Raw genomic sequence first — 54300 nt, forward strand, 5'->3', positions numbered from 1 at the left:
ACCAGTTATCGTGCCAACGGTAAACGCTGGGTAGCCATGTGCGGAGTGGATAACCGCTGAAAGCATCTAAGTGGGAAGCCCACCTCAAGATGAGTATTCCCATGGCGTTAGCCAGTAAGGTCACGGGAAGAACACCCGTTGATAGGCTCTATGTGGAAGCGCAGTAATGCGTGAAGCAGAGGAGTACTAATAGACCGAGGGCTTGACCAAAACTCGAGCTCTAAAAGCTTTTTTCCAGGCGAAAGACATTCAGCTTTTCTTTTGAAGAGTTGGGAGTCTTTCTAGGCTATGCAGTTCTCAGGGTTCAACCTGGGAATGAAGAGAGGAGTCACCGAGAGGTGATTTCTATCCTGGTGTCCATGGCGCAGTGGAACCACTCCGATCCATCTCGAACTCGGTTGTGAAACGCTGCAGCGGCGACGATATTTGGGGGGCAGCCCCCTGAGAAAATAGCTCGATGCCAGGTAAAACCTTCATTCCATCTTCTGGTTGATCTGCTTTGGTTTCCTTTTGGAAGCCTGAAATCAGCGATCTCCCCTTGAAGCAGAAAGCCACCCCCCTGGGTGGCTTTTTTGTTGGGCGCTACTCTCCAACCATCGACCCCGAAAATCCAAGGTGTGGTTTTCAGTGCTGCATCCCGCTCGTCGATTCCGGCTGATGCGCCAAATCCGCCGGTTTCGATCGTTCTGGCTGGCTTATCGGCTTTGGTTGCAGATGGACTGCGTCGATCTCAGCGCCGCATTTGCTTATCACAGTCTGCAGTCTGTCTTCCCCGTTCTGCTGATCGCGTTATCGCTGGCAGCGAAGCTGTTGGGCCGTGATGAGGGCTTGGTTGAGCGCTTGCTCAACATCGTTTTCACCGTGCTGCCTAGTACGGCGATTCCGGTTTTTGAAGCAACGCTATCGGCTTTTTTGCGCCAGGGCGTGGGTGCTGGGCTGTTGGGTGTGGTGGTGCTGGTGTTAACCGCCAGCAATGCCTATCTCACGCTTCAACGGGGGGCGGATCGCCTCTGGTGGGATCGCTCCGTTGGGTTTGAGGGGTTGTCGTGGCTGGCTTTGCTGCGCCGCTATCTGCAGTTGCGGATCAAGGCCCTCGGCCTGGTGTCGTTGTTTGCTGTGCTGATCGTGGTGGATCAAGCATTCACCAATATGCGATTGCTGGGCTCTACCGGACTGCGAGACGGGTTACTAGCCATCTGGCCTTGGGCTCGCGGTATCCAGCAGCCCGTGTCCTGGGGGCTGGACTTGATCATTTCCCTAGGCCTCAGCGTTTCCGCTTCGCTCCTGTTGCTTTGGGTGTTGCCATCGCGTCGTGTCCCCTGGCGACCCCTGATCCCCGGGGCCGCGCTGATCGGGGTGTCGCTCACGTTTCTGAATCTGGTGCTGGGCCGTGTGCTGGTCACCCTGGGGATCCGGTTTCAGGCCTATGGACTGGTTGGCGGCGTCTTGGTGCTGAGTCTTTGGGTCTGGTTGGTGGGTGTGATCCTCTACTACGGCCAATGTCTCTGCGTCGTTCTCGATCGCCCCAACCGCGCCAGGATGGATTTCCCCTGAAGGCCTGGGCCAGCGGCGATGCAGCGCTCGAACACCTGGATCTGGTTGTTGTTGGCGGCCCTGCTGCTGTTGGCGCCTGGGCCGCTCGGGCGTTTCGTGCTCGATCTTGTGGGCGGCATCACCCTCGTCTTGCTGCTGTTGCCGCTGTTGCTTGGAGCGGCGGGGTTCGTGGCGTGGCAGGTGATCCAGAAGCGCCTGCTCACCTGCCCAGCCTGTGGGTTCACGAGCATGGCCACCGACAGTTGCCCTGCCTGTGGCGCGCCCTTCGGCGATGGCATCAATGCCGGGTCACCTGTTGATCAACTGGATGTCAGCAACGTCACTATCGATGTGGAGGTGGTAGAGGACAACTGAACAGCGCAGGAACAAATCTAGAGGCACCATGGCTTTTGCGTTAGCGCTCTTCAGGGGCGGGCAAGCTCCTCAAGCCGGCGTTCCCTGAGATACAGAAACAGCGGCGCGCCGCAGGCAAAGGCCAACGTTACGCAGCTGAACAGCACCCAGGCCAGCCCGCGCATCTGCAGGCGCCGGCTTTCCTGCACCATCCAGATCACCACTGCCGTTGCGCCGATGGCCAGATCGCGCGATAGCGAACTCGCCGCCGGATTGGCATTGGCCAGTTGCACGAACAGCCCGAGGTCAAAGCTGGCGCCGTACTCGCGGATGAACGCAAGGTTGGACAGCCAGGGCAGGATCGCTCCAGCAATTGCCAGGGCGAGATAGAGCCATTTCACGGCTCGTGGGCCGCCGCTCGGGGGGGTGGCGTTGTCGGACGTCAGTTCGGTCGAGGGGGCCATCGTGGTTGCAGGGTTCAGCGGGACTCGGTCATTAAGGGGATTCAAGTCTTAGGGGGATTCCGGCATCGGTCCGGCAGCCTCGCTGCTGTCGTCCCACAGCAACAGTTCCTGTTCCACGCTTGCGAGCACGGTCTCGCAGCGCTCGATGTAGGCCCGTGCGCGCCGATACAGGCCGGTCATCTCTTCCACATCGAGGTCGTTGGCCTGGAGGGCGGCCAGGGTGAGTTGCAGAGCTGTTTGTGCTTCGTTGTAGGAGAGATCAGCCGCGGCCGTGGCGGCCGCGTTCTGCTCACTGCTGCCGGTTGTTTGTCGGGGTTTCGCCTTGGGCATGATTCAGCGTGACAGGGGTAGCTGGGCCTCGGCCTGAATGTCGCGCACCACGGCATTGGCGCGGCCATCCCGGAGCTGGACGACCACGGGGCTTCCCACGTGCAGCTGTTGGATCGACCGCACCAGGGTGCCATCGGGGCTGCGGAGCAGGCTGAAGCCGCGGGCCAGCTGGTGCTCGGGTGAGAGCGCTTGCAACAGATGCTGCGCCTGCAGCAGGTGCTGGCGCTTCGATGCCAGCAGGCCCTGGGGGTGGAGACCCACCAAGCGCTCGCGCTCCCGCCCCAGGCGTTGCCCCTCGGCCTGAAGCCGCCACTGCACCAGCTGACGCAGATGGCGCGCCTGCTGCCGCAATCCCTGGAGCGTGGCGTGGCGATCGGGCAACAGGGCGACCAGCGCGGCGGTGGGGGTGGCGGCCCGCAGGTCAGCCACGAGGTCGGCGATGGTGGTGTCGTCTTCGTGGCCAATGCCGCTCACCACGGGCACCGGGCAGGTCGCAATGCTGCGGGCGACCTCTTCGTTGTCGAACACCGCCAGATCTTCGCGGCTGCCGCCACCGCGGCCGATCACCACCGCCTCGATCCCCAGGGCCTCCGCCTGGCGCCCCAGCTGGTGCAGGGCGCGGCAGATCTCGGTTTGAACAGGGCCCTGCACGGGGATCGGCACCACGAGCAGCCCGGTGGCGGGCCAGCGCTCCTGGGCGGTGCGCAGCATGTCGGCGAGGGCCGAGCTGGGGCGGCTGGTGAGCAGGGCAATCCGGCGCGGGAAGGGGGGCAGGGGCCTTTTGCGGGCCGGATCCAGCAGGCCTTCGGCCGTCAGCCGTTCTCGCACCTGCTCAAATTGGCGCAGCACGCTGCTGAGGCTGGGCCGGATGTCGAGGGCCTGAACGCACAGGCTGGCCCGGCTGCTCCAGAAGTTGAGCTTGCCCACCACCACGACGCCGTCGCCGTCTTCGGGAACAAAGCTGAGCTTGCCCAGTTGGGAGGCCCAGACCACCGCGGAGATCGAGGCCTGGTCGTCGACCAGCGTCATCCACAGATGGCCCTTCTTGAGCTGGGGGCGGCTGACGGTGGCATCCAGCAGGAAGCGGGGCGCAAAGCCGCGTTCCAGCAGGCTGGCCACTGCCCCATTCAGCTCCGCCACGCTGTAGCGCGGGATGGCGGGGCTGTCCCCTGTGCTCGTCATTGCTGCAGCTGGCGGTAGCAGCTCCACCAGTAGAGGCTCACCAATCCGGCGACCAGTGCCACCGCCTGGCCGATGGGATGGTCGATCCGGATCAGCCCTGCCGCACAGATCACCAGGGCGCTGCTCAGCAGCCTCGAGCCATCACGGCGGTTGTTGACGTAGAAACGGGCCAAGGTGGCAGCGCCGGAAGGGCCCAGTTTGGACCAGCCGCTTGCCCCCTGGCTTGACAGCTGGCGGGGCCTCCCTTAGGCAGGGGGGCGGTCAGCGGTCTCCGTTATTACCACCCTGCGCGCGTCTACCGGTCCGTCCCTGCGCCAGCGCCTGCAGGCGCAGTTGTCGGCCCCCTTGCCGGAGCAGCCCGAGCTGGTGCTCGTCACCGATCTGGATGGCACCCTGCTGGGCGGATCACTCGCGGAGCGTCGCCGCTTCTACGCCTGGCTGGAGCAGCAGCGTGGCCGGGTGCTGCATGTGTTCTGCACGGGCCGCGACCTGGGCTCCGTGGCCCGGTTGCTGGCGGAAGACGAGCACGTGGGCCTACGGGCGCCGCATCTGGTGATCGGCGATGTGGGTTGCACCGTGGCCTGCGGAGCGAGCCTGGAGCCGCTGCCCCTGGCGGTGGATCCGATTGAGGCCCGCTGGCAGGGCAAGCCCGACCGTGTGCTGGCGGTGATGGCCGGGGCTGCGGGGGTTTCCCCCCAGCCGATTAGCAGCCAGCGGAGGCTCGCCTACTACTACGACCCCGAATCCTTCGATCATGGCCTGATCGCCGAGCTGGAGGCCCACGGTGTCGATTGCCTGCTCTCCGATAACCGCTACCTCGATGTGCTCCCCGCCGGAGTCAACAAGGGCAGCACGTTGCAGGCCCTGGTGCGGGCCCTGGAGATTGATCCCGCCCTGGTCGTCACCGCGGGCGACACCCTCAATGACCTGGCCATGTTCGAAACCGGTCTGGCCGGGGTGATGGTGGGCAATGCCGAGCCAGCGTTGCGGGCGGAGGCCCACCGTTTGCGCGGCACCTACGTGGCCCGCTCCCCGGGGTGTGAGGGAATCTGCGAAGGCTTGCACCACTTTGGATTTGGCCACTTGCTGCCCCAGCGCTAACGCTTGCCCTCCTGCAGGCGCGCCTTGGTGAGGGCTGTGGCCTGGGCCTGGCGCGGATCTTCCGGCCAGGGGTGCTTGGGGTAGCGCCCCCGCAGCTCCTTGCGCACCTCCGGGTAGCTGTTCTGCCAGAAGCCGGCCAGGTCTTGGGTGATGGCCGCCGGCCGGCCCGCTGGGGTGAGCAGGTGCACTGTCACCGGCAGCTGGCCGTCGAGCACCGTGGGGTTGGCGCGGGCCCCGAACAGTTCCTGCAGCTTTACCGCCAGCACCGGTTGGCCGCTGCTGTAGTCGAGGTTGACTGCACGGCCGGAAGGCACTGGTAAAGCGGGCGGCAGCAGCCGCTCCAGCTCCAGGCGCAGACTCCAGGCGCAGTCGCCCCAGAGGGCTTCAGCCAGGGGCAGGCCCTGAAGCTCGTCGCGGCTGCGCAGACCCAGCAGATGGGGGCCCAGCCAGTGCTCCAGGTCATCCAGCAGCTGGGGCAGGCTGCGATCGGGCCAGGGATCGCCCAGCTGCTGGTGGGCCAGGGTCAGGCGCTGCTGCAATTGGCGGCTGCTGCGATCCCACGGCAGCACCTCCAATCCCAGCTGCCGCAACCCGTCGAGTAGGGCGCTGCGGATGCGCTCGGGGTCGGCCTCTGCCCAGGGGCGGCGCTCCAGCACCAGGGCTCCGAGGCGGAGGCTGCGTTCGCAGCGCACCCGCTGGCTCTCCCCATCCCAGCGAGCCTCCAGCACTGTGCGCCCCTGGCCGCCAGGCTGCTCGGCGAGCTCCCGCAGCTGTTCGGGAACGAGGGGCACGGCCAGTTGGATGCGGGCATCCTGGCCCTGGCCATCCAGCTGGGCGATTGCCAATGCGGTGCAGGCCACCAGGGGGTCGTCAGGGTGGAGCACGGCCCCGCGGCCGCCGCTGAGCAGAAACCTGCCGGCTTGTCCGGGGCGTGCCAGGGCCAGCCGTTCGGGAAAGGCCGCGGCCACCAGTTGGGCCACGGTGGTTGCGGTGGACGTGGTTGCGTTGGACGTCGTTGCGGTGGGGGCGGCTGCGGTCTGTGGTGGAGGTTTCTGCTGGGAGGGCAGCTGGCGCACCTGGCGGCGCAGCTGGGCCTGCAGCTGGCGCAGGCGTCGACGTGGCCCATCGGCGCCACCCGCCTGCCCCAGCCAGTCGAGGCGGCGCAGCAGATCACTGCCGGCCTCCTGGCGCGTCAGGGGATCGCGCTCGCTCAGCAGCACCGCCAGAGCGCTGGCCAGATCGAGTTGCCCGAGGGATGCGCCCAGCAGCAGCAGCTGGGCCAGGCGCGGGTGCAGTCCCAGCTGGGCCAGCTGCTGACCATGGACGTTCAGTCGTCCTTGCGCGTCGAGGGCGCCGAGCTGCTCCAGGCGTTGGCGGGCCTCGTGCAGGGGGGCCGGTGCGGGCGGGTCGAGCCAGGTCAGGTCGGTGCCGAGGGGATCGCCCCATTGGGCCAGTTGCAGAGCCAGGGGCAGCGGATCCACGTCCAGCAACTCCGGTGGGTCGTAGGCGGGGCGCCGTTGCTGTTCGGCGGGCGACCACAGGCGCAGGCAGCGGCCCGGGCCCAGGCGCCCGGCCCGGCCGGCCCGTTGCTCGGCACTGGCCTGGCTGGCGGGCACGGTCACCAACCCGTCGAGTCCGCTGCCGGGATCGAAGCGGGTGCGGCGACTCAGGCCGCTGTCGAGCACCAGGGTGACGCCCGCGAGGGTCAGGGAGCTCTCGGCGATGGAGGTCGCCAGCACCACCTTGCCGGCCGGGTGGCGGGCTGGACCGATCGCGCGGCTCTGGGCGGCCAGGTGCAGGTTGCCGTGGAGGGGAACGCAGTCGATCTCCCCGCCCCAGGCGGTGGCGCTGATCGCCCGGCTGCAGGCTTCGATCTCGCGCAGCCCTGGCAGAAACACCAGCACCGTTTCGCCATCGCCCCGCTGGTCGAGCCAGTGCTGCTCCAGCCCCCGCACCACCTGCTGCTCCAGCCGCTCGCCCGGTCGCGGAGGCTGGTGGCTGATCGCGACCGGATGGCGGCGTCCCTCACTGCTGAGCACGGTGGCCTCCGGCAGTTGCACGGCCAGGGGGGCGAGGTTGAGGGTGGCCGACATCACCACCAGCCGCAGATCTGGCCGCAACAGCTCCCTCACCTGGCGCACCAGGGCCAGGGCCAGGTCTGTGTCGGCGCCGCGCTCGTGGAACTCGTCGAAGATCAGGCAGTCGACCCCCTCGAGGGCGGGTTCGCGCTGCAGGCGACGCAGGAACAGGCCGTCGGTGAGCACCTCCAGGCGGGTGGCTGCCGACGTGCGGGATTCCAGCCGCACGCTGTAGCCCACCCGTTCCCCCACCGCTTCGCCCAGTTCGGCCGCCAGCCGCTGAGCCGCTGCCTTGGCGGCGAGGCGGCGGGGCTCCAGCATCCAGATCCGCCCGGAGCCCAATCCGGCCAACAGGGCCAGCGGCACCCGGGTGGTTTTGCCGGCGCCCGGCGGGGCCTGGAGCAGCACTGTTGCCCCCGGGGAGCAGGCTTCCAGCAGGGGCGCCAGCAGGCCATCGATGGGCAGGAGCGCTGGCGTGGCCGCCTCAGCGCACGTGGCGAACGCCATCAACCGGGTGGTAGGCCTCGCCGGTGAGCTCTTCGTACACAATCGCCGGCAGACCGGTTTCAAACATGGTCTGCAGGGCTTCTTTGAGGTAAGGGTTCCAGCCGCCCGTGCTCACCTTGCCGTGGCGCACGGTCCAGTCCCAGGTGCCCTGCAGGTCGCGGGGGATGCGGCCTTCGCGGTCGCGCCGGGCCACGAGGTCCTGGGATTCCACCAGGCCCACCAGGATCGGATCTTTGCCGTAGGCGGGGGTGATGCTGAGCTCGAGCCGGATCGGATCCTCTTTGATCAGCTTGAGGCGAAAACGCGGCGGCAGCTTGAGATTGCGCAGCACTGCAGCCACGATTCGGGTCCGTTGATCCACCGTCTGTCTCCGCTGAAAAGCACGTGCTCAACGGTGAGCCTATTCAGCTGGGGTCACCGGGGTAAGCAGGCTGTTCGTTGTCGCCACTGAAGCGCACGGTGAGCAAGTCTTCTTGTGTGAGCTGGCCGTCAGCGTCCAGCAGTTCGGGATGGATGGTGAGCCGCCCGGTGCGGTCGTTGCCGGTTGCCGTTGTGATGGTGCTGCTGCCGACCGCATCGCGATCACCGGGGCGCGGCACGGCCCGAAAGCCCTGGCCCATCACCTTGAATGCCTGCCAGAGCAGGACCAGGAAACAGGCGCCGTACAGAAGCGGGAAGAGCTGGGAGATCAAGGCGTTCATGGCCGGGGGGTTGGCCGCAGATCAGGGGAGTCGTGTCGCCTCCCCATCATTGCCTGCTCTGTGCTGCTGGTGTTGGCCAGCATCCAGGCCCACAGGGTGGTGCAGGCGGCTCCGAAAGCCAGGAATGCAAGCAGGAGCCGCTCCATGTCCATGACTTGATGGAAATATTTATTAATCGTAGAGGTTTTGGCGCTGGCTGCGGCTCGCCGTGCTTGCTGGGGTCGCTGGCTCGTCTGGTGGGGATCTCCCCCTGGTGGCTGGGGTGGATCTGCTTAGGGTTTCGCCAGTTGTTGTGCCGTGGTGATGGCTGGATTGCGTACTGGGCCTTGGCTGTGTTCCGGACTGCTCGCCGCGGGGCTGCTGGTGTCGGCGGGAGAAGGGGGTGGTGGGGTTGGAGCCGGCCTGGGTGCTGGTGCCGCCCGTGCCCAGGGGGTTGTCGCGCCGAGTTTGGCCCGCCAGTCGTTTGTGGCGGCCGCCGTGCGCCGGGCCGGGCCAGCCGTGGTCACCATCGACACCGAGCGCACCGTGGTGGTGCCCGGGGTCGGTGGCGGGTTGCCGCGGGGCCTGCTCAACGACCCGCTGTTCCGCCAGTTCTTCGGCATGCCCCAGCTGCAGCAGCCCTCGCAACGCACCGAGCGCGGCACCGGCAGCGGCTTCATCTATCAGGCTGATGGGCTGCTGCTCACCAACGCCCATGTGGTGGAAAAGAGCGACCGGGTGACCGTGGGGATGCAGGACGGCCGCCGCCTACAGGGCACGGTGGTCGGATTGGATCGCCTCACCGACTTGGCGGTGGTCAAGCTGGCCGGCGGCGGCCCCTGGCCAGTGGCGCCCCTGGGTAATTCCGACACGCTGCAGGTGGGCGAATGGGCCATTGCCGTGGGCAATCCCTTCGGGCTCGACAACACCGTGACGATGGGGATCATCAGCAACCTCAACCGCAATGCCAGCAAGCTCGGCATCACCGACAAGCGGCTGGACCTGATTCAGACGGATGCGGCCATCAACCCTGGTAATTCCGGCGGGCCCTTGCTCAACGCGGACGGCGAGGTGATCGGCATCAACACCCTGGTGCGCTCCGGTCCGGGGGCTGGCTTGGGGTTTGCGATCCCCATCAACAGGGCTAGGGAGATCGCCCGTCAGCTGGTGGCCACGGGTCGGGCTAGCCATCCAGTGATCGGCGTGGGCCTCGACGCAGTCAGACCCGGCGATGGCACGGGCCTGAGCCAGGGGGTGCGAGTGATGTCGGTGCAGTCAGGTAGCCCGGCGGCCCGGGCTGGCCTGCAGCAGGGCGATGTGATCGTGGCGGTCGGTGGACAAGCCCTTGCCAACCCACCCCAGTTGGTGGCCGCGGTGGAGCGGGCTGGAGTGGGGGGCAGCCTGCCGCTGAGCATCAACCGGGCCGGACGAGTGATTCAGATCACGGTGGTGCCGGCCCAGTTGGGTGTGACGCCTTAGCCCTCTTGCCCCCAATGGTGGGGGAGGCCTGTGGGGATCTTGGGTGGTGCGCCGAGCTGTTGGCGCATGACCCACTGGGTGGCGGCCTTTTGGCTGTGCCAGGCCTGCAGGAGCTGTTTGGCGATGCCCTGCAGGGCTTGGGGATCGGCGGTGGCCTCGATGGCTCTGTTCATCCGCTCCAGCTCAAATTGCTGGCCGAGGCTGAGGGCGAGTGGTTCGGACATGGCACGCACCGCTGGGAGCTGTTGGACGTTCCAACGCTACAAAGTGTTTCAGTTGCGTGCGTAGCCGTTGCAACAGGGCGCCGCGTCTGTGCGGATTTGCTGTTGTGCGTTTGGGGGCGCCCTGCGGAGCTCAGGACTGCTCGCGCAGCTGTTCCACGCAGCGGGTCACACAGGCCCCGTCGTCCAGGGAGCAGGTGGTGATGCACTCGAAGTACACCTCCATCGCATCGCCGGCGTTGTAGGCCTCGCTGTGGGAGGCCATCCCGGCGTGTTCCATGCCGAAGCCACCACTGCCCAGGGGGGCTCCACCCAGATTTCCGGTTCCCATGTGTCCCTTACCCATGATCTCCACCAGAAGCGACGTCTTGTCAGCCTATGCACACCAACCCAGGGGCACCACTGAAATGAGTCTTCCTGCCTAAGGGACCGTGAAGTTGTGTGTTGCGCAGGCGGCGCGATGGCTTCAGCTCGCTTTGGCCTGAAGTTTGCGGGAGGCCTGCTTAGCTTTGTTGGCAGCCTGTTTGGCCGCCTTGCGCTGGGCTTCCGCCTCCTGGCGTGCCAGTTCGGCCTCTTCCTCTTTCTTGCTGAGGTAATAGGCGTAGTCACCCCGGTAGAGCACCAGCTGGCCATCGCGGATTTCCACAATCCGGTTGGCCACCCGGGAGATGAAGTAGCGGTCGTGGCTCACCAGCAGGGCGGCGCCCTCGTAGTCGATCAGGGCGTCCTCCAGCATTTGTTTGGCGGGAATGTCGAGGTGGTTGGTGGGTTCGTCCAGCACCAGCAGGTTGCAGGGGGAGAGCAGCATCAGGGCCAGGGCCAGCCTGGCTTTCTCGCCACCGGAAAGCTTGCCGGCCTCCTTGAACACGCTTTCGTTGGAAAAGCAGAAACTGCCCAGCAGGGAGCGCACCTGGGTTTGGGTCCAGTCGGGAACGACCTCGAAGATCGTGTCGATCACGGTTTTGGAGAGGTCGAGGGCTTCGGCTTGGTTTTGCTCGAAGTAGCCCGCCACCACGTTGTGCTCCCCCAGCCGGGCGGCGCCGTCTTCTGGTTGCTCACTGCCCATGATCAGCCGCAACAGGGTGGATTTGCCGGCCCCATTGGGCCCTACAAAGGCAATGCGGTCGCCCCGCTCCACCTCCAGTTCCGCCCCTAGAAACAGGATCTGGTCGCCGTAGCTGTGGGTGAGGTTCTGGATCTCTGCCACCAGCCGCCCTGAGCGGGGGGCTTCAGGGAAGCGGAAGCGCGGACCGCCGACACTCTCAATCGGGGCCTCCACGCGCTCAACTTTTTCCAGCAATTTTTCGCGGCTCTTGGCCTGGGTGGAGCGGGTGGCGCTGGCCCGGAAGCGATCGATGTAGGCCTGCTGGGCACTCAGTTCCTTCTGCTGACGCTCGAAGGCTGCCTGGGTGGCCTCGCGCTCCAAGGCTTTCTGTTCGAGGTGCTGGCTGTAGTTGCCGAGGTAGGTGCGCGATACCCCACGCTCCGTTTCCACGATCTGGTTGCAGACCCGATCCAGAAAGGTGCGGTCGTGGCTGATCACCACCAGGGCTGCGGTCTGCTCGACCAGGTAGCCCTCCAGCCACTGGATCGTTTCCACATCCAGGTGGTTGGTGGGTTCGTCGAGCAGTAGCAGATCCGGCTCCTGCAGCAGGATTTTGCCCAGCGCAATGCGCATCTGCCAACCGCCGGAGTAATCGCCCACCAGCTGCTCGGCGCCCTCGGGCGTGAAGCCGATCGTGGGTAGCAGTTTGTCGATGCGGGCATCGAGCTCGTAGCCGTGCAGGCCTTCGAAGCGGCTGTGCAGCTGTCCAAGCTCGTGGATCAGCGCATCGAGATGGTCGGGATCGGTGGCCGCCTGTTCGCTGGCCATGGCGTGCTCCACCGCGTGCTGGCGCATCAGCACCTCAGCCGCTTCGCCGAAGGCCTGGAACAGCTCCTCCCGCACCGTGCGGGCCGGATCCACGTCGAATTCCTGTTGCAGGTAGGCAATGCGGGGTTCGCCCTGCTTCACCACCGCGCCGCTGCTGGGCTCTTCAAGCCCGGCGATGATCTTCATCTGGGTCGATTTGCCGGCCCCGTTGACGCCCACCAGGCCGATGCGATCGCCGGCCTTCACTTCCCAGGTGACGTCCCGCAGCACCTCACCGGTGGGATAGATCTTGCCGATGCGTTCGAGGCGGAGCACGGAGTCTGGGAAAGGCGAGGGGCGGGCAACCGGGCCAGCTGCTCCAAACCATCATCCCTGGTGGCCGATCGGGAGAGGGCTGGGCGCTGGGCTACCTGGTGCAGACTCCATTCAGAGAGCTCCTGTGCCAGCGATGATCAAGCGCTTAGAGCAGGTGGCGGCCCTGGTGGTCGCAGCTGGCCTGGCGATCGTCAGTTACTGGCTCTTCTTCAGTTGGGCCGGTGGCGACAGGGATCGGCGTCCCGACCGGGAGCGGAGCTCAGAGGCCGCCCCGGGCCTTTACCAGCCACTGCTTGCTGTCGCTGTCATCGAGGCTGGCGACGTAACGGCGCACCTCATCAGCGGTGACGGGCAGGTTGAAAGCCGATCCGAGGTCGACAATCCGACCCACAGCGCCGTTGGGATCCTGCAGGGCCTGCCGGAACAGGGCCTGGGTTAACTCTTGGTCTGCGCTGATCCGGCCATAGAGCTCGGCGGCATTGCCTGCATTCAAGTTGCTGGCATTCACGTTGCTGGCAGTCATGGCAGACAGCTCGATGGGCCGAGGTTACTGGCTCTCAACCAATGGCACACAGCGCGATTGCGGCTTGGGCAGGTGCCATCAAGCCGCGCGACGGCCTTCGCCGCTTTCCGGCGTGCCGCAGGCGGAGGCGTCTTCCATGCTGCGGGCATCGAGGCAGAGCACTTTGCGCAGCTCGGCGTAGTTGGCGGCGAGGGCCTGGCGACCCTCCTGCTCGGCGCCGTATTCGGCCCGCTGCAGCACGTGATGCAGGTGGGTGAGCAGGTACGTGCTGATCACGGCCGACACCAGCACGTCGCTGCGCTCGGCGGTGCGGCGTTTGCGGCTGTTGGTGGTGGCTCCAGCAGAGCGGGTTGTGGAGGAACGGGGCACGGGGTGCACCTCCGAGGGGATGAATGCCATCAGTATAGTCTTGGATACTACCCTTGCCTATCTCTGTACACTCTTGGGTAGCCAGCAGGTCCTGGCTTTTGATTTCTTTCCTGATCCCCGCGTGGCGACTCGGCAGACCTCTTCCAGTGGCAAGGCCAAATCGCCGCGCATTCAGGTGGTGTTGCCGGAAGACCTCTGCCAGCGCCTTGCTGAGCTGGCTGAGCTCGAATCCCGCACGGTCAGCAACATGGCCAAGGTGCTGATTCAGCAGGGGGTCGAGAGGCTGGAGCAGGCCCCAGTCCCGCCCGACCCCCGCACCCAGGCCGAGCTGCAGGCTGCCCTGTTCCGCCAAGGGCTGGAAGCCCGTCAGGGCCAGACCCCCCAGCGCCTGCGCGGTGCACCGCGTCGGGTTCGGCTGCACCGTCCGGGCTGAACTGGAGCGTTCGCTCAGGCCTGGGGCCGGGCGCAGACCCCGAGCACCGCGGCCCGACTGGCTCCGGTGACCGATGGCAGGCTGCCCCGGTGGCCCCGGGCGTGCCACCAGGCGAGCAGGGCAAAGGCCAGGGCTTCGCGTTCGGCTTCACCGATGCCCAGCTCCTGCAGGGGGCGCACGATCAGGCCGCGGCAGCGCTGCCGCAGTTGCTCCATCAGGAGGCCATTGCGGCAGCCCCCGCCGGCCACCAGTAGTTCGATCGGTTGCGGGCCATGGCCCAGCTCCTGGGCGACGACGGCGGCGCTGAAGCCGGTCAGGGTGGCCAGGGCATCGTCTGGGGTTCGGTTCCCGAGCTCGCTGAGGCGCCGTTCCAGGTCGGCTTGGCCGAACAGCTCCCGGCCGGTGGACTTCGGCGGCGGCGTTTGGAAGTAGGGCTCATTCAACCAGCGCTCGATCAGGGCCTCATCGATCCGGCCGCGGCGGGCCCAGGCCCCATCGGCGTCGTAGGTCAGCTGGTCACCACTGAACTGGCGGGTGGCCAGATCCAGCAGGGTGTTGGCGGGCCCGCAGTCCCAGCCCCGCACCGGCAGGTGGCGCTGGGGGCCACTGACCGGCGGGATCAAGGTGAGATTGGCGATGCCCCCCAGATTCAGCACCGCTCGCCAACCGCCGCTGCGTCCCAGCAGGGCCTGGTCGGCGGGGGGCACCAGTGGCGCCCCCTGACCGCCGAGGGCCAGGTCGGCGCTGCGGAAATCGAACACCACGGGTCTTCCCAGCAACTCGGCCAGCAGCGGCCCCTGCAGCAGTTGCCAGCTGGCACCTCGGCGGCCGGCCTGGGGCGGTCGGTGCCAGAGGGTCTGGCCATGGCAGCCCACCAGCTGGGCCCTGCCGGTTGGATCACAGGCTCGGGCCGCTAGGGCTTGCTGTTCGGTGACGGCTTCCGCCACCTCCAGCAACTCCGCCGTGCTGCACGGTTGCCCCTGGCCGATGCCGATCAGCTGGTGTTGCAGCTCGGCGGGGTAGGGGCTGAAGTGATGGGCGTCCAGGTGCCAACGCGGGTGTTGGGGTGGGCCGGTAAAGCTGGCCAGCACGGCATCCACGCCATCGGCGCTGGTGCCGCTCATCAACCCCAACACCCGCATCAGGCCCGATTCACTTGTTGGGCTGGGGAGTCATGCGCAGGTAGGGCTTCACTTCGGTGACGCCTTTGGGGAACTTGCTGCGGGCCTCGTCGGTGGGGATGGAGGGCACCACGACACAGTCGTCGCCGTCTTTCCAGTTCACCGGGGTGGCCACGGAGTGGTTGTCGGTGAGCTGTAGGGAATCGATCACCCGCAGGATTTCATTGAAGTTGCGGCCGGTGCTGGCGGGGTAGGTGATCTGCAGGCGCAGCTTCTTGTTGGGGTCGATGATGAACACCGAGCGCACCGTCAGGTTGTTGAGCGCGTTGGGGTGGATCATCCCGTAGAGATCGCTCACTTTCTTGTCGGCGTCCGCCAGAATCGGATAGTCGACGGTGGTGTTCTGGGTCTCGTTGATGTCGCAGATCCAGCCGTTGTGGCTCTCGGCGGAGTCCACGCTCAGGGCGATGGTTTTGACGTTGCGCTTCTGCCACTCGGGGCGCAGCCGGGACACTTCGCCCAGTTCAGTCGTGCAGACCGGGGTGTAGTCGGCGGGGTGGGAGAACAGCACGACCCAGCTGTCGCCAGCGAAGTCGTACAGGTTGATCGGACCCAGCTGGGAATTCTGGGTGAAATCGGGAACGGTGTCGCCGAGTTGAAGGGCCATGGCAGCTGCAGGGCAAGATGCAACGAAGAGGTGATCGTGCCACAACTCAGCGCTCGGATGTGGTGTTCGTGGTCCCGCCGCCATCGACGGGCCAGCTGCGTAGCTCCTGGCGCAGGTGCTGCAGCCCCAGGCAGGCGGTGGCCGAGACGAACAGAGCCAAGGGCTCGAGGGCCCGGGCCCGCTCCATTTCTCCGGCGGCACAGCGGTCGATTTGATTCGCAACTAGGCGCCGTGGAGCCACGGCCCCGAGCGAGTCGAGGATCCCATTCACCGTGCGCCACTGCTCCGGCCAGGCCGGATCGGACAGGTCGACCACGATCAGCAGCCCGTCGGCCTCCAGGGTTTCCTCCAGGGTGGAGCGGAAGGCTTCCAGCAGAGGCGGCGGCAGATCGCGGATGAAGCCCACGGTGTCGGTGACCAGCACCGGTTCCGGCAATTCGATCCGACGGGTGGTGGGATCCAGAGTGGCGAACAGCTTGTTCTCCGCCAGCACGGCCTGCTCCTCCGTGGCGCGGGTAAGGGCGTTGAGCAGAGAGCTTTTGCCGGCATTGGTGTAGCCCACCAGCGCCAGTCGACGCAGGCCCTGGCGGCCGCGGCGCAAGCGGGCCCGGTGGTCGCCGAGCTGGGTCACCTCGCGCTGGAGCCGCTCGATCCGGCGGGCGATGGCGCGGCGGTCTTTCTCCAGCTGGGTTTCCCCCGGCCCCCGGGTGCCGATGCCGCCCCCCTGCCGCGACAGGCTGCGGCCGCGGCCCGTGAGCCGTGGCAGCCGGTAGCGCAGCTGGGCCAGCTCCACCTGAAGGCGCCCGGCCGCGCTGGCGGCGCGCTGGGCAAAAATGTCGAGAATCAGTTCGCTGCGGTCGCTCACCGGCAGGTCGAGCAGGCGCTCGAGGTTGCGGGCCTGCACCGGAGTGAGTTCCCGGTCGGTCACCACCAGAGTGGCGCCCACGCGCCGGGCCTCCAGCGCCGCTTCGAGCACCTTCCCTTCGCCCCAGAGGGTTTGGGGGGCCACCTGGCTGCGCCGCTGTTCCACCACCCCCACCGGCAGCGCGCCGGCACTGCCCACCAAGCCTTCCAGTTCGGCGATCAACCGTTGGGCGGCGCCCCGATCACCGGGGGTGAGGACTAGCAGCAGCACCCGTTCTGAGGTGGCCTGGCCGGGGGAGCCAGCCGCCGTTGTCGCGGCTGGCTCATGGGAAGGGGCGATGCTGAGGTGATCGCGGTTGCAGAGTTGGAGCAGATCCGCCTCGTCGTCGCTCACCCAGGGGTCTGGGGCGTCGGGCTGGGCCACGAGCAGCTGCGCGGGCCAATGTCCCCCGGATTGGGGCTGGTCGCCAAAGCGCAGCCACAGCCGGGGCGCCAGATCCAGCCCCACGATCCCTTCCTGACGCCCTGGCTGGAGCTGTTTGGTGCGGCCGCAGCAGGTGAGCAAGCGCAGGTCTGTGCCCTGGCGGCGGTCGGAGCCAGGGAGGCGCTCCAGCAACCTGCCCGATTGCTCCAGGGGCCCCACCCACAGCAGCCGGCACAGGCCGCGGCCATCCACCACCAGGGTGAGGGGCAGCTCGAGCTCGCGGCTTTCGCCGGCCAGCCGTTGCAGGCAGAGCAGCTCGGCCACCTGGTCGTCGGGGTGGCGGCGGTGGCAGAGCCTCTCCAGGCGCCGTTTCTGGGACGGCCTCAGCCCGGCCGTGCGCCCCGCCAGGACGCCTTGCTTCACCACCGGTGGGCCAGGGGGGCGAGGTGGTTCATGGGCGCTGCACCTTCACCCAGCGGATGCCGGCGGCGTGGGCCCCGGTGCCATCTTCCGGGCTGTCGCCCACGTGCCACACCTCTGAAGCGGTCAGGTTGAGCTGGGCCAGGGCCTGCTGGTAGGGCCGGGGATCGGGTTTGGCCGCTCCCACCGCCGACGACACCACCACGGCCTCTAGCCACTCTCCCAGGCCCAGGCTGTCCAGCAGCCCTGGCAGGCGGCTGTCGAAATTGCTGACCACCGCCAGCCGCAGGCCGCGGCGGTGCCAAGCCTCCAGATGGGCCGGTACGTCGTCGTAGACCCGCCAGAGGTCGGCCTGGGCAAAGCGGCGGAACAGTGCCCGTCCCAGCTCCGGTGGCGGCTCAGATTCCGCGCCGACGCCCTCGTCCTCTCCCTGGCCCTCGGCACCGGCGGCGGCCAGCACCTCGGCAATCCGGGCGCTCCACCAGCCGATCTCGGCCTCCTCCAGGGCTGGGCTGTCCAGAGCCGGGGAGGCCAGTTCTGGGAAGGCCAAGGGTGGCGCCTGCCGGTAGATGCGGGGAAAGTGCCGATCGATGGCGGCGGGATCCACCGTGAGGCCATGGTGGGCGGCCAGCTCGGCATAGGTGGCGCCCACGCTGCTGCGCAAACCGATCAGGGTGCCCATGGCATCGAGCAACAGGCCGCGCGGCGTCATCGCGGCCAGTCCGCCAGCCAACCGGCGGCCACCTTCAGCTGATGGGAGGGGCCCGGCAGGCGGGTCAGATAGGCCAGTTTGCGGATCTGGAATGCCGCCGCACCGGCCAGGGTGAATCCCCCGCCCGTGAGGCTGGCTTCCCCCTCGCCAAGGCTCATCATTTCGCCGAGGTCGGTGTAGTGGAAGGCCTCCAGCGGCTCCTGGGCCAGCGATTTCAACAGATTGCCGGCCAGGCACTCGGCCTGCTGGAAGGCCACCTGGGCGGTGGCGGGCAGGGCTTGGTCCGCGTCCTCGGCATCCACGTGGGCGATATCGCCGAGGGCGAACACGTGGGGGTGATTGCGCAGCTGCAGGCTGGGCTCACAGACCAGCCGCCCGAGGCGGTCGGTCACAGCAGCAGGTTCGGGACTGAGCTCCGGGGCCTGGAAGCGCAGGCCGGCGGTCCAGATCACGCCATCAACGCTGAGGTGCTCGGGTCCGCTTGGTCCCTTTAGCAACAGGCCACCGACCTCCACGGCCTCCACATGGGTGTGAGTGCGCAAGCGCACATCCCGCCGCTGCAGGGCCAGATCCGCCTGCTCGCGGTTGAACGCTTTGGCCTGGGGCAGCAGACCTGGCCCCTGTTCAATCACCTCGACAATGGCGCTGCCCTGGAGTTGATCGGCCAGCTTGCAGGCCAGTTCCACGCCGCTGGCCCCGGCACCCACCACCGCCAGCCGTTGCAGCGGCCTGGCGCGCTCCTTGAGGCTGTGGATCAGGCGCTGCAGGCGCTCCACATCGGCCAGGGAGCGAAAGCCGAGGCTGTGCTCCGTGACGCCCGGAATTCCGAAACTGTTGGACTGGGCTCCGGTAGCGACCACCAGCCGGCTGTAGGGGAGCTCTCGCCCCGCGGCGGTGTGCACCCGAGAGGCTGCGGTGTCGATCCGCACCACCCGATCCTGGAGCCAGGCCACGCCTTTGCCGGCCAGAAGCGTGTCGTAGCGGGGGGCAATTTCCCAGCTGCGCAGTTCACCGCTGAGAAGCTCGTAGAGCAGCGGCAGAAATAAGAAGCGATCGTTCGGTTCGATCAGCAGGATCGGTGGATGCTGGCGCCGGGTGGCAAGCGCCAGGGCGGTGTAGAGCCCGCCAAACCCTCCTCCCACGATCAGCACCGGGGCTGTTGCCGGCGTCGCCACAGACTCCGCCATTGGTTGTGGTCCACTGCCAACACCGTCGATCGAACCCTAACCAGCAGCCCAGCCCAAGGGCGATGATGTCCTGATGCAGTCGGCCTCCGCCCCCACGCTTCCTCTCGATGGCGCCGGTCAGCCGATTGATCTGGCGGCGACACGGCAGCAGTTGGCCGCGCTGTCGGCCCAGGAGCGGCTGCGCTGGGCCCAGGACACCTTCGGGGCGGGGTTTGCCCTCACCACCAGTTTCGGCATCCAATCGGCGGTGCTGCTGCACATGGTGAGCGCGCTGGGCCAGCAAACCGGCCTGCCGGTGCCGGTGATCTGGGTGGATACGGGCTATCTGCCCGCGGAGACCTACCAATACGCCGATCGGCTCGTTCAGCAGCTTCAGCTCCACCTGGTGGTGGCCCAGTCGCCGATCAGCCCGGCTCGGATGGAAGCGCTGCATGGCCGGCTTTGGGAAACCGAGCAGGTGGGAGATCTCGAGCTCTACCACCGCATCCGCAAGGTGGAGCCCCTCGACCGAGCCCTCACCGAGTTGGGGGTGACCTGCTGGGCCAGTGGGGTGCGCGGCAGCCAGACCGATCACCGCCGGGCTATGGAGCCGCTCGATCCAGTGCGGCAGCGCTGGTCGCTGCGCCCGCTGCTGTCCTGGAGCAAGCGGGATGTGCACTACTACATGGAAGAGCACCAGTTGCCCCAGCACCCGCTGTTTGAGCAGGGGTATTCCACTGTGGGGGACTGGCACTCCAGTGCTCCCGACGCCGCTGATGTCAGCGGCCGGGCCACCCGCTTCGGTGGTCTCAAGCAGGAGTGCGGCATTCATCTGCCTGGGCTGATGGGCGAGGGCATCTGAGCGCCGATCCGGCTGGGCAGGCTCGTTGGCTGTTGATCGGCAACAGCCGATGGCACTGGGCCACGGGCCAACCCGGATCGCTTCGCTGCTGGAGCGGGGTTCCAGGCGCGGAGAAGCCTGAAGGGCTAACGGCCTGGGCCGCCGTGGGCCCGGTGCCCGCCTGGTTGCCGCTGGAGCGACGCGTGCTGAGCGGCGATGTGCCCCTGGGTGATCTGCCCGCTTGGTTGGGGGTGGATCGTGCTCTGGGTGCCTGGTGGGCCTGGCACCAGAGCGGGGCACCGGTGCTGGTGGCCGATGCCGGCACCGCCTTGAGCCTCACCCGGGTCAGCGCCGAGGGCTGTTTTGCAGGCGGACAGCTGCTGGCGGGTGCGGCCCTGCAGTTGCGGGCCCTGGGTGCCGGAACCGCCGGCTTGCCCGGGCTGGAGCTCCCCGTGGCGCTGCCTCAGCAGCGCTGGCCCAGTGCCACCGCTGAGGCCATGGCCGCCGGGGTGTTGCGGGGGTTGGCGGCCGCGGTGGCCCAGGCTGCCCGGGAGGCGGTGGCGGAAGCTCCTTGCTGTCGCCTCTGGATCACGGGCGGCGATGGGGAGCTGTTGTTGCCGCTGGTGCGGGAGCTGTTGGTGGAGGGTGACCTCCAGGTGCAGCCCGCTCCCGCGTTGGTGCTCGAGGCCCTGGCAGCCCTCAGGCCAGACCCAGGTCGCTGAGGATGGTGTCGGCCATGGTTTCGGCCTTCACCTTCGTGTAGATCTTTTCGAGCTTGCCATCGGCATCCACCACGAAGGTGTGGCGCATCATGCCCATGTACTCCTTGCCCATGAACTTCTTGAGTCCATAGCTCTCGTAGGCCGTCGCCACGGGGCAGGGCTCCCCATCGCTGAGCAGGGTGAACGGAAGGCTGTATTTGGCGATGAATTTGGCGTGGCTGGTTGCTCCGTCTTTGCTGATGCCCAGCACCGTGATGCCGTGCTGCGCAAAGGCGTCCCACTGGTCGCGGAAATTGCAGGCTTCCTTGGTGCAGCCAGGGGTGTCGTCCTTCGGATAGAAGTAGATCACCACCCGCTGGCCCTTGAACTGGGACAGGCTGACCGTTTCGCCCGCCTCGTTGGGCAAGCTGAAATCCGGGGCTGGAACACCGATCTTTAGGGCCATGGAACGCTCCAGCTTGGACGCAGAATTAAGACGCACGTGAGCCTAGGCATCGGCTTGGATCGGTCGCTGAAGGTTTCTCCTCAGCAGCCCCAGCTCTGGTTGGGCCCGCTGCGGGGCGCTGATCTCAGCAGCCTCTCGCCCCTGGAGCGGGGCTGGGGCGAGGGGCTGCCCGAGGGTCAGCGCCAGCGCTATTGGTACAGCCGGGCAGCACTACGGCAGCAACTGGCCGCCGTGCTGGGCCTGGGGCCGGTCCAGGTTCCCCTGCACAGCCCGCCCGGCTGCCCGCCCCGACTCGATCAGGGGTTGGGCTGGATCAGCCTCAGCCATAGCGGCGAGGGGCTGTTGATCGGCTACTCCCGGCAGCCGATTGGGGTGGATCTCGAACCGGCAGGCCGCCCCTTGGATGCGGCCGGGCTGCTGCGGCGGTTTTATCCCGTGGCGGAACAGGCGCGACTGCAGGGCCTGGCCGGGGAGGACCTGCGGCAGGCGGTGCTCACCAGCTGGGTGCTCAAGGAAGCCGCCATCAAATGGCGCCAGCGCAGTTTGGCGGCCGAGCTCAGCCAGTGGTGTTACGACGATTCCAGCGGGCGATTGCATCACTTGGGCGACGGCGTGCAGCCGGATTGCCGCAGTGCAGTGCATGCCGGTTGGCGTTGGGCCGCGGTTGGTGCTGGCTGTGCCGAGCCCAGCCTGCATAGCGCCTCGGCCCTTCGGTAGGAGAGCACGATTGCCATAATATTTAAGTTGCAACTGATGGCAGACTAGGTTTTCACTTTTGTGCCAATGTGCGCCATCCATTCCGCTTCTTTTCTGACATGCGGCAGTGCCTGACTAAGTTTGAATGGACTGATCCGTTATTCTTGTGATTATGCGTTTACTGTCGTCCCTTTTTGTGGGTACGGCCCTCTCGGTGGTGGCCCTGCCAATGTTGGCGGCTGGCAACAACAACCTGCCGGTTCGCTGGAGTCCCCATGGTTCGGTGCGACCCACTAATCAAGACGCCTTGAATACGTTTTTAGAGTCTGGCGAAATCATCAATCGGTGTCTGGAGCTTGGCTTGAATCGCTCCGGTTGGACCGCTGAAGAGATGCGTGAGGGCATGAAAAAATTGTATGGCGTCGACTTCATTGGTGTTTCCCGCTTCCTTTTTTCGGAAGCTGGTGAAAAGTTCCTCAACAACCAAATCGCCAGCTATTTCCCCTCCCGGAGCTTAAATACCCACGTGATGCAGGCTCTGCGATCGGCGATCCTTGCGGACGCCCGTGACGCTCAGATCTCCTCGGCCGGCATCATCAATGCACTGTTAACGGATATGCGTCAGGCCGACTTCTGCGATACCACTACCGGAGCAAAAAGTGTCCGTGCTGAAGGCCCTTGCCAGGGTGATCCCCAGCCCACCTCCATGTTGTCGGGGTTTGTGTTCCTGCCCGCCTACATCCAGGCCAACCAGATGGCCGATCCCTTTGCCGACATGCGCGCTACCCATGCTCCTTTTCCGCAGGTACAGCCATAAGTGAGCCCGCTGCTCAGCGCTTGTGGGCGCGCAGCAGGGTGTGCGCCACCGTTTGGGGCAGCTGCTGGCCCAGGTGCCGTTGGAAGCCTTGTTGCAGCAGCTCGATCGCGGCAGGGGTTAGGGGAGCCCCGCGCATGGCGTTCAGCTGCTGCAGATAGGTGCTCTCCGGTGCCAGCCAGCGTGCCAGCAGCACCGTTGATAGCTCCAGCTGGAGGGCTTCCTGCCAGTGCTGTTGCTCCACGCGCCAGCCCTGGTCGATCAGGGCTTGCCTGGCCAGCTGGCCAGGGTTGGGCTCCTGTTGCAGCTGTTGGCGTTCCAAGGCGCTGAGCTCCTCGAGCAGCGGCTGGAGGGCGGGCTCGGCTGCGCGGCTCAAGGCTTGCAGCCCGGCGGCTGGCCCCAGTTGGGGGGTGCTGAACAGCAGTCGCCATTGGCCGTTGGCACTCATCTGGGCTCCCACGGCGGCAATCCACGTGTCGATCTGTTGGGCGTTCAGCCCGCGCCAGGGTTGCCGTGCCACCGCCCAGTCGAAGCGCGACCCCTCCCCGGGCTCGAGTTGGGATCGGAGGCTGGCGGGAGCGTCGGCTTGTACCACCAGCAGTTGGGGTTGGCGCAGGGCATCGAGCACCTGCAGCTGGGCTTGCAGCCGCTCCAGGTCGGATGGTTGCCCCACGGTGATCACCACGCCGCCCTCCGGGGTGGCGGCGAGCGGGTCGAGGGCCCACAGCAACGATCGCGCCTCCAGCACCAGCACCCGGTCGTGCCGCTGCCAGTGGGCGCCGTCCCAGAACCGGCGTCTCAGGTCGTCGAGCCGTTCTCCTTCGGCGGTGGCCTGGCGCTGCAGCCAGCGCTCCAGCTGGGGATCGTCCGGGCTGCTGCTCAGCACATCACCCTGATCGGCGGCCAGTTCGGCCGCGGCGGCCAGCTGGGCGGCCCGCCTTTGCTGCAGCCGTTCTCGCCGTTGGCCCTCCCAACCCAGGTTGCCGGGTTGCCAGAAGACCTCTCCCTGGAGTGAGTTGGGTAGGTATTGCTGGGCGACCCAGTGCTCGGCGTAGGCATGGGGGTAGCGGTAACCCACCCCATCGCCGAAGGCCTGGCCATCGCGATGGGCATCCCGCAGGTGGGACGGCACCTGTTGCCGGTTGGTTTCCCGCACGCTCTTAAGTGCGTCGAAGAAGCCCAGCACACTGTTGCTTTTTTCCGCTCCAGCCAGGTAGAGGGCCGCCTGGGCAAGGGGGTAGAGCCCCTCGGGCAGGCCCACCCGTTCGAAGGCCGCCGCACAGGCTTCCACCACCACCACCGCCTGGGGATCGGCCAGGCCGATGTCTTCGCCGGCGGCGATCAGCATGCGTCTGAAGATGAAGCGGGGGTTCTCGCCGGCTTCCACCATCCGGGCCAGCCAGAACAGGGCCGCATCCGCATCGGAGCCCCGCAGCGACTTGATGAAGGCACTGATCGTGTCGAAGTGGGCATCCCCCTGCTTGTCGTAGAGCACTGCCCGCTGCTGGATCGACTCCTCGGCGATCGTCAGGTCGATGACGATCTGGCTGTCGCCATTGGGCTGGGTGGTTTCCACCGCCAGCTCCAGGGCATTGAGCAGGCTGCGGGCATCGCCGCCGGCCACATCAACCAGGTGGTCGGCGGCCTCTTGGGTCACCCGGATCGACCGGTCGCCATAGCCCACTTCGGCGTCCCGCAGGGCCCGATCCAGGAGCTGGTGCAGGTGGGGTGGTTCCAGGGGTTGCAGCCGAAACAGCCGCGAACGGCTCACCAGGGCTTTGTTGACCTCGAAGTAGGGGTTTTCGGTGGTGGCGCCAATCAAGGTGAGCGTGCCGTTTTCCACCCAGGGCAGCAGGGCATCCTGCTGGGCGCTGTTGAAGCGGTGCACCTCATCAATGAACAGCGTGGTGCGCAGGCCGTGGCGGGCCAGGCGCTCCTTGGCACCGTCCACCTCAATTCTTAGATCCTTGACGCCGGCGAGCACGGCATTGAGGCTGCTGAAGTGGGCCCGGGTGCTGCCGGCGATGATCCGGGCCAGGGTGGTTTTGCCCACGCCGGGTGGGCCGTGCAGGATCAGGTTGCCGACCCGGTCGGCGGCGATGGCGCGGCGCAACAGGCGGCCGGGGCCCAGGATCGATTCCTGGCCCACGAAGTCGTCGAGGCTGCGGGGGCGCAGCCTGTCGGCCAGGGGCGCCACCTTCTCCAGGGTGATGTCGCGTTGATGGCTGAACAGGTCGCTCAAGGGCGCTCACGGGGATTCGCGGCAACTCCCGCCGCCACCCATCATCGGCCCGCTGGCGATACGCTCCGGCCATGCGGTTTGCCTGCTCCATCGTGCGCTCTTCCGCCCTCGGGGCCGGGCTGGCGACTGCCCTATCAACTGCAGTGGCAGCCGGGTTATTGCTGGGCTGCCGCCAGGAGCCTGAATCGGCCCGGCGATTGCCTTTGGTGCAGAGCCAGCTGATCGAGCCGGCTGCGTTTCAGGCCAGTTTCGACACGGTGAGTACCCTCGAGGCAGCTGCCGAAGTGAATCTGGCGGCCCAGGCCGGAGGGCGGATCCAGCAGTTGCTGGTGCGCCAGGGCGATTCGGTGCGCCAGGGCCAGTTGCTGTTGGTGCTCGACCAGACCCAGCTGCGAGCGGAGGTGGCCAGCCTCCGCGCCCAGATGCAGACCAACCAGCTCAACTACCAGCGCTACCAGGAGCTCGCCCGCCAAGGTGCCGCCAGCGCCCTGCAACGGGATGAATTCCGGCAGGCTTACGTCGCCGCGCGGGAGGCGCTGGTGGCGCGGCAGGCGGATCTGGCTTTCAAAGACCTTCGGGCTCCGATCAGCGGCATTGTGGCCGATCTGCGCGTCAAGCAAGGCGACGTGATCCAGCCGGGGGTTCCCCTCACTCGCTTGATTCGCAACGATCGCCTGCTCGCCCGCATCGATGTGCCGGCCGTTTACGCCGGGCAGGTGCGGACGGGCCAGCGGGTGCTGCTGCTCGATCCCGCCAGCTCCCAGCCCCTGGCGGAGGGTCAGGTGAGCTCGGTAGATCCGGGGGTGACGGCCTCCACCCAGACGTTGCTGGTAAAAGCCGCGTTTGCCAATCCCCGCCGCAACCTGCGCAACGGCCAGCGCAGCCGCACCCGCTTGGTGCTCGACCGACGTGAGGAGCTGGCGCTGCCCTTCACGGCGGTGACCCAACTGGCGGGCCAGTCATTTGTTTATATGGTGGGAAGTCTGGCGGATCTGGAACGGCAACCTGGCAAGGCACCCATGGCAGAGCTGCGCAAACTGCCACCAGGCACCAGCTTTGCCCTGCAGACACCGGTGCAACTTGGCGATTTGCAGGACAATCGCTATCCCGTGCGGCGGGGCCTGCAGCCGGGTGATCGGGTGATCACGGCTGGCCTGCTCAACCTGCGCCACGGCGCTCCGGTGCAGCTGGCGGGGAACTCCGTCTCAAAAGCCCCATGAGGCAAGCAATTTCTGGATAGTCATTTAATTTGCGGGCTCATGCTCAAACTGTGTGGCCCGAGCGATTTCGGCGCTTTCTTTGGCGGGTCTGCTGCTGGTCGGGTGCGGAGCCAAGCCGGTGGCACGGCAGCCCCTGGTGGTGCAGACCGAAACCATTGCTGAGTCCAGCTTCAGCCCGTCGATCGAGGTGATCAGCCGGTTGGCATCCACCGCCGATGTGGCCCTGCGGCCCGAAGTGGATGGACGGGTCGTCAAGATCCTGGCAACCCAGGGGCAGCAGGTGAAGGCGGGCCAGCCCATCCTGGTGCTCGACAACGTGCAGCAATCGGCCAGCCTCGATGCCAGCAAGGCCGAGGCCCGTAAGGATCTCGTCAACGCCGAGCGCTACATCTTTCTGAACCAGCAGGGGGCAGTGTCCACCAAGGAACGCGATTTTTACGTCACCCAGGCGATTCAGGCCCGCGACCAGGCGCGAGCCAAGGCGGCTGATCTCGGCTACAAGTATGTAACCGCCCCGATCAGTGGGGAGATCGGCGATCTCGACACCGTCAAGCTCGGGGATTACGTGCGCCAAGGCCAGGCGATCACCGGCATCGTTGACAACCGGGATCTCTGGACCCTGATGGATGTGCCCGCGACCCAGGCTTCCCGGGTGAAGCTGGGCCAGTCTGTGCAGCTCCAGTCCCAGGGGAATCCGCCCGTCACCAACACCGGCAAGGTGGTTTTCATCTCTCCCTATTACGGCGTCAGTGGCACTGACTCATCGCCGAACACCGTGCTGGTGAAGGCGTCCTTCCCCAATCTCACCGGCAAGCTCAAGACCGGTCAGTTTGTGCGCAACCGAATCATCACCGGCAGTAGCCGTCAGCTCTCGGTGCCGGTGCAGGCCGTGATGATGCAGGCCCAGCAGCCGTTTGTTTACCGCGTCTTCCGCCTAAGCCAAGTGCTGGCCAAGATTCGGGCGTCCACCGAGATCCCAGACGCCCAGAAGCAGAAGCTGGAAGCCCTGCCTCCAGACACGCCGATTGTGGTTCAGACCCCTGTGCAGCTGGGGATGCTGGAGGGCAATCGCTACCCGTTGCTCTCGGGCCTGACCGCCGGTGATCGGGTGGTGGTAAGCAACACCGCATTGTTGCGTTCCGGCATGCCGGTGCAGTTGGCTGGTTCTGGTCAGAAGGGTGTGAACTGAGGACCACCCATGTCACTCTCCGATAAGTTCATCAAGCGGCCGGTTCTGACCACCGTCTGCAGCATTCTGATCGTGTTGATGGGGATCATTGCGATCCCAAGCCTGCCGATTGAAAACCTGCCCAATATCGCGCCGCCGCTGATTCAGGTGACGGCAAATTACGGCGGGGCTAACTCGTTGGTGACCGAACAGGCCGTTACGAATCCGCTGGAACAGCAGATCAATGGTGTGCCTGGTGCGGCTTACATTTCTTCAACCAGCTCCAACACCGGTCAGAGCATTATTCAGGTTTATTTCGACGAAGACACCGATATCAATATTGACCAGGTGAACGTGCAGAACCGCGTTTCTCTGGCCATGCCCCAGTTGCCGCAGCAGGTGTCGGCCACGGGTGTGTCGGTGATGCAAAACACTCCCTCGATCTTGCTGGCCTATCAGGTCACTTCGACCCAGGGCCAATTTGATGCGGCCTACATCAACGGCCTCATCTACGAGGAGCTCTATTACCAGCTTGAGCGGGTTCCGGGTGTGGCTCAGGTGAACCTGCTGGGCGGCAGCAATCCCGCCTTTTGGCTGTTCGTCGACCCCAGCAAGCTCACCGCGAATCAGCTGACGGCAGACCAGATCGTCAATGCTGTGAAGAGCCAAAACAGCATCGCCATCGGTGGTCTGGTGGGTGGTCCACCGGCTGGAGGCGACCAGCTGTTTGCCTATCCGATTCTGGTGGCCGACAACGGCAACCTGATGTCAGTTGAGCAGCTCAACGATTTGATCGTGGGCAAGTCTCCCCAGGGCAATCTGCTGCGGCTTCGGGATGTGGGCCAGGCTACCTATGGCTTCAACACCTTTGCCCAGCAGGCGGTCAGTTTCGATGGTTACCCATCGATCACCGTTGCGGTGTTCCAAACCCCTGAGAGCAACGCTCTCGATGTGTCGGAAGCCGTCGTGGCGGTGATCAACCAGTTCTCCCAGGCGGTGCCCCCCGGCGTCACTGTGACGCAGATCTACAACATCGGACAGTTCATCGAATCGGCCGTGGAGGGCGTCACCGATGCTTTGGGTCTGGCGATTGTGCTGGTGCTGGTGATCCTGTTTCTGTTTCTTCAGAACTGGCGCGCCACGGTGGTTCCCAGCCTGGCGATTCCGATCTCCCTGATCGGCACCTTTGCCTTTATCAAGGCGTTCGGCTTTTCGATCAACCAGCTCACCCTGCTGGGTTTGGTGCTCGCCACGGGTCTGGTGGTGGATGACGCGATTGTGGTGATTGAGGCCGTCTCCAAAAATCTTGAGCGCGGCATGAGCCCACGCAAGGCGGCGATGGAGTGTATGGGTGAGCTGATCGGCGCCCTGATTGCCACATCGTTGGTGCTAATGGCGGTGTTTGTGCCCGTGGCGTTCTACCCAGGTGGCATCGGCATCATCTACAAGCAGTTTGCGCTCACAATCGCTTTCTCAATCGCCATTTCCACGTTTAACGCCCTGACTTTTTCGCCGATGATGTCGGCTCTGCTTCTTAAATCCGAGCAACCCCCAAAGCCGAAGGGCTGGGGTTGGACGGTTGGCGGTGTGGTGGTGGGTCTGGCGTTCGGCAGATTCAGTGCGGCGTCCTTCGGAGTTGGCTCCTATCTGTTTGGTGTGGTGGTGTTCGGCCTGGCCGGCAGCCGACTCGCCCTGATTTTCGATCGCTTCAACCAATTTTTTGCCTGGCTGCAGACCAGCTATGCCCGGCTGCTTGAGGTGCTGATCCGTAAGCGCAAATTCGTGCTGGCTGGCCTTGCTGGTGGCATCGTGCTCACGGTTTTGGCCTTTTCAGCCCTGCCATCGGCCTTTATTCCTGAGGAAGATCAGGGCTACGGCTTGGGCATTTACCAACTCCAGAATGGAGCCTCCCTGAGCCAAACTCAGCAGACCGGCCTAGAGATTGCCAAGGTGCTCAAGGCTGAGCCAGACATTGTGGCTGCTGCGGTGGTGAGCGGTTATGGCTTCAATGGCTCCAGCCCCGATCAAGGGGTGTTTTTCTTCGGACTGAAGCCTCTTGAGGAGCGCAGTGGTGCTGATCAGAAGGCCCCCGCCATTGTGGATCGCCTCAATACCAAGCTCTCGAAGATCAGCAGCGGGCTTGTGGTGGCGGCTCAGCCGCCCGCCATTCCTGGCTTTTCGGCCCAGGGTGGTTTCTACTTCCAGTTCAATGATCTGAGCAATGGGGCGTACAGCTTCAACCAGCTCGATGGTCTGGCCCAGCAGCTGGTGGCAGCGGGGACGGCTTCGGATCAGTTCTCCAGTCTGTATACCCAGTTCATCCCAAGTGCTCCGGCCTTCGGTTTGAAGATCGATCGCTCGATCATGGGGGCTTTGAACATCGACTTCCAGCAGGCGATGCAGACGATTGCCGTGCTAGCCGGTGGTAATTACTCGGGCCTCACCTATGAAAATGGACAGGTGCGCAACATCTATGTTCAGTCAGAGGCGTCTGGGCGCAGCACCCTGGAGGATGTGCTCAGTTACTACGTGCGCAACCGTGACAACAAGTTGGTGCAGGTGAGTGAGTTTGCCTCGTCGGAGCTCACCAGTGCACCTCCGGTGATCAGCCACTACAACCTCTATCGCACCGTGCTTGTGCAGGGTGCTGAGGGGATCGGCAAAAGTTCAGGCCAGGCTTTGGCGGCGATTCAGCAGATCTTTAAGCAGCTGGAATTCAACAACATTGGCTATGCCTTCACCGGCCTGGCTTCGCTGCAGCTCTCGGCCGGCAGCGCCAGCATCCTGGTATTCGGCCTGGGCATCCTGATCGTCTACCTGGTGCTCTCGGCCCAGTACGAGAGTTACGTCACGCCCGTGATCATTCTGATGACGGTGCCTCTCGCCATGCTGGGGGCGCTGGTGTTTCTGGCGATTCGATCGATCGATCTGAACATCTATGCCCAGGTGGGGTTAGTCACCCTGATCGGCCTGGCCGCCAAGAACGGCATCCTGATCGTGGAGGTGGCTGAGCAGCACATGGAAGTGGGTATGGCTGCCACCGAGGCGGCCATGGCTGCAGCCGAATCGCGCATGCGGCCGATCCTGATGACCGCCATCGCCTCCCTGGCCGGCTTCCTGCCCCTGGTTGTAGCTACCACTGCCGGTGCCAATAGTCAGCAGTCGCTCGGCACGGTGATCTTCGGAGGCCTGCTGGTGGCGACGGTGTTGTCCCTCGGCGTCGTGCCACCGTTCTATGTGGTGATTAAAAACCTCGAGGCCCGCTGGTTCCCCGAAGCCAAGCAGGAGACGACCGCCTGACTCAGGTAATGACCGTGGGTTTCTCCATGCCCGTACGGGTGCGGATTTCGGCCAGCTGGTCGATGGCTGTAATCAGGTCGCCCAGGGCAACTTGGGGGTCTTGGTTGAGGTTGCCGCCGGCCGCCACGTAGCTCTCCAGATACACCCGCAGGGTCGCCCCCTGGGTGCCGGTGCCGGAGAGGCGCAACACCACCCGGCTGCCGTCGTCGAGCAGCAGGCGCAGCCCCTGGCCGCTGGTGAGCGAACCATCCACCGGGTCGGTGTAGGCGAAGTCATCGACGGTGGCGATGCTGCGGCCGGCGAAGGCCTGGCCCACTAACGAGGGCTGCATGGTCTTCACCCGCTCGTAGAGGCCTTGGGCGGCATCGCTGGGGATCGCCTCGTAGTCGTGGCGGGAGTAGTAATGCCGGCCGAAACGATTCCAATGCTCCGCCATGATCCGGCTCACCGGCTCCCGCCGTTTGGCCAGGATTTGCAGCCAGAACAGCACGGCCCAGAGGCCGTCCTTTTCGCGGATGTGGTTGCTGCCGGTGCCGAAGCTCTCTTCGCCGCAGAGGGTGATGCGGCCCGCATCGAGCAGGTTGCCGAAGAATTTCCACCCCGTGGGCGTTTCGAAGCAGGCCAGGCCCAGCTCCTTGGCCACCACATCGGCGGCGGCACTGGTGGGCATCGAGCGGGCGACCCCGGCCAGGCCATCGGCGTAGCCGGGAGCGAGGGTGGCGTTGGCGGTCAGCACCGCCAGGCTGTCGCTGGGGTTCACGAAGCAGCGCTGGCCCAGGATCATGTTGCGGTCACCGTCGCCGTCGCAGGCGGCGCCGAAGCGGTAGGCGTCGCTGCCCATCAGCAGCTCAGCCAGGTCGTGGGCGTAGGTGAGGTTGGGATCGGGGTGGCCGCCGCCGAAATCCTCCAGCGGGATCCCGTTGCGCACGGTGCCCGCGGGCGCCCCCAGGGCCCCTTCCAAGATGCGGCTGGCGTAGGGGCCGGTCACGGCGTGCATGGCATCGAAGGCCATCGGGAAGTCGCCCCGCAGCAGATCGCCGATCGCATCGAAATCGAACAGCTTCTGCATCAACGCCACGTAGTCGTCGACGCCGTCGATCACCTCAACCTGCAGGTTGCCGATGTGGCAGCGGCCAGGCGCCGAGAGGTCGGGGTCGCTGCCGCCTTCACAGATCCGGTAGCCATCCAGCTGCAGGGTGGTGGCGTAGATCGCGTCGGTGATGGATTCCGGTGTGGGGCCGCCGTTGGCGCCGTTGATCTTGACGCCGAAATCGCCATCCGGGCCGCCGGGGTTGTGGCTGGCCGAGAGGATCACCCCACCCACGGCACCGTGCTGGCGGATCAGGTGGGAGGCGGCGGGGGTGGAGAGGATGCCACCGGTGGTGGTGATCAGCCGTGCCACGCCGTGGGCCGCAGCCATGCGGGCAATCACGGTGATGGCCTCGCGGTTGCCGTAGCGCCCATCGCCGCCCACCACGAGCGTGCCGCCGGCCACTCCGGGCAGCACCTGCAGACTCGCCTCGATGAAGCTCTCGAGGTAGTGGGGCGTCTGGAACTGCCGGCTGCTCTTGCGCAGCCCCGAGGTGCCGGGCTTCTGGTCGCTGAAGAGTTGGGATAGGGGAATGTGCCGGATGCTCACAGGATTGCTGCTGGTCATCGGCTGATCCACCGGGGCGTTGGGGGCACCAAATTAGCCCTGGTTTGCGGCCGCCCAGAACGGGCTAGCGTCCGAAACAAGCCGGGGATTGCACGCGAAGCTTGCCGAGTGGCGCTGGGACGCCAGGCAGGAATGGCCGTCGCTCAGCGCCGCGGCACGGAATCCTGTCAGCGCGGCAAGCTCACCAACGCCTTGCTGGGTCTCTCGGCGAGCTGCGAGGCCACCGGTCAGGGCAGCGGTTTGTGTGCTCTGGCCGATCAGGCGGTGGTGCAGACGGGCTGGTCGCTGGCGTTCATGGACAGCACCGCTTACCAGGTGCTGCAACTGATTCAGGCCCCAAAGGGGCGTTGAGCGCCAGCAGGGGTGGGAGCTGTCAGGCTCAGAAGCCTGGGATCAGGCCGAATCCCTTTTTCTCCTGGGGCTTGGCCTCGGTTTTGCTGGGGGCCACGGTGCGGGTTTGCTGCTTGCAGAAGGGCAGCAGATCCTGGCCGGCGCGATTGAGGGCTTCGCGGCGCTCGAAGCTGTTGGCGGCGGCGGGCTGGGCCCGTTGGCAAATGGTCCAGATCGCGTCTTTGCAGCTTGCCCCGAGGCGGGGATGGTCCATCAGCGGATCGGCCATGGTGCGCGCCTTGGTGCAGCTCTCGGCGGTGTTCTCCCGGCCGCAGGCGAACGTGTGGAGCTGCAGCTCCCGCAGCTGATCCATGGAGGGATAGGGCGGATCTTTAGGCGCTGCTTGCAGGGGGGAAGCCAGCAGACCCATCAGGCCGAGCGCCAAGCCAGCGCTTAGGGCGGAGCCGCCCCTCAGGGCAGGATTGATCCAGGAGGGAGCCATGGTTCTGTCGGGTTGGCTCCCATCATGGCGACCCCGGCAGCTCAGACAGTCCCTGGCGCAGCGGTTGCTGCTGATGGCTCCAGTGGGCGGCGATCGCCGGCCCCACCAGAGGAGCCGCCAGGGCCAGGCCGCGACGCAGCCAGCTCTGGCGGCGCAGCTGGTCTCCTCGGGCCGCTTCGGCGGCCTGGAGGGCCTGCAGCGTGGTGATTTCCGGCCGTCGCTCGGCTTCGATCGCGGCGAGCGCCGCATCCAGGCCGGTGATGGCTGTGGTTTTGGCTCCAGGGGCACCGTGCTGTGGCTGTTGTGGTGCTGGCGCGGGCCGCAAGAGCGGCTGCAACAGTGGCAACAGCCGGGCGCTGGCCACCCAGGCGTCCCGCAAGGCCATGTTGATCCCCTGGGCTCGCACCGGACTCATCGGATGGGCCGCATCGCCCAGCAGCAGCAGGCCGGGTGCCCACCAGCGCTCTGCCAGTCCTACCTGCACTGCCAGCCGGCTGGGTTCGCCAAGGCCGGCTCGCCACTGCCGTAGCCAGGCCGCCAGCTCCGGTGGGCTCAGCGGAGCCATCCGCTCGATCCAGTCGTCTGGGGAGCATGCAGGCACCCGCTCGCCCTTGTTGAGCAGCCAGCCCAGCTGCACCCCTCCGCCAGCGCTGTCGAAGGCGCTGAACACCCCCTCCGGCCCCACCAGGGTGGTGAAGCTGCCTTGCAGCGGTGAAGGAGAAGGGCAGGCCAGTTGGAACCAGAGCAGATCGATGGAGTTGACTCCTTCCACCAGCACCAGTCCAGCCTTCTGCCGCAGCAGCGAGGCCCGGCCGTCGCAGGCCACCACCAACTCGGCCTCCAAATGCCGCCCGTTGCGCAGCCGCACTCCGGCCACCCGCCCTTGGCTCCAGAGCAGATCAGACACCGGCTGCCCCCGCTCCAGCACAAATGATGGGCAGGATTGCGCCTGCCCCAGCAGGGCCTCCAGCAGGGCGGGCTGGTTCACCAGGGTGCAGGGCCGCTGGGGATCGCCGCTGAGGGGTTCGTGGGCGTGGAACAGCTCCCGGCCATTGACCACAAAGCGCCAGCCCTGCAGGGGCCTGTGGGGCACAGCCGCCAGCAGGTGGCTCAGCCCCATGGCAGCCAGGGCCTCCAGGCCCGAGGGCATCAACGCTTCGCCGCGAAACTGGCGCGCCAGGCTGGAGCTGGCTTCCACCAGGGTGACGGCGACGCCGGAACGGGCCAGCAGCAGGGCCAGGCTGGCCCCGGCTGGACCAGCTCCAACGACCAGGACCCTGGGGCCAGAGTTCAACGGGTCACTCAAACGAAGGAGTTGTAGTTGCGGGTGCCGCCGCTGACCGGATCCACATGCCCCATCAGCTGGCTCTTCTTGGCCAACAGGTAATTCACCAGCTCCTGCTGCACCGCCAGCAGCTCCCTGGTGCAACCCCGGAACGCGGCACGGTGGCGGATCTCGTCGTGGCGGGTGTGGAGGTCGCGCAGCATCAGCTGGATCGCATCCAGGGTGGCGGAGGTGGTGCGGGAAGCCTGCAGCGAATCCATGGCCCTGGGGCGGAGACAGGAATTCAGCGTAGGAGCCCTGGCGCAGCTCAGCAGTCGCCGAACAGGGTTTTGGACACCTGGTGGAAGGTTTCGAAGGCGTCGTGGTTGTCGAGTCCGCTCACCGCCAAAGACACGGTCTGCTGCCGGGGGTTGCATTCCACCGCCAGGCTCACTGCGCGCTCGCCGTGATCGGCGTGGAAGGCGGCGCTCAGGCCATCGGCGGCGTAGATGGTTTCAGGCGCATGGGTGAAGCCCAGCTCGTGGGCCAGCTCCGTGATGCCGGCCAGGGATTCGCTGAGGCACCCCTCGCTGCGGATCGCTGTGGTGTACACCACTGGTGCCACGGGGGTGGTGGTGTCCTCGGCCGGTAGGAGCAGGGAGTGTGCCAGGGATTTCACCAGGCCGCCGGTCTTCACCAGGGTCTTCATGGGGCCTCTGGATCCTGCAGACCGCTGGATGGTAGGCGCGAATCCCTAGATGTGGTGTAGTGGGCTTCCCCGCCGTCCACCAGTAGTGGCTGGTCAATGGGGTGCCGCAGTGCTCCAAAGGGCTCACCTCCGCTGCACCCCACTGCCACAGCGGTTGCGTTGCCGCTCCTGTTTCCGCGCCAGTCGCTCGGTGATGCCCAGCTCGGCGCCTTTCCAGAGCCGGTTGATCTCGGCGCTGAAGTGGGCCGCTAGCAGGGGGGAGTCAAACACCAGCAGGGTTTCGTCGTTCCGGTGAGCGGCGCTGGGGCTCCAGTTGAAGGAGCCGGTGATCACGGTGCGGTTGTCGATCACGGCCAGCTTGTGGTGGAGTTTGTCGCCGCTGGCCAGCCGCGGCGTGCCAACCGTCTCGAGGGGGCGTTGCCAGGGGCGGTTGGCGGCCTCCAAGCCGCAGCGGTGGTCGGGCAACTGGGTGCCGAGCAGATCCAGCACTTCGCTGAAGGAGCGGTTGGCGAAGCCGGGATCGGCCAGCAGCCGGATGGTCACCCCCCGCACCTGCAGCTGGGCCATGGCATTGGCCAGGCTCTGCTCTGAGAACACGAACAGGGCCATGTCGAGCTGCTTGTGGGTGCCGGCGAGCAGCTCCTCCAGCAGCAGCAGGCCCTGGTGGGGATCGCGGCGGCGATGGGGTGCAAACAGCACCGTCACCGGCGTTTGACCCACGTGCACCTGCTGGGCGGCTCCGCCGCCCTTGCCCAGCCCAAAGCGGCTGTTGGGTAAACCCCCTGGGCCGTCGCCCCACATCCGCTCGAATTCGCTCACAAAGGTATGGGCTAGCTCGCGGCTGTGGAGCCGCATCAGGTGGTTGACGTTGCCGCGGGTGCGATCAGCTCCCGGGTCGCCGTGGATGCAGGAGGGGGTGAAATTGGCCGAGCCGGTCACGACCACCGCCCGGTCCACCACCATGAACTTGTGGTGCATCAGGCCGCTGCCGGCGCTGCCGTCGGCGGTGTCGTCGATCAGGGGCACCCCGGCCCGCTGCAGGATCGCCACCGCATCCCCCCAGCCGAGGGCCTTGAGCTGCTCGTGGCGGCTGCGCTGGTGCGGGGTCAGATCGGCAGGGTGCTGCTGGCTCCAGGGGGTGCTGTAGGTGTTTTCCAGCACCACCTTCACCGTCAGTCCATCGCGGTGGCGCGCTGCCAGGGCTTCGGCCACCTTCGGCAGCGACAGCTCCTGCACCGCCACCAGGATTTCCCTTTTGGCGCCTCGGATGCTGGCCAGCACAAAGGCTTCGAGATCGTCCCCCTGGCGCCACTGGCCACTGATCGGGCTGCGGTAGCGGCTGGTTTCGTTGTGGTTGAAGACCAGCTCGATGCCCTCGGGCAGGGGCCTTTGTGGGGTCGGCTGCCCCAGCAGCTGGGCTTCGGCGCTGCAGCTGGCCACGGCTAGACCCAGGGCACCGACCCAGGCGAGCGGGTGCCTCAGGGGGTTGCGGTGACGAGCGGTATGGGTGATGGCGACCTGCTGCGGCTGCCTTCAGTCTTCCCACCGACTGTCCAATGGTTGGTTGAGGCTGGGCTACTGGTCAGTGGTGGCCAGGCATCTCGGCCGTGCGCAGCATTAGCACAAACCAGGCGGTGCCGATCAGCACGGCGCTGAGCATGGCGGCCGGAAGGCCCACGCGCATCAACACCACGGGCACGATCAGCGGAAAGGCCAGGGCCCCAGCGAGTGGGGTGAGGGCCACGGTTGCTCGTTTGAGAGATCCAGCGCGTTTCAGAACCATTCGCTGATGGCCTTGTCGGCAGGGTTGCTGTTGTCTTCCGGGGTGGAGCGGTTGAATTCGAGGGTGATGTTGCGCTTCTGCTCGCCGTCTGCGGCCACCGCCTCGATCGGATAGAGCTGTTGACCATCGCGGAACGGCACCTGCACGCGGAAGGTGCCATCGGCGGAGAGCGGCACGTCTTCGCCGCCGATGGTGAGGCGCGCGGCTGGATCGGTGGCGCCGTAGACGATCAGCTCGGCATCGGCCACCAGCCAGAAAGAACGTTGCCGTGAGGCCACCCCGCCGATGCCGGATTCGTTGCGACCGCTAGCCCAGATTCCGGCCCCAGAGGCGTTCAGTTCGCTGGTGTCGAGACCGGCTTGTTCGAGTTCGTGGAAGGCCTCGGAACCGCGGCCAAGGCGCCGCCAACGGGCCGTTGCCGTTTGGTAGAGGCGCTCATGCAGACCGGCGTCAGCCGGTTCCATGGGTGTGGGCAGGGTGGCCGGAGCGGTGTCGAGCGAGAAGGGCACAAACTGGTCGAGGATCTGCTCACTGGGGTGCAGGGCCGGAACCCGGGCCACCGACGAGAAGGCCAGCGAGATCCAGCCGCCGCCGGAGCCTTTGCGGTAGCCCAGTTCCACCCGGTAGTCGCGATCGCTCAGGGGCACCGGCAAATACCATTCGGTGGCATGGCTATCCACCACCACCTCCTGCAGGGTGTGGGGGTGGGCAGAGCCTCCCGCCAGTCCGGTGACATCGGCCACCCGCAGGCACAACTGGGACGCCCCGGCGGCCAGCGCTTCGCCCCGATCAGCTTCAGAGATCTCCCAGAACACGTAGGCCCACTGGGGATCCCGGGGCAGGAACACCACGCTGGTGCTGGACGCCGAAGGGCGTGGTGCCGGAGGCAACTCCGCTTCGATCGCCTTGAGAGTGCGGGGGCTGTCGTCCTGTCGCCGGTTGATGGCCGCCAGCAACTCATCCTTCGACTTGCGGCTGTACAAGCTCACCCCAAGATCGCTGGCCACCTGCCGAAGCTGCCGCAGGGTCATGCGTGCCAACGAAGTAAGGGCTTGGGTCACGGCGATAGATTTCTTTTGGGATCAGCGTGGTCAACTCTCCCATTGCCGGTTGTTTTTGCCTTGAGCCGTCAGTGGATGCTGACGGCTGGTGCATCAGGGCCAGCGTTTGACGGGCACAAAAAAGGCGGCCCGTAGGCCGCCCCTTGATGGATTGGTTGCTGAGCTCAACGTCCAATGCTGCGGTAGGGCACCTTGGCCAAGTAGTCCATGCTGGTGTTGCTAGATGCACCGCCTTGGCTGCGCATGGCAGGCAGATTGCGCACCCAGGGGAGGTAGTCCTCTGGGAAGCCCCCACGGCGCTGACGGGAGCGAGCGGGGATCGTTTTGGCGGTGCCGGTGTACACAACTTGGGGGAAGCCCAAGATGCCCCGGTAATAGGCCTCGTATCGCGGAGTGGTGATGTTGAAGGGGGTTTCGCCCAGATCCCTGGAGCCCACCACGCGGTTGCGGTGGAAGGGAACGGTGTCGTAACCGAAGGCGTCCAGGTATTCCTGGCCGTTGAGGATGTCGTCAACCATGCCCTTGACCCCGCGGGTCATCAGCACGGCCGCCCAGGCGATCTCCTCAGACCTGCCGTGGGTGGGGCGACCCAGAAGCTTTTCCACCAGGTGGCGCACCACCCGATAGTTGCTGTTCAGGTTGTAGAAGCTGCGGGTGAAGGTGTCTGAGAGACACAGGGAGCGAATGAAATCCCGCACACTCATTTGGCCGTTGCGCAGCTGGCTCTCCAATGTCAGGTTGCGGTCGACCTTGAAGGCATAAAAGAAAATCTGTCGATAACACGACTCAATGAGCAGATTTAGGTCTTTGGGATCCATAGCCCTGTCCATGGACATGGATTTGGGGTCCTCATCCGAACCCACCCGCAGCGGGTTAACCCGCGAGTTTTGGGTAGTGGGCGCGTATTTCAGGAGGGGCAGGGCCACACAACTTCATCATCCGTCGTTGCTGATCGTAGAAGTGCAGCCGCGGCCGGGTTCGGCTGGCCGAGACAGGGCTCACAGTCCGTAACGTTCGTCACCATCCCAGGGGAGACAGGGGCTGCTCGGAGACGGGCTCTTGGGCAGGGGTTTTGGCCCCAGGCTCCGGGCTGTCTAGCAGCCGTGTCTCGACGCAGAAGGACGCCGTATTGGAGAGGCCCTCCACCGTGCTGGTGCGCAGACGCACATTGGGGCCGGCAAAGCTGAATCGCTCCAGGCTGGCCATGGTTTCGTAGCCGGTGGTGAGCAGTAGACCGTCGCGCTCGTCCATGGCGAAATGACCTGCCACGGGGGCGGTTTCGGCGTAACCACGGTCGCGCAGCAGCAGACCGGACCGGCCGAGCTCATCGGTGGGGATCAAGCCGAAAACGCTTTCCCCCTCGTGGGCTTCTCCTGCCTTATCCCACGCCATTGAGGCGTTCCAGGTCACCCGGCAGCCCCCAACGAGGCCAGCGGGATTTTCGCCGTGGAGCTCGGCGATGGCGATCAGGCGGGGGTCGGTTGCGGCGATTTCCACCACCTCAATGAAGGAGCCTCCCGCCTCAGCTCGCCGGTGCAGCAGGTGGTGGCTGCTGCGCTGGGAGCGCCAGCGGCCGCAGCTCAGCCGGAAAAAGCTGAGGGCATCGGCGATCGAGGCGGGGCGGATGTCGTCCACGGGGGTGCAGTGGCTGTGGCGATGATCGCAAGGCGTGGTGGGGAGCGGCGGTGGCGATCGGTGTGGCTGCTGCCCTGGCCGCCGCCCTCTGCTGGACCCTGGCCAGTGGTTTGTGGCGTCGGCTGCCGACGTCGCTGGGTCCGGCCGAGCTGAATCTGCTCAAAAATCTGATTGCCCTGGCGCTGCAGCTGCCGCTGCTGCTGGGGAGCGCCCAGGCCCTGCCGCTTGGGCCCACCGGCCTGCTTCTGCTCAGCGGGGTGCTGGGCATTGCCCTGGGGGACAGCTTCTACTTCGCCGCCTTGCGACGGCTCGGCACCCGCCGCACCCTCACCTTTGATGCCGGCGGGCCGGCGGTGACGGCCGCGGCCGGTTGCCTGCTGCTGGCCGAGTGGCCTGGGCCGCGCCAGTGGCTGGGGATTGCCCTGATCAGCCTGGCGGTGGTGGTGGTGGCCCGGCAGCGGCCGATGGCCGAGGCGGGGGGTGGTCTGGAGGCTCACCAGCGCCTGGGGGTGGTGCTGGCTCTGGCGGCCCTGTTGTGTGGCGGTGCTGGTGCCCTGTTGGCCCGTGCCGCCCTGCGCACATCGGGCCTCGATCCCTGGCATGCCGCCACCCTGCGGCTGCTGGCCGCCACGCTGGTGCTGCTGCCCCTGTTGGGCAGGCTGATGACCCATCTGCGCCGGCCTCGACCCAGGCCGCCGGGCCGGCGTTGGCTCCTGGTGCTGGCGGCCACCCTGCTGGGCACCAGTGCGGGCATCGGTCTGCAGCAGCTGGCCCTGGCCCGACTTCCCGGCGGGCTGGCCGTGGCCCTGCTGGCCACCGCCCCGGTAATGGCGGTGCCCCTGGCGCCCCTGGAGGGGGATCGCCCCGGGGCACCAGGGGTGCTGGCCGCCCTGCTGGCGGTGCTGGGTGTGGTGCTGGTGGCGCTGCCCTAGCCCCGGCTGGTCTCGCCCTGGCCCAGGCGTCGATCGGCCTGGCGTGTGGCCCAGGTGCTCAGGTCAGCCAGCTCCAGGGCCAGCGGCGCCCGGCCCAGCGTGCCGGCGACGTGCTCCAGTTGGCCGCCCGTTGCCACCAGTTGCTCAACCAAGGCCGCCTGGAATGCGGCGTCGTCGGCGATTGGGGGTTGTTGCCGCACCCAGGCGCCGATAGCTGCACGATCCGGCAGGGGGCCGGGCTCAAGGGATGCTGCCGTTGAACGGGAGATGGCCTGCAGCGTGCGCAGGCCATGGGCCAGGAGCCTGAGGTGGTGACGCTCGAGTGCCGGCAGCAGGGTGGCCTCTAGCTCCGCCAGTTCGGCCAGGGTCAGCGGGCTGTTGGCGGCAGGCCCGTCCGGCTCAGGCGTCACGGCCCTGAATGAGGCGGAAGCCGCAGGAGTGGCCCTTTTCCAGGCGCCATTGGACCCGCTCCACCTGGCAATCGGGAAAGGTGTGGCGGATCAGTTGCAGCTCTTGATCGCAAACGCAGGGGAACTGCTCGGCAATGCGCATCACCGAGCAGTGGAATTCGCTGACCACCCAGGCCTGGTCGTCGTCGGGATCCTGGGCGCATTCGGCCATGTATCCCGCCTGACGGCGCAGTTCCACCAGCCGCTCGAGCCGTTGTTGCAGCTCCCCTTCGCCGATTTGGCCCCGATACACGCCCGCTTGCTGGAGAGCCTGCTGATTGAGGAGCTCCTGCAGGGTTTCGGAGGACAGGCTGCCGGCCAACGACTGCAGCAGGCCCAGGGCGAAGTGATCGCTGCCATCGGGAAAGTGCCCCTGTCCCTTGGCCGTAAGGCGCCAGCGATTGCTGGGTCGACCGGGACCCTCGGAAGCCGGACTGGCTTCCACAAAACCTTCATCTTCCAGGCTGCGCAGATGGCGGCGCATCACCTGAACTGACACCGACTGGTGTTCAGCCAATTCGCCGGCGGTCGCCTCGCCCTGCCGCAACAACAGGCCGAACACCGCTTCCCGGGTGGACGCCGGGTCGGCATGTTGGCGGGAGATCTGGGGTGTGGCGCTCATGGCCGACGCCGAACTTCATCACGATGCCACGCCTGGCCGGCGGTTGGGGGTCGGCCCGGCACAATGAGGTTTCTGGTCGAGCCCCAAGGCCCATCGCTGGTGCTCTAAGCTCGATAGGAAACGAAACCAAAAAGTTTCGTAACTGGGATTCCGTGATCCTGGCCGTTGCACTGCGCGGTCCTGTTCCTTCCAGTGCGATCTGACCATCACCCCCTCCGAGCCATGTCCGACGCCGCGGCCAGCCCGACCTCCGACAGCCTCGAGGTGATTGGGAAGTTTGCCGAAACTTACGCTCAGCGCACGGGCACCTATTTCTGCAGCGATCCCGGTGTCACCGCGGTCGTGCTGGCAGGCCTCGCCAAGCACAAGGACGAGCTCGGTGGGGCTCTCTGCCCCTGCCGTCACTACGAAGACAAAGAAGCCGAGGTCTCCCAGGCCTTTTGGAACTGCCCCTGTGTGCCGATGCGGGAGCGCAAGGAGTGCCACTGCATGCTGTTTCTCACAGAAGACAATCCGTTCCGCGGTGAGCAGCAGACGATTTCTCTTGACGACGTGAAAGCCCTTACTGCCGGCTGATTCGGCTGAATTGCCATGAGTACCGCAACCGTTGGCGATCTTGTTTCGCAGCCGTATAAACACGGCTTCGTGACAGACATTGAAACTGAAAAGATCGCCAAGGGCCTCAGTGAGGACGTGGTGCGGCTGATCTCGTCGAAAAAAGACGAGCCTGATTTTCTGTTGCAATTTCGGCTGCGGGCCTATCGCCAGTGGCTGCAGACGGCCGAGCCCGATTGGGCGGCTTTGGGATATCCGCCGATTGACTATCAGAATATCATCTATTACGCGGCTCCCAAGCAACAGGAGAAAAAGGCAAGCCTCGATGAGGTGGATCCCAAACTGCTGGAAACCTTTGATAAGCTCGGGATCCCACTGAGCGAGCAGAAGCGTCTCTCCAACGTGGCTGTTGACGCGGTGTTCGATAGCGTCTCGATCGCCACCACCTACAAGGAGAAGCTGGCGGAGCATGGGGTGATCTTTTGCTCCATCAGCGAAGCTGTGAAGGAGCATCCTGAGCTGATCGAGGCCTATCTGGGTACGGTAGTGCCCAGCAATGACAACTACTTTGCGGCCCTCAATTCCGCTGTCTTCAGTGATGGGTCCTTCGTGTTTATTCCGAAGGGCGTCGAGTGCCCGATGGAGCTTTCAACCTATTTCCGCATCAACTCCGCTGACACGGGTCAGTTTGAGCGCACATTGATCGTGGCTGAAGAGGGGGCCTCGGTGAGCTACCTCGAAGGTTGCACCGCTCCCATGTTTGATACCAATCAGCTCCATGCCGCCGTGGTGGAGTTGGTGGTACTGGATGATGCTTCTATCAAGTATTCGACCGTGCAGAACTGGTATGCCGGTGATGAAAATGGTGTGGGTGGTATCTACAACTTCGTGACCAAGCGTGGTCAGTGCCGCGGTGCGCGCAGCCGCATCAGCTGGACCCAGGTGGAAACGGGTTCAGCCATTACCTGGAAGTATCCCAGCTGTGTACTGCAGGGTGCTGATTCGGTGGGCGAGTTTTATTCCGTCGCCCTCACCAACAATCATCAGCAGGCGGATACCGGCACCAAAATGATTCATGTGGGGCCCCGCACCCGCTCCACGATCGTGAGCAAGGGAATCAGCGCTGGCCACTCCTCCAACAGCTATCGCGGCTTGGTGCAGATTGGCCCAAAGGCTCTGGGAGCGAAGAATTACAGCCAGTGCGACTCGATGCTGATCGGCGATCAGGCGGCCGCCAACACCTACCCCTACATCCGCTCCCAGCAACCCGATGCGGTGGTTGAGCATGAGGCCAGCACCTGCCGCATCTCCGCCGATCAGCTTTTCTATCTCCAAAGCCGGGGGATCGGCTTTGAAGAAGCGGTTTCGATGATGGTGAGCGGCTTCTGCCGCGATGTGTTCAATCAGCTGCCGATGGAGTTTGCCGCCGAAGCCGACAAGTTGCTGGCTCTCAAACTCGAGGGATCGGTGGGGTGACTAGCCAGAATCCCCTAATTTGTTCTACTTAGCTGTTTTGAGTCCGCTTCCGATCTTTTCCATTTGATTTTTCTGCTGTGATTCGCCCCGACGCCCCACTTTTGCTGGACATTTGCGATCTCCACGCTTCTGTGGAGGATCAGCCCATCCTCAAGGGGGTCAATCTGTCGATCCGGGCTGGTGAAATCCATGCCGTGATGGGGCGCAACGGCAGTGGCAAGAGCACCCTGTCCAAGGTGCTGGCCGGCCATCCCGCCTACACCGTCACGGCTGGATCGGTGAACTACCGCGGGGCCGATCTGCTCGAGCTGGATCCCGAGCAGCGGGCCCGGATCGGTCTGTTCCTGGGGTTTCAGTATCCGGTGGAGATTCCTGGAGTCAGCAATCTGGAATTTCTGCGGGTGGCCACCAATTCCCGCCGCGCCGAGCGGGGTGATGAGGAGCTCGATACCTTCGCCTTTGAGGACCTGGTGCACGAGCGGCTCAAGGTGGTGCAGATGGATCCGGCCTTCCTCGGGCGCAGTGTCAACGAAGGCTTTTCTGGCGGCGAGAAGAAGCGCAACGAGATCCTGCAAATGGCCCTGTTGGAGCCCCTGGTGGCCATCCTCGATGAGACCGATTCCGGTCTCGACATCGACGCGCTGCGCATCGTTGCCGATGGTGTCAACCAACTGGCCGGCCCCGAAAACGCCACCCTGCTGATCACCCACTACCAAAGGCTTCTGGATCTGATCACCCCCGACTACGTGCATGTGATGGCTGCTGGCCGGATCCTGCGCACGGGTGGCAAGGAGCTGGCGCTGGAGTTGGAGCGCACCGGGTACGACTGGGTGGACCTGGAACTCGCCCGCCTGGAGCCCGAGACGGTGGAGGTGGCCTGATGCCTGCCGTTGCGCTACCGGCAACCGCTGAGTGGTTGGCCGCATTGGCCGGTTCACCGCTGCCGGGTCGCCGCCATGAGGATTGGCGCTTCACCGATCTGGCGCCGCTGCAAAGCGTGGCTCCAGAGCCCTGGACTGGCCCGGATCCCTTTGCCCTTGCTGCGCTCCCCGATGGGATCACTCGCCTCGAGCCCTCTGAAGCGCAGCAGCTGCGCAGCCAGGTGCTGCAAGCCACCGGCAGCTCAGCTGCTTGGCCGGTGCAACTCAATCAGGGCGCTTCGCCCCGTTGCCTGGCGTTGCGGGTGAGCGGGGCGGCGGGGCCGTTGCAGCTCAGCATCGATGCCGGAACTGCTCCGGGCCTGTTGGCCCTGCAACTGCTGCTGATCCTGGAGGACGGGGCCAGCCTGGAGCTGCTGCAACACCACAGCTCCAATGCTGCCAATGCCACCAGCCAGCTGACCGTGGCCCAACTCGGCCATGGCGCCCGGCTGCATCTGGGGGTGCTGGCCCCGGGCGATTGCCGCGCCAGCTTGCTCAGTCATCTGGCCATCAGCCAGGCTCCTGCCAGTGCCCTGCAGCTCACCACGGCCGTGGGCGGTTGGGCCCTGAGCCGCCTGGAGCCTCGCATCTGTCAGGTGGCAGGGGCAGCCCACACCCGTCTGCGGGCCCTGCAGCTGGTGGACGGCCAAGACCTGGCGGACACCCACAGCCACGTGCGATTTGAGGGTCCCGATGGCGAGCTCGACCAGCTCCACAAGGTGGTGGCCGATGGGGCTGGACGCAGCGTGTTCAATGGCGCTGTCCAGGTGCCCCGCAAGGCCCAGCAGACCAACGCCGCCCAGCTCAGCCGCACCCTGCTGCTCTCGGATCGGGCCCGGGTGGACACCAAGCCCGAGCTGGAAATCGTTGCCGACGACGTGAAGTGCGCCCACGGTGCCACCGTGAGCCGGCTGCAGCAGAACGAGCTTTTCTATCTGCAGAGCCGTGGCATCGGCGCCGATCAGGCCTCCAAACTGCTGCTGCGGGGCTACTGCGAGGAGGTGCTGCGGGAGCTGCCGGCGGCTGCGGCGGCCCTGAATCCCCTGCAGCTGCTGCTTCGGGAGCGTCCATGACCATGACCGCCTCCCCGGTGCAATCCGACCTGCACCCGTCCAACCCATCTGCCGGCAACCTCGCGGCCCTCACCCGGCCCGACTTTCCCCTGCTGGCGCAAACGGCCTGCCTGGGCCAGCCGCTGATCTACCTGGATCACGCCGCCACCAGCCAGAAGCCCCGTCAGGTGCTGGCAGCCCTGCAGCACTACTACGACCACGACAACGCCAACGTGCACCGCGGCGCCCACCAGCTCAGCGCCCGGGCCACCGAGGGCTTCGAGGGTGCCCGCGCCAAGGCGGCCGCGTTTGTGGGGGCGGCCAGCCCGCGGGAGATCGTGTTCACCCGCAACGCCAGTGAGGCGATCAACCTGGTGGCCCGAAGCTGGGGTGAGGCCAACCTCGGCCCCGGTGATGAGGTGCTGCTCACGGTGATGGAGCACCACTCCAACCTGGTGCCCTGGCAGCTGCTGGCGGCGCGCACCGGCTGCGTGCTCCGTCACGCGGGGCTTACTGCGAGCGGCGAGCTGGATCTGGAGGATCTGCGCCGCCAGATCAGCGAGCGCACCAAGTTGGTGAGCCTGGTGCAGGTGAGCAACACCCTCGGCTGCCTCAATCCAATCGAGCAGGTGGTGACCCTGGCCCACGCCGCCGGCGCCCTGGTGCTGGTGGATGCCTGCCAGAGCCTGCCCCACCTGCCGGTGAATGTGGCCCAGCTGGGCTGCGATTTTTTGGTCGCCAGCTCCCACAAGCTCTGCGGCCCCACGGGCATGGGGTTCCTCTGGGCCCGGGAGGCGTTGCTCGAGGGGATGCCGCCCTTCCTGGGCGGCGGCGAGATGATCCAAGACGTGTATCTCGATCACAGCAGCTGGGCGGAGCTGCCCCACAAGTTTGAGGCGGGCACGCCGGCCATCGGTGAAGCGATCGGCATGGGCGCCGCCCTCGACTACCTCAACGGCCTGGGCTTGGCGCGCATCCACGCCTGGGAGCAGGTGCTCACCCGCCAGCTGTTCGATCGGCTGCGGGCGATCGAGGGGGTGCGGATCCTGGGTCCTTCGCCGGAGCAGCAGCCTGATCGCGGCGCACTGGCGGCCTTCACGGTGGATGGGTTGCATGCCAACGACATCGCCGCCCTGCTGGATTCAGCCGGCATCTGCATCCGCAGCGGCCACCACTGCACCCAGCCCCTGCACCGGCTCTACGGCATCCCCGGCTCGGCTCGCGCCAGCCTCAGCTTCACCACCACCCCCGAGGAGATCGACCGTTTCGCCGAGGAGCTCGAAGGCACGATCGCCTTTCTGCGCGAGCACAGCTAATTAGAGCGGCGTCAGCACCGCCAGGGCTTCGGCCCGGTGCTGGCCCTGCCAGGCCCACTGCCACTGCCAGCCTGTCTCCTGGGCCACCGTTTCGATGGCGCCCCGCTCGGCCGGGATGTCGAAGCTGCTGAGGTGCTCGATTACCTGGCTCTGCTGCTCCGCGGTTAGCGCCGCCCAGCCCTGTCGGATCCGCGCGCTGTAGCGCTGCTGGTAGGCCTCCAGGGTTTCGCCCGGCTCGCGGAACACATCAGCCCAGAGCAGCAGCCCATCGGCGGCGATGCGCTGGCGTGCCCCCTGCAGAAACGTGGTCTTCTCGGCGTCGCTGAGGTGATGGATGGCAAAGGCCGAATGAAGGATGTCGACTGGAGGAGCCTCCGATTGGCTCCAGGCCAGCAGGTTGCCCTCCTGCCAGGCGCAGGGATAGGGCATGGGGCCCAGGGCCGTCTCGGCCAGGGGCAGCACGGCGGCGGTGAGATCCAGGCCGGTGTAGCCGCCCAGGGGCAGGCGCCTGAGCACGGGCGCCAGCTGGGCCAGATCGCCGCAGCCCAGATCCACCATCGCCGGCGGGGGCGCAGCGACGGGACGCTGGGCCAGCCAGCCCTCGAGGGCGTTGGCTGTGGCGTGCGCCACGGCCCGGTGCTCCATCAGGTCGTGGCTCACCACCGCCCGGTAGGTGGCCCACTGCTGCGAAAAGAAGTCCATGGCGCCATCCTGATCGAGCCCCGGGCCCGAGATGGATGGCGAATAACCCGGTGATCCCGCAGCTGTGGATGGTGGTGTTGGGCGGCCGCGCGCCTGGCTGCCACATCGAGCTCCACGACGTGCGCTTTGTGGCAGGGGCCACGATTGAGGCGGCGATGCCGGAGCTGCGGCGGCAGTGGTTCGGGAGGCGTGAGGGCCTGCACCTCGATGCGTATCTGGCGGTGCGGGCGGTGGATGGCTGGGCGGTGCGTCTGGGGCGCGAGCCGCCCGCGCCCCGGCTCGAGCGGCTCTGGTTTGTGAACCTGGGCGCCTACCGCCCCGATTGCCTCGCCGAGCTGCACCACTTCGGCCTGGTGGTGGCCCGTTCGCTCCTGGCGGCCAAGGCGGCGGCCAAGCGGCAATGGCTGCGGGGCGCGCTGCAGCAGCACAAGGACGATCTGGCCGCGGTGGACGATTGCCTGGCGATCGAGCAGCTGGAGCTGCTGGGGGGTGAGCGCTGGCACGTGCAGCTGGAGCCCCACCCCGAGGGCCTCAGCCAGAGCCAGGTTCCGGATTGGTTTGGCTACCGGCCGATCTGAGTTGGCTGCAGCTGTCCTTTTGCCTCAGACTGTTCAGATGGCAGTCGGCACCGTCACATCGAGCGTGGATCCGCGGATTGCATCGATCGCTTTGGCCATTCGAGCTGAAATCCCCCAGGCGGAGGTGCGTCTGTTTGGCTCTCGGGCTCGTGGTCAGGCGCGCCCTGATTCCGATGCCGACCTGTTGATCACCGTGCCGGATGCCTGGTTGGCGCAGCACAATCGGCTGCAGGTGCTCGGTCGGTTGAGCCGGCAGCTCTCCAGCTATCGCCTGCCCCTCGATCTGTTGCTCTATTCCCAGAGTGAGGTGGAGGCCCGCCGCTCCTGTCACCAAGCGGTGAGCACGGTGGCTTGCCGCGAGGGAATTTTGCTGAATGGCTGACGCCGATGCCAGCCGCTACTGGCGCATCGCGCGGGCCGACCTGCAGGAGGCTCGGCGGATGCGGGAGCTTTCTGGATTCCGCAGTAGCAGCATTGGTTTTCTGCTCCAGCAGGCAGCGGAAAAGGCTTTGAAGGCCTGGATCCAAGCTGCTGGCGGAGTGGCTCCCTTCACCCACGATCTGGGTGCTCTGCTGAATCTTTTGCAGGAGTTGGGCGAGACACCGGCCGCTTACGAGGGGCTCACCGAGTTGAATTTCTTTGCGGTGCAGCTGCGCTACGACGATGAATTGGTGATTGAAGAGCTGGATTGGTCGGTGTGCTTTGCCCTGGTGGAGCGTCTTCTGGAGGAGATCAAGGGTCGCTGCTCCGTGTCCTGAGCCCCACCCCGAGGGTCTCAGTCAGAGCCAGGTGCCGGATTGGTTTGGCTATCAGCTGATTTGAGCGGGCGGTATGGGGGCGCCTGGGTGTGTGCAGCACGCTCTGGAAATCTGTGCAAATTGTACAGATTTCCAGAGGCTTCAACCTTGGATCGTGTTGGGCCGCCTGCGCTTCTCCAGGGATGATCAGATCACCTGGCACACGCGCCCCATGAACATCGATGGCAAGCCCTGGCGCACGATCTGGCTTGAGCCTGATGGCGGCCCAGGGGGCGACGCGGTGGGCGTGATCGATCAGACGCTGCTGCCGCACCAATTTACAACGCGCAGCCTGCGCAGCTGCCAGGAGGCGGCCGAGGCGATCCGCACGATGGTGGTGCGTGGGGCGCCTCTTATTGGCGTGACTGGTGCCTACGGGTTGATGCTGGCCCTGCAGCTGGATCCGAGCGACGCCGCGCTGGCGGCGGCGTTTGAGCAGCTCAATGCCACGCGGCCCACGGCGATCAACCTGCGCTGGGCGTTGGAGCGGGTGCGGGCCAAGGTGCAGCCATTGCCGCCGGCCGAGCGGGCCGAGGCGGCCAAGGCGGAGGCCGCGGCGATCGCCGATGAAGACGTGGCGATGTGCGAGGCCATCGGCGATCACGGCTTGGCGCTCTTCCAGCAGCTGGCGGCCCGCAAGCCCGGCGCCACGCTTCAGGTGCTCACCCACTGCAACGCCGGCTGGCTGGCCACCGTCGACTGGGGCACGGCCCTGGCCCCCATCTACAAGGCCCACCGCGCCGGGCTGCCCATCCACGTGTGGGTCGATGAAACCCGCCCCCGCAACCAGGGAGCCAGCCTCACCGCCTATGAGCTGGGCAAGGAGGGTGTGCCCCACACCGTGATCGTCGACAACGCCGGCGGCCACCTGATGCAGCACGGCCTGGTGGATGCGGTGATCGTCGGCACCGACCGCACCACCCGCCGCGGTGACGTGTGCAACAAGATCGGCACCTACCTCAAGGCCCTCGCCGCCCGCGACAACGGCGTGCCCTTCTACGTTGCCCTGCCCGCCTCCACCATCGACTGGACGATCGATGACGGCGTGGCCGAGATCCCGATCGAGGCCCGCAACGCCGAGGAGGTGACCCAGATCCAGGGCCGCATCAGCACCGGCTCCGCCGCCGGGGAGATCGCCCAGGTGCAGCTGAGCCCCAATGGCAGCCCTGGCTTCAACCCGGCTTTCGATGTGACCCCCGCTCGGTTGGTGACAGGCCTGATCACCGAGCGGGGTGTGGCCGAGGCCAGTGAGGCGGGGCTACGGGAGCTCTACGGCCGTGGCTGAGTTGAACACCGAAGACCAAGCCCGCCAGGACCTGCTGGCGGCCACGCGGCGCCTGAGCAGTACCGGGCTCAATTCCGGTACCGCCGGCAACCTCTCGGTGCGGATCGAGGGCGGCCTGCTGATCACCCCCAGCTCCGTCCCCCCTGAGCAGATGGGGCCTGAGGATCTGGTGGCGATCGACCACCAAGGTCAGCCCCTGGCGGGCCGGGCGACGGTGCCTGGCCGCAGCCCCTCCTCCGAGTGGCGCCTGCATGCCGATCTGCTGGGCCAGCGGCCGGAGATCCAGGCCGTGGTGCATTGCCATTCGATCCACGCCACGGCGCTGGCCTGCCATGGCCGCGGCATCCCACCCTTCCACTACATGGTGGTGCAGGCCGGCGGGCCCGACATCCGCTGCGGCGGCTATGCCACCTTCGGCAGCCAGGCACTCTCGGATCTGGCGGGGCAGGCCCTGGAGCACCGCCAGGCGTGTCTGCTGGCGCACCACGGCCAGGTGACCCTGGGCGCCACGCTGGCGCAGGCCCTGGCCCTGGCGATCGAGGTGGAAACCCTGGCGCAGATGTATCTGGCGGCGCTGCAGCTGGGCGAGCCGCCGCTCCTGAGCGAAGCCGAAATGGGACGGGTGGCCGAGCAGATGCGCTTGCGCCACTACGGGGCCCTCGGAGCTGCGGGTTAGCCCTGGGCCTGTTTCCGCATCGCCAGCCCCAGTCCCAGGGCCGCCAGCGTCAGCAGGGCCGCCAGGGCGGTCCAGAGCGGTAGGCCCAGGCTCACCAGGGCAATGGGTGCGAGGGCGGTCACCAGCCCGCCACCCAGAAAGGGCTCAAACACCAGCTGCTTGAACGAAAACGCTTCCAGCACGCCGCTGCGGCCGTAGGGATCGGCCATGCGCAGCAGCAGCAGCCCTGTGGCGGTCACGCCGGTGCCCTGGCCGAAATCCGCCAGGCCCCGCTCAAACCAGGCATCGGCAAACAGCCGCGGTGCCAGCCACCAGAACACCGCCAGGTTCCAGGCAAGCCCGAGCAGCGCCAGCACCACAAACGGCAGCCAGGCCTCCTCCAGTAGCGGCAGGTTGAGGCTGGCCATCGCGGCGGTGATCAGCAGATCCATGGCCAGGGCGCCCAGGCTGTGTTGCAGTGGCGCACTGGCCAGCTGGGGTTTGCCGGCCCGCTGCAGCAGCAGCTGCACGATCAGCCCGCCCACCATCGCCAGCGGAAACAGCGGCAAGGCCTTCAGTAGCGGCCAGCTGGCCACCAGCGCCTCCTTGAGCAGCACCCCCAGCCCCACCGCCGCGCCGATCAGGGCCAGGTTCACGGTGAGTGCATCGATCGTGGGCGAAGGGCCAGCCGGTAGCAGCGGCCGGCGGACAGCCTCTTCCTCGAGGGCCAGGTCGGCCGAAGCCCCCGACGCGCCCGTGCTCACCAGCCAGCGCCGCCGCCGGCCGATCACCACCAAGGTGCTGCCGAGCAGCACCGCTGCCAACACGCCCACGGTGGCCATGGCCAGCCCCAGGGCCTCGCCACTGGCCAGGCCCAGCTCGGCAAAGCTCGGCCCCATGCCGGCGGCGGTGCCATGGCCGCCCTCGAAGCCCACCTCGATCAGGCAGGCCATCAGCGGGTTGGTGCCCAGCAGCGGCCCGAGCACCAGCAGCAACGCCAAGCCCCCCACCAGGTATTGGCCGAAGCCCAGCACCATGCCGAAGGCCACCTGGCTGGCGCTGCGCTGCCACAGCTGCCGCGGGCTGGGCAGGGCCTGGCCCAGAAACAACGTGGCAAACACCACCGTGATCAGCACGCCCGGCGTCTGGCTCCACACCGCAGTCACCCGCTCGGGAAACAGCCGCAGTGGGCTGAAGGGCCCGATCGCCAGCCCCAGCAGGCCGGCGATGAGGGCTTCCGGCAGGCCCAGCCGCTGCAGGATCCGCAGCCGCTGGCGCAGAGCCGTGGCCAGCAGCAGCAACAGGCTCAGGGCCGCGAAGGCCAGCAGCACATCAAACAATTTCATGGCCGGCCCGCTCCCAATGCCAGCGCCAGGCCGCCCCAGAGCACCGTGAGCCCTAGGCACACCCCGCCCCATAGCGGCAAGCCCCAGCTGTGCAGCGCCAGGGGTGCCGCCACCGTGACCACGCCGCCGGCCAGCACCGGCTGCAGCAGCAGCTGCTTGATTGAAAAGGCCGGGATCGCCTCACTGCGGCCATCGGGGTCGGCCATGCCCAGCAGCAGCAGGCCACTGGCCGCCACACCGGTGGCCTGGCCGAATTCGATCACCGCCCGCTCAAACCAGCCCGCCGGCAGGATCCGCGGCGCCAGCACCAGGATCACCAGCAGGTTCCAGGCCAGCCCAAAACCGCTGAGCACCAGCAGCGGCAGCCAGTTGGCCCGCAGCAGCGGCAGGTTGAGCCCGGCGGTGGCCGCCGCAATCAGCAGGTCGGTGGCCAGGGCGCCCAGGCCGTTCTGCAGGGCCGGCACGGCCAGCTCGGCCCGGTCGCTGCGTTCCAGCGCCAAGCGCACCAGCAGCGAGCCCGCCAGGGCCAGGGGATACACCGGCAACGCATCGATCACGGTGCGCAGCACGCCACCGGTGGGTTCGGCCAGCCGCTCCAGCCCTGCCAGCAGCACCACGCCGATGCCCACGGCGATGCCCACCAGAGCCAGGTTGGTGGCCAGCTGGCGCAGGCGCTCCGCCCAGCTGGGGCCTGCCGCCACCGCAGCCGCGGTGGGCTCGGGCAGCACACACAGCGGTGCGCCGGCCTCGGCGGCCAGCAGCCAGCCCTGCCCCTGAGCCAACACCACCAGCAGGCCGCCCACCACGGTGGAGCTGAGCAGCCCCACCGTGGCCATGGCCAGGCCTAGGTCGGTGCCGCCGGCAAAGCCCAGATCGGCGTAGATCGGCCCCATCACCGCGGCACTGCCGTGGCCGCCTTCGAAGCCCACCTCGATCAGGCAGGCCATCAGCGGATCGGCCCCCAGCCAGGGGCCCAGCACCAGCAGCACCGCCACGGCGCCCACCAGGTATTGGCCGAAGCCCAGCGTCAGGCCCAGCAGGGTCTGGGCGGCCGCCGGCTTCCACAATTTGGCCAGATCCGGCAGGGGCCGGCCCAGCATCAAGGTGCCAAACACAAAGGTGAGCAGCACCATCGGCAACCGCGCCCACAGCGTTTCCACCGGAGCCGGCAGCACCGGCCAGGGGCCATAGGGGCCCAGCAGCAGCCCCAGCACGCCGGCCACCAGCGCTGCCGGCAGGCCGATCCGCTGCAGCCCCAGGGCCGGACCGATCGCCCGTCCCAGCGCCACCAGCCCCCCCAGCACCGCCATTGCCAGGGCCAGCAGCAGGGGGCCGTGCAGGGCGCTCATCGCTGGAAGTGGCGACGGAAGAACGCCTCCGTGGCCTCGAGCACCTGGATCCGCACGCTGCCGCTGCGGAAGCCGTGGCCCTCGCCGGCAAAGCGGTGCACCTCCACCGGGATGCCGTTCGCCTCCAGTGCCGCCGCCATGCGCTCGGTCTGCTCGGGCGGCACCACCTGGTCGTCGAGACCCTGGAAAAAGACCACCGGGCAGCGGATCTGATCGGCGTGGGCCAGGGGTGAGCGGGCTTCGTAGGCGGCGCGCGCTTCGGGCCAGGGGCCGATCAGGCCATCGAGATAACGGGCTTCAAAGCGATGGCTCTCGCTCGCCAACGCGCTGGGGTCGGTGACGCCGTAGCGGCTCGCGCCGGCGCGAAAAACGTCTGTGAAGCAGAGGGCGGCCAGGGCGGTGAAGCCGCCGGCACTGCCGCCTTCGATGGCGATGCGCGCAGGGCTGGCTTGCCCCGCCGCCACCAGGGCCTGGGCGGCGGCGGCGCAATCGGCCACATCCACCACGCCCCACTGGCCATCGAGCCGCTCGCGGTAAGCCCGCCCGAAGCCGGTGGAGCCGCCGTAGTTCACATCCACCACGCCCCAGCCGCGCGACGTCCAGAATTGAATCCCCAGGCTCAGGCCCCGCCGCGCCATGGCGGTGGGCCCGCTGTGGCCCTTCACCAGCAGGGGCGCCTCGGCGTGGGCGCCGTCGGCCGGGGGATAAAACCAGGCGTGGGTGGGCGCCCCGCCGTGGCCGGCAAACCAGAGTGGCTCGGGTTGGCTGATCGCCTCAGGCTGCAGCGGGCAGGGGGCCACCGGCGTGTGACGCCAAACGCCTGTGTCGAGTTTCAGCTCCAGCAGCCCCTCCGGACTGGTGGGGTTGCTGGCGAGTGCCACCAGCGTCCCGGCTTCGGCGCTCAGGCCGGCCAGATCGTCGAAGGGCTGGTCCAGGGGCTCCCAGGCGGCCGGCGTGCCCACCCGGTCTGGGGTCAGATGCACCCGCCCAAGCTGCCAAGCCCCCTCCTGAGCGGCCGCGGCGATCAGCTGCTGGCCGTCCCAGGCGGTGGTGCGCATGCC

General features: G+C 66.4%; 59 protein-coding genes and 2 rRNA genes (1 of these 61 only partly in view). 26 read left to right on the forward strand and 35 right to left on the reverse strand.

Translation table 11 applies throughout. From position 1 onward, the window contains the following. From KBY65_RS10375 to KBY65_RS10390, 4 genes are all read left to right on the forward strand, one after another. A 23S ribosomal RNA gene (locus KBY65_RS10375) occupies window positions 1-210 on the forward strand; the annotation flags it as partial. A 139-nt stretch (window positions 211-349) separates the two neighbouring features. Beyond that, window positions 350-466 (forward strand): 5S ribosomal RNA (rrf, locus tag KBY65_RS10380). 248 nt (window positions 467-714) lie between these two features. Then, on the forward strand, window positions 715-1554 hold the full coding sequence (locus KBY65_RS10385) for a YihY/virulence factor BrkB family protein (protein ID WP_255001590.1): 840 nt from the start codon (window positions 715-717) through the stop codon (window positions 1552-1554). Between the two features lie 18 nt (window positions 1555-1572). Then, a complete protein-coding gene (locus tag KBY65_RS10390; protein WP_255001542.1) occupies window positions 1573-1908 on the forward strand; it encodes a hypothetical protein in 336 nt (111 codons plus the stop codon). Window positions 1909-1958: 50 nt separating this feature from the next. Here the strand turns inward: KBY65_RS10390 and KBY65_RS10395 are convergent, their stop codons facing one another. The 4 genes from KBY65_RS10395 to KBY65_RS10410 are packed head-to-tail and all read right to left on the reverse strand — an operon-like array spanning window position 1959 to window position 4036. Beyond that, window positions 1959-2351, reverse strand: a complete 393-nt coding sequence (locus KBY65_RS10395) for a DUF2834 domain-containing protein (protein WP_094561648.1) — start codon at window positions 2349-2351, stop codon at window positions 1959-1961. Between the two features lie 48 nt (window positions 2352-2399). Beyond that, the gene (gene xseB / locus KBY65_RS10400) at window positions 2400-2681 is read right to left on the reverse strand and encodes an exodeoxyribonuclease VII small subunit (RefSeq protein WP_094561647.1); all 282 of its coding nucleotides are present in this window, start codon (window positions 2679-2681) and stop codon (window positions 2400-2402) included. A gap of 3 nt (window positions 2682-2684) precedes the next feature. After that, window positions 2685-3863, reverse strand: a complete 1179-nt coding sequence (gene xseA / locus KBY65_RS10405; protein ID WP_255001543.1) for an exodeoxyribonuclease VII large subunit — start codon at window positions 3861-3863, stop codon at window positions 2685-2687. Beyond that, complete coding sequence (locus KBY65_RS10410) at window positions 3860-4036, reverse strand: hypothetical protein (protein ID WP_198953905.1); 177 nt, start codon at window positions 4034-4036, stop codon at window positions 3860-3862. Before KBY65_RS10410 ends, xseA begins: the two co-directional genes overlap by 4 nt. 160 nt (window positions 4037-4196) lie before the next feature. Between KBY65_RS10410 and KBY65_RS10415 the strand changes: the two genes are divergently transcribed. Further along, window positions 4197-4964: an HAD family hydrolase gene (locus KBY65_RS10415; protein ID WP_233128781.1), complete on the forward strand. Its 768-nt coding sequence runs from the start codon at window positions 4197-4199 to the stop codon at window positions 4962-4964. Here the strand turns inward: KBY65_RS10415 and hrpB are convergent. The 3 genes from hrpB to KBY65_RS10430 are packed head-to-tail and all read right to left on the reverse strand — an operon-like array spanning window position 4961 to window position 8250. Continuing rightward, entirely contained in the window at window positions 4961-7549 is a 2589-nt protein-coding gene (gene hrpB, locus KBY65_RS10420) for an ATP-dependent helicase HrpB (RefSeq protein WP_255001544.1), read from the reverse strand. The two genes, KBY65_RS10415 and hrpB, sit on opposite strands and share 4 nt — an antisense overlap. Then, on the reverse strand, window positions 7527-7910 hold the full coding sequence (locus KBY65_RS10425) for a hypothetical protein (protein WP_094561644.1): 384 nt from the start codon (window positions 7908-7910) through the stop codon (window positions 7527-7529). Before KBY65_RS10425 ends, hrpB begins: the two co-directional genes overlap by 23 nt. Window positions 7911-7953: 43 nt before the next feature. Continuing rightward, entirely contained in the window at window positions 7954-8250 is a 297-nt protein-coding gene (locus KBY65_RS10430) for a DUF2973 domain-containing protein (protein WP_255001545.1), read from the reverse strand. A 303-nt stretch (window positions 8251-8553) separates the two neighbouring features. Here KBY65_RS10430 and KBY65_RS10435 point away from each other — a divergent pair, with 303 nt between their 5' ends. Next, window positions 8554-9708, forward strand: a complete 1155-nt coding sequence (locus tag KBY65_RS10435) for a trypsin-like peptidase domain-containing protein (protein WP_094561656.1) — start codon at window positions 8554-8556, stop codon at window positions 9706-9708. Here the strand turns inward: KBY65_RS10435 and KBY65_RS10440 are convergent. From KBY65_RS10440 to KBY65_RS10460, 5 genes are all read right to left on the reverse strand, one after another. After that, window positions 9705-9932 carry a hypothetical protein gene (locus KBY65_RS10440; protein WP_255001546.1) on the reverse strand — a complete coding sequence of 76 codons (228 nt, stop codon included), beginning with the start codon at window positions 9930-9932 and terminating at the stop codon, window positions 9705-9707. The two genes, KBY65_RS10435 and KBY65_RS10440, sit on opposite strands and share 4 nt — an antisense overlap. 130 nt (window positions 9933-10062) lie before the next feature. Continuing rightward, window positions 10063-10275, reverse strand: coding sequence for a hypothetical protein (locus tag KBY65_RS10445; protein ID WP_255001593.1), 213 nt, complete (start codon window positions 10273-10275; stop codon window positions 10063-10065). A 120-nt stretch (window positions 10276-10395) separates the two neighbouring features. Then, complete coding sequence (locus KBY65_RS10450; protein WP_255001548.1) at window positions 10396-12117, reverse strand: ABC-F family ATP-binding cassette domain-containing protein; 1722 nt, start codon at window positions 12115-12117, stop codon at window positions 10396-10398. A 259-nt stretch (window positions 12118-12376) separates the two neighbouring features. Then, entirely contained in the window at window positions 12377-12640 is a 264-nt protein-coding gene (locus KBY65_RS10455; protein ID WP_094561639.1) for a hypothetical protein, read from the reverse strand. A gap of 78 nt (window positions 12641-12718) precedes the next feature. Continuing rightward, window positions 12719-13009 (reverse strand): hypothetical protein, encoded by a 291-nt coding sequence (locus KBY65_RS10460; RefSeq protein ID WP_094561655.1) that lies wholly within the window; start codon window positions 13007-13009, stop codon window positions 12719-12721. A gap of 121 nt (window positions 13010-13130) precedes the next feature. On the opposite strand from KBY65_RS10460, the gene KBY65_RS10465 reads away from it, so the two are divergent. After that, complete coding sequence (locus tag KBY65_RS10465) at window positions 13131-13442, forward strand: ribbon-helix-helix domain-containing protein (protein ID WP_094561654.1); 312 nt, start codon at window positions 13131-13133, stop codon at window positions 13440-13442. A gap of 14 nt (window positions 13443-13456) precedes the next feature. Here KBY65_RS10465 and KBY65_RS10470 read toward each other — a convergent pair whose 3' ends face one another. From KBY65_RS10470 to KBY65_RS10490, 5 genes are read right to left on the reverse strand one after another with little or no spacing between them, the layout of a single operon-like run. Beyond that, window positions 13457-14584, reverse strand: coding sequence for an anhydro-N-acetylmuramic acid kinase (locus tag KBY65_RS10470; protein ID WP_255001549.1), 1128 nt, complete (start codon window positions 14582-14584; stop codon window positions 13457-13459). 10 nt (window positions 14585-14594) lie between these two features. Continuing rightward, a complete protein-coding gene (locus KBY65_RS10475; RefSeq protein ID WP_254988854.1) occupies window positions 14595-15230 on the reverse strand; it encodes a peroxiredoxin in 636 nt (211 codons plus the stop codon). 46 nt (window positions 15231-15276) lie between these two features. Beyond that, a complete protein-coding gene (gene hflX, locus KBY65_RS10480) occupies window positions 15277-16941 on the reverse strand; it encodes a GTPase HflX (RefSeq protein ID WP_255001550.1) in 1665 nt (554 codons plus the stop codon). Between the two features lie 28 nt (window positions 16942-16969). After that, a complete protein-coding gene (locus KBY65_RS10485) occupies window positions 16970-17650 on the reverse strand; it encodes an HAD-IA family hydrolase (RefSeq protein ID WP_094561652.1) in 681 nt (226 codons plus the stop codon). After that, complete coding sequence (locus tag KBY65_RS10490; protein ID WP_255001551.1) at window positions 17647-18837, reverse strand: NAD(P)/FAD-dependent oxidoreductase; 1191 nt, start codon at window positions 18835-18837, stop codon at window positions 17647-17649. The genes KBY65_RS10485 and KBY65_RS10490 overlap by 4 nt, the downstream gene beginning before the upstream one ends. 73 nt (window positions 18838-18910) lie before the next feature. On the opposite strand from KBY65_RS10490, the gene KBY65_RS10495 reads away from it, so the two are divergent. Then, complete coding sequence (locus KBY65_RS10495; protein ID WP_255001556.1) at window positions 18911-19678, forward strand: phosphoadenylyl-sulfate reductase; 768 nt, start codon at window positions 18911-18913, stop codon at window positions 19676-19678. Window positions 19679-19821: 143 nt separating this feature from the next. Next, on the forward strand, window positions 19822-20379 hold the full coding sequence (locus KBY65_RS10500) for a type III pantothenate kinase (RefSeq protein WP_254988849.1): 558 nt from the start codon (window positions 19822-19824) through the stop codon (window positions 20377-20379). On the opposite strand, the gene bcp is transcribed toward KBY65_RS10500, so the two are convergent. Further along, on the reverse strand, window positions 20357-20824 hold the full coding sequence (gene bcp, locus KBY65_RS10505) for a thioredoxin-dependent thiol peroxidase (protein ID WP_255001557.1): 468 nt from the start codon (window positions 20822-20824) through the stop codon (window positions 20357-20359). The two genes, KBY65_RS10500 and bcp, sit on opposite strands and share 23 nt — an antisense overlap. Before the next feature lie 36 nt (window positions 20825-20860). On the opposite strand from bcp, the gene KBY65_RS13955 reads away from it, so the two are divergent. Both KBY65_RS13955 and KBY65_RS10515 read left to right on the forward strand, forming a co-directional pair. Further along, window positions 20861-21541: a 4'-phosphopantetheinyl transferase family protein gene (locus KBY65_RS13955; protein ID WP_255001558.1), complete on the forward strand. Its 681-nt coding sequence runs from the start codon at window positions 20861-20863 to the stop codon at window positions 21539-21541. Window positions 21542-21692: 151 nt separating this feature from the next. Then, on the forward strand, window positions 21693-22337 hold the full coding sequence (locus tag KBY65_RS10515; RefSeq protein ID WP_255001559.1) for an alpha/beta hydrolase: 645 nt from the start codon (window positions 21693-21695) through the stop codon (window positions 22335-22337). A 13-nt stretch (window positions 22338-22350) separates the two neighbouring features. Here KBY65_RS10515 and KBY65_RS10520 read toward each other — a convergent pair whose 3' ends face one another. Further along, entirely contained in the window at window positions 22351-24576 is a 2226-nt protein-coding gene (locus KBY65_RS10520; protein WP_255001561.1) for an AAA family ATPase, read from the reverse strand. A gap of 92 nt (window positions 24577-24668) precedes the next feature. On the opposite strand from KBY65_RS10520, the gene KBY65_RS10525 reads away from it, so the two are divergent. The 3 genes from KBY65_RS10525 to KBY65_RS10535 are packed head-to-tail and all read left to right on the forward strand — an operon-like array spanning window position 24669 to window position 30264. Further along, window positions 24669-25796: an efflux RND transporter periplasmic adaptor subunit gene (locus KBY65_RS10525; protein WP_255001562.1), complete on the forward strand. Its 1128-nt coding sequence runs from the start codon at window positions 24669-24671 to the stop codon at window positions 25794-25796. 52 nt (window positions 25797-25848) lie between these two features. Continuing rightward, window positions 25849-26985, forward strand: a complete 1137-nt coding sequence (locus KBY65_RS10530) for an efflux RND transporter periplasmic adaptor subunit (protein ID WP_094561093.1) — start codon at window positions 25849-25851, stop codon at window positions 26983-26985. Between the two features lie 9 nt (window positions 26986-26994). After that, on the forward strand, window positions 26995-30264 hold the full coding sequence (locus KBY65_RS10535) for an efflux RND transporter permease subunit (protein WP_255001563.1): 3270 nt from the start codon (window positions 26995-26997) through the stop codon (window positions 30262-30264). A 1-nt stretch (window position 30265) separates the two neighbouring features. On the opposite strand, the gene KBY65_RS10540 is transcribed toward KBY65_RS10535, so the two are convergent. Then, window positions 30266-31921 (reverse strand): alpha-D-glucose phosphate-specific phosphoglucomutase, encoded by a 1656-nt coding sequence (locus KBY65_RS10540; RefSeq protein WP_255001564.1) that lies wholly within the window; start codon window positions 31919-31921, stop codon window positions 30266-30268. Between the two features lie 132 nt (window positions 31922-32053). On the opposite strand from KBY65_RS10540, the gene KBY65_RS10545 reads away from it, so the two are divergent. Next, window positions 32054-32272, forward strand: a complete 219-nt coding sequence (locus KBY65_RS10545) for a hypothetical protein (protein ID WP_254988543.1) — start codon at window positions 32054-32056, stop codon at window positions 32270-32272. A gap of 28 nt (window positions 32273-32300) precedes the next feature. Here the strand turns inward: KBY65_RS10545 and KBY65_RS10550 are convergent, their stop codons facing one another. The 9 genes from KBY65_RS10550 to KBY65_RS10590 form a co-directional block, all read right to left on the reverse strand. Beyond that, a complete protein-coding gene (locus tag KBY65_RS10550) occupies window positions 32301-32753 on the reverse strand; it encodes a hypothetical protein (RefSeq protein WP_254988544.1) in 453 nt (150 codons plus the stop codon). A gap of 22 nt (window positions 32754-32775) precedes the next feature. Beyond that, the gene (locus tag KBY65_RS10555) at window positions 32776-34047 is read right to left on the reverse strand and encodes an FAD-dependent monooxygenase (RefSeq protein WP_255001565.1); all 1272 of its coding nucleotides are present in this window, start codon (window positions 34045-34047) and stop codon (window positions 32776-32778) included. An 8-nt stretch (window positions 34048-34055) separates the two neighbouring features. After that, the gene (locus KBY65_RS10560) at window positions 34056-34298 is read right to left on the reverse strand and encodes a hypothetical protein (protein WP_255001566.1); all 243 of its coding nucleotides are present in this window, start codon (window positions 34296-34298) and stop codon (window positions 34056-34058) included. 47 nt (window positions 34299-34345) lie between these two features. Beyond that, a complete protein-coding gene (locus KBY65_RS10565; RefSeq protein ID WP_255001567.1) occupies window positions 34346-34726 on the reverse strand; it encodes a hypothetical protein in 381 nt (126 codons plus the stop codon). A 123-nt stretch (window positions 34727-34849) separates the two neighbouring features. Further along, a complete protein-coding gene (locus KBY65_RS10570) occupies window positions 34850-36166 on the reverse strand; it encodes a phospholipase D-like domain-containing protein (RefSeq protein ID WP_255001568.1) in 1317 nt (438 codons plus the stop codon). Window positions 36167-36308: 142 nt separating this feature from the next. Beyond that, window positions 36309-36470, reverse strand: coding sequence for a hypothetical protein (locus tag KBY65_RS10575; protein ID WP_315859744.1), 162 nt, complete (start codon window positions 36468-36470; stop codon window positions 36309-36311). 29 nt (window positions 36471-36499) lie between these two features. Further along, window positions 36500-37570: a DUF4912 domain-containing protein gene (locus KBY65_RS10580; protein WP_255001569.1), complete on the reverse strand. Its 1071-nt coding sequence runs from the start codon at window positions 37568-37570 to the stop codon at window positions 36500-36502. A 164-nt stretch (window positions 37571-37734) separates the two neighbouring features. After that, entirely contained in the window at window positions 37735-38496 is a 762-nt protein-coding gene (locus KBY65_RS10585; RefSeq protein WP_094561114.1) for a phycobilisome rod-core linker polypeptide, read from the reverse strand. Between the two features lie 91 nt (window positions 38497-38587). Next, window positions 38588-39205, reverse strand: coding sequence for a phycobiliprotein lyase (locus KBY65_RS10590; RefSeq protein WP_254988548.1), 618 nt, complete (start codon window positions 39203-39205; stop codon window positions 38588-38590). Window positions 39206-39255: 50 nt separating this feature from the next. Here KBY65_RS10590 and KBY65_RS10595 point away from each other — a divergent pair, with 50 nt between their 5' ends. After that, the gene (locus KBY65_RS10595; RefSeq protein ID WP_255001570.1) at window positions 39256-40137 is read left to right on the forward strand and encodes an EamA family transporter; all 882 of its coding nucleotides are present in this window, start codon (window positions 39256-39258) and stop codon (window positions 40135-40137) included. Here the strand turns inward: KBY65_RS10595 and KBY65_RS10600 are convergent. Together KBY65_RS10600 and sufR are read right to left on the reverse strand one after the other, a co-directional pair. Next, the gene (locus tag KBY65_RS10600) at window positions 40134-40547 is read right to left on the reverse strand and encodes a hypothetical protein (RefSeq protein ID WP_233128655.1); all 414 of its coding nucleotides are present in this window, start codon (window positions 40545-40547) and stop codon (window positions 40134-40136) included. The two genes, KBY65_RS10595 and KBY65_RS10600, sit on opposite strands and share 4 nt — an antisense overlap. After that, window positions 40537-41208 (reverse strand): iron-sulfur cluster biosynthesis transcriptional regulator SufR, encoded by a 672-nt coding sequence (gene sufR, locus KBY65_RS10605; protein ID WP_255001571.1) that lies wholly within the window; start codon window positions 41206-41208, stop codon window positions 40537-40539. The genes KBY65_RS10600 and sufR overlap by 11 nt, the downstream gene beginning before the upstream one ends. A gap of 222 nt (window positions 41209-41430) precedes the next feature. Between sufR and KBY65_RS10610 the strand changes: the two genes are divergently transcribed. The 5 genes from KBY65_RS10610 to KBY65_RS10630 all read left to right on the forward strand — a co-directional run bounded on the left by KBY65_RS10610 (window position 41431) and on the right by KBY65_RS10630 (window position 46527). Beyond that, window positions 41431-41784, forward strand: coding sequence for a ferredoxin-thioredoxin reductase catalytic domain-containing protein (locus KBY65_RS10610; RefSeq protein ID WP_094561120.1), 354 nt, complete (start codon window positions 41431-41433; stop codon window positions 41782-41784). A 15-nt stretch (window positions 41785-41799) separates the two neighbouring features. Then, entirely contained in the window at window positions 41800-43239 is a 1440-nt protein-coding gene (gene sufB / locus KBY65_RS10615; protein WP_094561122.1) for a Fe-S cluster assembly protein SufB, read from the forward strand. A 77-nt stretch (window positions 43240-43316) separates the two neighbouring features. Beyond that, window positions 43317-44120 carry a Fe-S cluster assembly ATPase SufC gene (sufC, locus tag KBY65_RS10620; RefSeq protein ID WP_094561124.1) on the forward strand — a complete coding sequence of 268 codons (804 nt, stop codon included), beginning with the start codon at window positions 43317-43319 and terminating at the stop codon, window positions 44118-44120. Continuing rightward, a complete protein-coding gene (locus tag KBY65_RS10625; RefSeq protein WP_094561126.1) occupies window positions 44120-45232 on the forward strand; it encodes a SufD family Fe-S cluster assembly protein in 1113 nt (370 codons plus the stop codon). Before sufC ends, KBY65_RS10625 begins: the two co-directional genes overlap by 1 nt. Beyond that, window positions 45229-46527, forward strand: a complete 1299-nt coding sequence (locus KBY65_RS10630) for a SufS family cysteine desulfurase (protein ID WP_255001572.1) — start codon at window positions 45229-45231, stop codon at window positions 46525-46527. The genes KBY65_RS10625 and KBY65_RS10630 overlap by 4 nt, the downstream gene beginning before the upstream one ends. Here KBY65_RS10630 and KBY65_RS10635 read toward each other — a convergent pair whose 3' ends face one another. Then, window positions 46528-47229: a class I SAM-dependent methyltransferase gene (locus KBY65_RS10635; RefSeq protein ID WP_094561130.1), complete on the reverse strand. Its 702-nt coding sequence runs from the start codon at window positions 47227-47229 to the stop codon at window positions 46528-46530. Window positions 47230-47264: 35 nt separating this feature from the next. On the opposite strand from KBY65_RS10635, the gene KBY65_RS10640 reads away from it, so the two are divergent. The 5 genes from KBY65_RS10640 (at window position 47265) to KBY65_RS10660 (ending at window position 50565) form a co-directional block, all read left to right on the forward strand. Further along, on the forward strand, window positions 47265-47807 hold the full coding sequence (locus KBY65_RS10640) for a DUF1543 domain-containing protein (protein ID WP_255001573.1): 543 nt from the start codon (window positions 47265-47267) through the stop codon (window positions 47805-47807). Window positions 47808-47844: 37 nt separating this feature from the next. Continuing rightward, window positions 47845-48189 carry a nucleotidyltransferase domain-containing protein gene (locus KBY65_RS10645; protein ID WP_094561133.1) on the forward strand — a complete coding sequence of 115 codons (345 nt, stop codon included), beginning with the start codon at window positions 47845-47847 and terminating at the stop codon, window positions 48187-48189. Next, complete coding sequence (locus KBY65_RS10650) at window positions 48182-48565, forward strand: HEPN domain-containing protein (RefSeq protein ID WP_255001574.1); 384 nt, start codon at window positions 48182-48184, stop codon at window positions 48563-48565. The genes KBY65_RS10645 and KBY65_RS10650 overlap by 8 nt, the downstream gene beginning before the upstream one ends. A gap of 211 nt (window positions 48566-48776) precedes the next feature. After that, window positions 48777-49889: an S-methyl-5-thioribose-1-phosphate isomerase gene (mtnA, locus tag KBY65_RS10655; RefSeq protein WP_255001575.1), complete on the forward strand. Its 1113-nt coding sequence runs from the start codon at window positions 48777-48779 to the stop codon at window positions 49887-49889. A 1-nt stretch (window position 49890) separates the two neighbouring features. After that, window positions 49891-50565, forward strand: coding sequence for a class II aldolase/adducin family protein (locus tag KBY65_RS10660; RefSeq protein ID WP_094561172.1), 675 nt, complete (start codon window positions 49891-49893; stop codon window positions 50563-50565). Here KBY65_RS10660 and KBY65_RS10665 read toward each other — a convergent pair. The 3 genes in view from KBY65_RS10665 to KBY65_RS10675 are tightly spaced (each overlapping or abutting the next) and all read right to left on the reverse strand, a layout consistent with a single transcriptional unit that may run on beyond the window. Then, the gene (locus KBY65_RS10665) at window positions 50562-51890 is read right to left on the reverse strand and encodes a sodium/glutamate symporter (RefSeq protein ID WP_255001578.1); all 1329 of its coding nucleotides are present in this window, start codon (window positions 51888-51890) and stop codon (window positions 50562-50564) included. The genes KBY65_RS10660 and KBY65_RS10665 overlap by 4 nt on opposite strands. Then, on the reverse strand, window positions 51887-53239 hold the full coding sequence (locus KBY65_RS10670) for a sodium/glutamate symporter (protein WP_255001579.1): 1353 nt from the start codon (window positions 53237-53239) through the stop codon (window positions 51887-51889). The genes KBY65_RS10665 and KBY65_RS10670 overlap by 4 nt, the downstream gene beginning before the upstream one ends. After that, window positions 53236-54300, reverse strand: partial view of a prolyl oligopeptidase family serine peptidase gene (locus KBY65_RS10675; protein WP_255001580.1) — the 3' portion only. 831 nt of this gene lie beyond the right edge of the window; the window shows 1065 of its 1896 coding nt (coding positions 832-1896); the start codon falls outside the window, past its right edge; its stop codon occupies window positions 53236-53238. Before KBY65_RS10675 ends, KBY65_RS10670 begins: the two co-directional genes overlap by 4 nt.

Source organism: Cyanobium sp. Alchichica 3B3-8F6, assembly GCF_024346435.1.
Classification (GTDB): domain Bacteria; phylum Cyanobacteriota; class Cyanobacteriia; order PCC-6307; family Cyanobiaceae; genus Cyanobium_A.

Bases quoted from the DNA above. Each gene is read 5' to 3' on its own strand.
- KBY65_RS10385 (WP_255001590.1), top strand. From the start codon at position 715: ATGGACTGCGTCGATCTCAGCGCCGCATTTGCTTATCACAGTCTGCAG.
- KBY65_RS10390 (WP_255001542.1), top strand. From the start codon at position 1,573: ATGCAGCGCTCGAACACCTGGATCTGGTTGTTGTTGGCGGCCCTGCTG.
- KBY65_RS10395 (WP_094561648.1), bottom strand. From the start codon at position 2,351: ATGGCCCCCTCGACCGAACTGACGTCCGACAACGCCACCCCCCCGAGC.
- xseB (WP_094561647.1), bottom strand. From the start codon at position 2,681: ATGCCCAAGGCGAAACCCCGACAAACAACCGGCAGCAGTGAGCAGAAC.
- xseA (WP_255001543.1), bottom strand. From the start codon at position 3,863: ATGACGAGCACAGGGGACAGCCCCGCCATCCCGCGCTACAGCGTGGCG.
- hrpB (WP_255001544.1), bottom strand. From the start codon at position 7,549: ATGGCGTTCGCCACGTGCGCTGAGGCGGCCACGCCAGCGCTCCTGCCC.
- KBY65_RS10430 (WP_255001545.1), bottom strand. From the start codon at position 8,250: ATGAACGCCTTGATCTCCCAGCTCTTCCCGCTTCTGTACGGCGCCTGT.
- KBY65_RS10435 (WP_094561656.1), top strand. From the start codon at position 8,554: ATGGCTGGATTGCGTACTGGGCCTTGGCTGTGTTCCGGACTGCTCGCC.
- KBY65_RS10440 (WP_255001546.1), bottom strand. From the start codon at position 9,932: ATGTCCGAACCACTCGCCCTCAGCCTCGGCCAGCAATTTGAGCTGGAG.
- KBY65_RS10445 (WP_255001593.1), bottom strand. From the start codon at position 10,275: ATGGGTAAGGGACACATGGGAACCGGAAATCTGGGTGGAGCCCCCCTG.
- KBY65_RS10455 (WP_094561639.1), bottom strand. From the start codon at position 12,640: ATGACTGCCAGCAACGTGAATGCCAGCAACTTGAATGCAGGCAATGCC.
- KBY65_RS10470 (WP_255001549.1), bottom strand. From the start codon at position 14,584: ATGCGGGTGTTGGGGTTGATGAGCGGCACCAGCGCCGATGGCGTGGAT.
- KBY65_RS10475 (WP_254988854.1), bottom strand. From the start codon at position 15,230: ATGGCCCTTCAACTCGGCGACACCGTTCCCGATTTCACCCAGAATTCC.
- KBY65_RS10485 (WP_094561652.1), bottom strand. From the start codon at position 17,650: ATGACGCCGCGCGGCCTGTTGCTCGATGCCATGGGCACCCTGATCGGT.
- KBY65_RS10490 (WP_255001551.1), bottom strand. From the start codon at position 18,837: ATGGCGGAGTCTGTGGCGACGCCGGCAACAGCCCCGGTGCTGATCGTG.
- KBY65_RS10495 (WP_255001556.1), top strand. From the start codon at position 18,911: ATGCAGTCGGCCTCCGCCCCCACGCTTCCTCTCGATGGCGCCGGTCAG.
- bcp (WP_255001557.1), bottom strand. From the start codon at position 20,824: ATGGCCCTAAAGATCGGTGTTCCAGCCCCGGATTTCAGCTTGCCCAAC.
- KBY65_RS10515 (WP_255001559.1), top strand. From the start codon at position 21,693: ATGCGTTTACTGTCGTCCCTTTTTGTGGGTACGGCCCTCTCGGTGGTG.
- KBY65_RS10535 (WP_255001563.1), top strand. From the start codon at position 26,995: ATGTCACTCTCCGATAAGTTCATCAAGCGGCCGGTTCTGACCACCGTC.
- KBY65_RS10540 (WP_255001564.1), bottom strand. From the start codon at position 31,921: ATGACCAGCAGCAATCCTGTGAGCATCCGGCACATTCCCCTATCCCAA.
- KBY65_RS10545 (WP_254988543.1), top strand. From the start codon at position 32,054: ATGGCCGTCGCTCAGCGCCGCGGCACGGAATCCTGTCAGCGCGGCAAG.
- KBY65_RS10550 (WP_254988544.1), bottom strand. From the start codon at position 32,753: ATGGCTCCCTCCTGGATCAATCCTGCCCTGAGGGGCGGCTCCGCCCTA.
- KBY65_RS10560 (WP_255001566.1), bottom strand. From the start codon at position 34,298: ATGGATTCGCTGCAGGCTTCCCGCACCACCTCCGCCACCCTGGATGCG.
- KBY65_RS10565 (WP_255001567.1), bottom strand. From the start codon at position 34,726: ATGAAGACCCTGGTGAAGACCGGCGGCCTGGTGAAATCCCTGGCACAC.
- sufR (WP_255001571.1), bottom strand. From the start codon at position 41,208: ATGAGCGCCACACCCCAGATCTCCCGCCAACATGCCGACCCGGCGTCC.
- KBY65_RS10610 (WP_094561120.1), top strand. From the start codon at position 41,431: ATGTCCGACGCCGCGGCCAGCCCGACCTCCGACAGCCTCGAGGTGATT.
- sufB (WP_094561122.1), top strand. From the start codon at position 41,800: ATGAGTACCGCAACCGTTGGCGATCTTGTTTCGCAGCCGTATAAACAC.
- KBY65_RS10625 (WP_094561126.1), top strand. From the start codon at position 44,120: ATGCCTGCCGTTGCGCTACCGGCAACCGCTGAGTGGTTGGCCGCATTG.
- KBY65_RS10630 (WP_255001572.1), top strand. From the start codon at position 45,229: ATGACCATGACCGCCTCCCCGGTGCAATCCGACCTGCACCCGTCCAAC.
- KBY65_RS10635 (WP_094561130.1), bottom strand. From the start codon at position 47,229: ATGGACTTCTTTTCGCAGCAGTGGGCCACCTACCGGGCGGTGGTGAGC.
- KBY65_RS10640 (WP_255001573.1), top strand. From the start codon at position 47,265: ATGGCGAATAACCCGGTGATCCCGCAGCTGTGGATGGTGGTGTTGGGC.
- KBY65_RS10645 (WP_094561133.1), top strand. From the start codon at position 47,845: ATGGCAGTCGGCACCGTCACATCGAGCGTGGATCCGCGGATTGCATCG.
- KBY65_RS10650 (WP_255001574.1), top strand. From the start codon at position 48,182: ATGGCTGACGCCGATGCCAGCCGCTACTGGCGCATCGCGCGGGCCGAC.
- mtnA (WP_255001575.1), top strand. From the start codon at position 48,777: ATGAACATCGATGGCAAGCCCTGGCGCACGATCTGGCTTGAGCCTGAT.
- KBY65_RS10665 (WP_255001578.1), bottom strand. From the start codon at position 51,890: ATGAAATTGTTTGATGTGCTGCTGGCCTTCGCGGCCCTGAGCCTGTTG.
- KBY65_RS10670 (WP_255001579.1), bottom strand. From the start codon at position 53,239: ATGAGCGCCCTGCACGGCCCCCTGCTGCTGGCCCTGGCAATGGCGGTG.